This window comes from Roseibium marinum, assembly GCF_002906165.1.
Classification (GTDB): domain Bacteria; phylum Pseudomonadota; class Alphaproteobacteria; order Rhizobiales; family Stappiaceae; genus Roseibium; species Roseibium marinum.
This window is the reverse complement of the sequence record NZ_PPCN01000016.1, coordinates 1-56645: the sequence shown is the minus strand read 5'-3', so window position 1 is coordinate 56645 and position 56645 is coordinate 1. Positions and strand designations below refer to the sequence as shown.

The 56645-nt window shown below is 60.1% G+C and carries 52 protein-coding genes (1 of these 52 running past the window's edge); 27 read left to right on the top strand and 25 right to left on the bottom strand.

Annotated elements, in window-relative coordinates; translation table 11 throughout:
- Window positions 1-1133, bottom strand: partial view of a flagellar motor switch protein FliM gene (gene fliM / locus CLV41_RS24900; protein WP_103225195.1) — the 5' portion only. The gene continues 100 nt to the left of window position 1, outside the view; only the first 1133 of its 1233 coding nucleotides appear in the window; the start codon lies at window positions 1131-1133; its stop codon lies beyond the left edge, outside the window.
- 6 nt (window positions 1134-1139) lie between these two features.
- Entirely contained in the window at window positions 1140-1649 is a 510-nt protein-coding gene (locus CLV41_RS24895; RefSeq protein WP_103225194.1) for a flagellar basal body-associated FliL family protein, read from the bottom strand.
- 293 nt (window positions 1650-1942) lie between these two features.
- Between CLV41_RS24895 and flgF the strand changes: the two genes are divergently transcribed.
- The 6 genes from flgF (at window position 1943) to CLV41_RS24865 (ending at window position 7260) form a co-directional block, all read left to right on the top strand.
- Complete coding sequence (gene flgF, locus CLV41_RS24890; protein WP_103225193.1) at window positions 1943-2683, top strand: flagellar basal-body rod protein FlgF; 741 nt, start codon at window positions 1943-1945, stop codon at window positions 2681-2683.
- 21 nt (window positions 2684-2704) lie between these two features.
- Window positions 2705-3487 (top strand): flagellar basal-body rod protein FlgG, encoded by a 783-nt coding sequence (flgG, locus tag CLV41_RS24885; RefSeq protein ID WP_103225192.1) that lies wholly within the window; start codon window positions 2705-2707, stop codon window positions 3485-3487.
- A 15-nt stretch (window positions 3488-3502) separates the two neighbouring features.
- The gene (gene flgA / locus CLV41_RS24880) at window positions 3503-4486 is read left to right on the top strand and encodes a flagellar basal body P-ring formation chaperone FlgA (RefSeq protein ID WP_103225191.1); all 984 of its coding nucleotides are present in this window, start codon (window positions 3503-3505) and stop codon (window positions 4484-4486) included.
- Complete coding sequence (gene flgH, locus CLV41_RS24875) at window positions 4486-5235, top strand: flagellar basal body L-ring protein FlgH (RefSeq protein WP_103225190.1); 750 nt, start codon at window positions 4486-4488, stop codon at window positions 5233-5235. The genes flgA and flgH overlap by 1 nt, the downstream gene beginning before the upstream one ends.
- A gap of 230 nt (window positions 5236-5465) precedes the next feature.
- Window positions 5466-6227 (top strand): NAD(P)H-dependent oxidoreductase, encoded by a 762-nt coding sequence (locus CLV41_RS24870; RefSeq protein ID WP_103225227.1) that lies wholly within the window; start codon window positions 5466-5468, stop codon window positions 6225-6227.
- 226 nt (window positions 6228-6453) lie between these two features.
- Window positions 6454-7260, top strand: a complete 807-nt coding sequence (locus CLV41_RS24865) for a lytic murein transglycosylase (protein ID WP_103225189.1) — start codon at window positions 6454-6456, stop codon at window positions 7258-7260.
- A 106-nt stretch (window positions 7261-7366) separates the two neighbouring features.
- On the opposite strand, the gene dksA is transcribed toward CLV41_RS24865, so the two are convergent.
- Entirely contained in the window at window positions 7367-7783 is a 417-nt protein-coding gene (dksA, locus tag CLV41_RS24860; RefSeq protein ID WP_103225188.1) for an RNA polymerase-binding protein DksA, read from the bottom strand.
- Window positions 7784-7948: 165 nt separating this feature from the next.
- Complete coding sequence (locus CLV41_RS24855; protein WP_103225187.1) at window positions 7949-8368, bottom strand: flagellar assembly protein FliX; 420 nt, start codon at window positions 8366-8368, stop codon at window positions 7949-7951.
- Window positions 8369-8673: 305 nt separating this feature from the next.
- Between CLV41_RS24855 and CLV41_RS24850 the strand changes: the two genes are divergently transcribed.
- Genes CLV41_RS24850 through CLV41_RS24840 form a run of 3 tightly spaced genes read left to right on the top strand, consistent with a single transcriptional unit; the run spans window position 8674 to window position 10621 of the window.
- Window positions 8674-9819, top strand: a complete 1146-nt coding sequence (locus CLV41_RS24850; RefSeq protein ID WP_103225186.1) for a flagellar basal body P-ring protein FlgI — start codon at window positions 8674-8676, stop codon at window positions 9817-9819.
- Complete coding sequence (locus CLV41_RS24845) at window positions 9819-10130, top strand: rod-binding protein (RefSeq protein WP_170107311.1); 312 nt, start codon at window positions 9819-9821, stop codon at window positions 10128-10130. The genes CLV41_RS24850 and CLV41_RS24845 overlap by 1 nt, the downstream gene beginning before the upstream one ends.
- Window positions 10127-10621 (top strand): flagellar protein FlgN, encoded by a 495-nt coding sequence (locus CLV41_RS24840; protein WP_103225184.1) that lies wholly within the window; start codon window positions 10127-10129, stop codon window positions 10619-10621. The genes CLV41_RS24845 and CLV41_RS24840 overlap by 4 nt, the downstream gene beginning before the upstream one ends.
- A 388-nt stretch (window positions 10622-11009) precedes the next feature.
- Here CLV41_RS24840 and CLV41_RS24835 read toward each other — a convergent pair whose 3' ends face one another.
- From CLV41_RS24835 to CLV41_RS27885, 3 genes are read right to left on the bottom strand one after another with little or no spacing between them, the layout of a single operon-like run.
- Entirely contained in the window at window positions 11010-12221 is a 1212-nt protein-coding gene (locus tag CLV41_RS24835; protein ID WP_103225183.1) for a serine hydrolase domain-containing protein, read from the bottom strand.
- A 38-nt stretch (window positions 12222-12259) separates the two neighbouring features.
- Window positions 12260-12847: a DUF1700 domain-containing protein gene (locus CLV41_RS24830; RefSeq protein ID WP_170107310.1), complete on the bottom strand. Its 588-nt coding sequence runs from the start codon at window positions 12845-12847 to the stop codon at window positions 12260-12262.
- Window positions 12844-13110 (bottom strand): PadR family transcriptional regulator, encoded by a 267-nt coding sequence (locus CLV41_RS27885; RefSeq protein WP_235867254.1) that lies wholly within the window; start codon window positions 13108-13110, stop codon window positions 12844-12846. Before CLV41_RS27885 ends, CLV41_RS24830 begins: the two co-directional genes overlap by 4 nt.
- 355 nt (window positions 13111-13465) lie before the next feature.
- Here CLV41_RS27885 and CLV41_RS24820 point away from each other — a divergent pair, with 355 nt between their 5' ends.
- The 6 genes from CLV41_RS24820 to flaF all read left to right on the top strand — a co-directional run bounded on the left by CLV41_RS24820 (window position 13466) and on the right by flaF (window position 20239).
- A complete protein-coding gene (locus CLV41_RS24820; protein WP_103225181.1) occupies window positions 13466-13864 on the top strand; it encodes a hypothetical protein in 399 nt (132 codons plus the stop codon).
- Between the two features lie 514 nt (window positions 13865-14378).
- Complete coding sequence (locus CLV41_RS24815; RefSeq protein ID WP_103225180.1) at window positions 14379-15872, top strand: flagellin N-terminal helical domain-containing protein; 1494 nt, start codon at window positions 14379-14381, stop codon at window positions 15870-15872.
- Window positions 15873-16122: 250 nt separating this feature from the next.
- Entirely contained in the window at window positions 16123-17616 is a 1494-nt protein-coding gene (locus tag CLV41_RS24810) for a flagellin N-terminal helical domain-containing protein (RefSeq protein WP_103225179.1), read from the top strand.
- 288 nt (window positions 17617-17904) lie between these two features.
- The gene (locus CLV41_RS24805) at window positions 17905-19398 is read left to right on the top strand and encodes a flagellin N-terminal helical domain-containing protein (RefSeq protein ID WP_103225178.1); all 1494 of its coding nucleotides are present in this window, start codon (window positions 17905-17907) and stop codon (window positions 19396-19398) included.
- Between the two features lie 90 nt (window positions 19399-19488).
- Entirely contained in the window at window positions 19489-19983 is a 495-nt protein-coding gene (flbT, locus tag CLV41_RS24800) for a flagellar biosynthesis repressor FlbT (RefSeq protein ID WP_103225177.1), read from the top strand.
- A complete protein-coding gene (gene flaF / locus CLV41_RS24795) occupies window positions 19865-20239 on the top strand; it encodes a flagellar biosynthesis regulator FlaF (RefSeq protein ID WP_146048633.1) in 375 nt (124 codons plus the stop codon). Before flbT ends, flaF begins: the two co-directional genes overlap by 119 nt.
- Before the next feature lie 249 nt (window positions 20240-20488).
- Here the strand turns inward: flaF and CLV41_RS24790 are convergent, their stop codons facing one another.
- The 3 genes from CLV41_RS24790 to CLV41_RS24780 form a co-directional block, all read right to left on the bottom strand.
- Window positions 20489-22027: a flagellar protein gene (locus CLV41_RS24790; protein WP_103225175.1), complete on the bottom strand. Its 1539-nt coding sequence runs from the start codon at window positions 22025-22027 to the stop codon at window positions 20489-20491.
- 15 nt (window positions 22028-22042) lie between these two features.
- Entirely contained in the window at window positions 22043-23896 is a 1854-nt protein-coding gene (gene flgK, locus CLV41_RS24785) for a flagellar hook-associated protein FlgK (RefSeq protein ID WP_103225174.1), read from the bottom strand.
- A 74-nt stretch (window positions 23897-23970) separates the two neighbouring features.
- Window positions 23971-25350: a flagellar hook protein FlgE gene (locus CLV41_RS24780; protein ID WP_103225173.1), complete on the bottom strand. Its 1380-nt coding sequence runs from the start codon at window positions 25348-25350 to the stop codon at window positions 23971-23973.
- A gap of 312 nt (window positions 25351-25662) precedes the next feature.
- Here CLV41_RS24780 and CLV41_RS24775 point away from each other — a divergent pair, with 312 nt between their 5' ends.
- The 6 genes from CLV41_RS24775 (at window position 25663) to CLV41_RS24750 (ending at window position 31694) form a co-directional block, all read left to right on the top strand.
- Window positions 25663-26508 (top strand): AAA family ATPase, encoded by an 846-nt coding sequence (locus CLV41_RS24775; protein WP_103225172.1) that lies wholly within the window; start codon window positions 25663-25665, stop codon window positions 26506-26508.
- A gap of 19 nt (window positions 26509-26527) precedes the next feature.
- Window positions 26528-27073, top strand: a complete 546-nt coding sequence (locus tag CLV41_RS24770; protein ID WP_208987716.1) for a hypothetical protein — start codon at window positions 26528-26530, stop codon at window positions 27071-27073.
- A 67-nt stretch (window positions 27074-27140) separates the two neighbouring features.
- Complete coding sequence (locus tag CLV41_RS24765) at window positions 27141-27665, top strand: SixA phosphatase family protein (RefSeq protein WP_103225171.1); 525 nt, start codon at window positions 27141-27143, stop codon at window positions 27663-27665.
- A gap of 73 nt (window positions 27666-27738) precedes the next feature.
- Window positions 27739-29253: a YcjX family GTP-binding protein gene (locus CLV41_RS24760; protein ID WP_103225170.1), complete on the top strand. Its 1515-nt coding sequence runs from the start codon at window positions 27739-27741 to the stop codon at window positions 29251-29253.
- Complete coding sequence (locus tag CLV41_RS24755) at window positions 29250-30347, top strand: YcjF family protein (protein ID WP_103225169.1); 1098 nt, start codon at window positions 29250-29252, stop codon at window positions 30345-30347. The genes CLV41_RS24760 and CLV41_RS24755 overlap by 4 nt, the downstream gene beginning before the upstream one ends.
- Before the next feature lie 171 nt (window positions 30348-30518).
- Complete coding sequence (locus CLV41_RS24750; protein ID WP_103225224.1) at window positions 30519-31694, top strand: vWA domain-containing protein; 1176 nt, start codon at window positions 30519-30521, stop codon at window positions 31692-31694.
- An 18-nt stretch (window positions 31695-31712) separates the two neighbouring features.
- Here the strand turns inward: CLV41_RS24750 and CLV41_RS24745 are convergent, their stop codons facing one another.
- The 4 genes from CLV41_RS24745 to CLV41_RS24730 all read right to left on the bottom strand — a co-directional run bounded on the left by CLV41_RS24745 (window position 31713) and on the right by CLV41_RS24730 (window position 33661).
- Window positions 31713-32141 carry a universal stress protein gene (locus tag CLV41_RS24745; RefSeq protein WP_103225168.1) on the bottom strand — a complete coding sequence of 143 codons (429 nt, stop codon included), beginning with the start codon at window positions 32139-32141 and terminating at the stop codon, window positions 31713-31715.
- 69 nt (window positions 32142-32210) lie between these two features.
- The gene (locus CLV41_RS24740) at window positions 32211-32999 is read right to left on the bottom strand and encodes an AraC family transcriptional regulator (protein ID WP_103225167.1); all 789 of its coding nucleotides are present in this window, start codon (window positions 32997-32999) and stop codon (window positions 32211-32213) included.
- A gap of 73 nt (window positions 33000-33072) precedes the next feature.
- Entirely contained in the window at window positions 33073-33270 is a 198-nt protein-coding gene (locus tag CLV41_RS24735; RefSeq protein WP_068417664.1) for a helix-turn-helix transcriptional regulator, read from the bottom strand.
- Window positions 33271-33280: 10 nt separating this feature from the next.
- The gene (locus CLV41_RS24730) at window positions 33281-33661 is read right to left on the bottom strand and encodes a hypothetical protein (protein WP_103225166.1); all 381 of its coding nucleotides are present in this window, start codon (window positions 33659-33661) and stop codon (window positions 33281-33283) included.
- A 247-nt stretch (window positions 33662-33908) separates the two neighbouring features.
- Here CLV41_RS24730 and CLV41_RS24725 point away from each other — a divergent pair, with 247 nt between their 5' ends.
- Window positions 33909-35135, top strand: a complete 1227-nt coding sequence (locus CLV41_RS24725; RefSeq protein WP_103225165.1) for an MFS transporter — start codon at window positions 33909-33911, stop codon at window positions 35133-35135.
- Between the two features lie 101 nt (window positions 35136-35236).
- Here the strand turns inward: CLV41_RS24725 and CLV41_RS24720 are convergent, their stop codons facing one another.
- From CLV41_RS24720 to CLV41_RS24710, 3 genes are all read right to left on the bottom strand, one after another.
- Window positions 35237-35557 carry a 2Fe-2S iron-sulfur cluster-binding protein gene (locus tag CLV41_RS24720; RefSeq protein ID WP_103225164.1) on the bottom strand — a complete coding sequence of 107 codons (321 nt, stop codon included), beginning with the start codon at window positions 35555-35557 and terminating at the stop codon, window positions 35237-35239.
- A 235-nt stretch (window positions 35558-35792) separates the two neighbouring features.
- Window positions 35793-36155 carry an Hpt domain-containing protein gene (locus CLV41_RS24715; RefSeq protein WP_208987714.1) on the bottom strand — a complete coding sequence of 121 codons (363 nt, stop codon included), beginning with the start codon at window positions 36153-36155 and terminating at the stop codon, window positions 35793-35795.
- A gap of 252 nt (window positions 36156-36407) precedes the next feature.
- On the bottom strand, window positions 36408-36722 hold the full coding sequence (locus CLV41_RS24710) for a hypothetical protein (RefSeq protein ID WP_208987713.1): 315 nt from the start codon (window positions 36720-36722) through the stop codon (window positions 36408-36410).
- 279 nt (window positions 36723-37001) lie between these two features.
- On the opposite strand from CLV41_RS24710, the gene CLV41_RS24705 reads away from it, so the two are divergent.
- Window positions 37002-42380: an apolipoprotein A-IV repeat region-like domain-containing protein gene (locus tag CLV41_RS24705; RefSeq protein ID WP_103225162.1), complete on the top strand. Its 5379-nt coding sequence runs from the start codon at window positions 37002-37004 to the stop codon at window positions 42378-42380.
- 371 nt (window positions 42381-42751) lie between these two features.
- Here CLV41_RS24705 and CLV41_RS24700 read toward each other — a convergent pair whose 3' ends face one another.
- From CLV41_RS24700 to CLV41_RS24685, 4 genes are read right to left on the bottom strand one after another with little or no spacing between them, the layout of a single operon-like run.
- Window positions 42752-43357, bottom strand: a complete 606-nt coding sequence (locus tag CLV41_RS24700) for an ABC-type transport auxiliary lipoprotein family protein (RefSeq protein WP_103225161.1) — start codon at window positions 43355-43357, stop codon at window positions 42752-42754.
- Between the two features lie 26 nt (window positions 43358-43383).
- The gene (locus CLV41_RS24695; RefSeq protein WP_103225160.1) at window positions 43384-45381 is read right to left on the bottom strand and encodes an MlaD family protein; all 1998 of its coding nucleotides are present in this window, start codon (window positions 45379-45381) and stop codon (window positions 43384-43386) included.
- Between the two features lie 10 nt (window positions 45382-45391).
- Window positions 45392-46201, bottom strand: a complete 810-nt coding sequence (locus tag CLV41_RS24690) for an ABC transporter ATP-binding protein (protein WP_103225222.1) — start codon at window positions 46199-46201, stop codon at window positions 45392-45394.
- An 8-nt stretch (window positions 46202-46209) separates the two neighbouring features.
- Window positions 46210-47358, bottom strand: coding sequence for an ABC transporter permease (locus CLV41_RS24685; RefSeq protein ID WP_103225159.1), 1149 nt, complete (start codon window positions 47356-47358; stop codon window positions 46210-46212).
- Window positions 47359-47608: 250 nt separating this feature from the next.
- Between CLV41_RS24685 and dgcN the strand changes: the two genes are divergently transcribed.
- Window positions 47609-48622: an N-acetyltransferase DgcN gene (gene dgcN / locus CLV41_RS24680; protein ID WP_103225158.1), complete on the top strand. Its 1014-nt coding sequence runs from the start codon at window positions 47609-47611 to the stop codon at window positions 48620-48622.
- Complete coding sequence (dgcA, locus tag CLV41_RS24675) at window positions 48619-49602, top strand: N-acetyl-D-Glu racemase DgcA (RefSeq protein ID WP_103225157.1); 984 nt, start codon at window positions 48619-48621, stop codon at window positions 49600-49602. Before dgcN ends, dgcA begins: the two co-directional genes overlap by 4 nt.
- Before the next feature lie 21 nt (window positions 49603-49623).
- Here dgcA and CLV41_RS24670 read toward each other — a convergent pair whose 3' ends face one another.
- On the bottom strand, window positions 49624-50793 hold the full coding sequence (locus CLV41_RS24670) for an MFS transporter (RefSeq protein WP_103225156.1): 1170 nt from the start codon (window positions 50791-50793) through the stop codon (window positions 49624-49626).
- 120 nt (window positions 50794-50913) lie between these two features.
- On the opposite strand from CLV41_RS24670, the gene CLV41_RS24665 reads away from it, so the two are divergent.
- Window positions 50914-52056, top strand: a complete 1143-nt coding sequence (locus CLV41_RS24665; protein ID WP_103225155.1) for a protein phosphatase CheZ — start codon at window positions 50914-50916, stop codon at window positions 52054-52056.
- A gap of 85 nt (window positions 52057-52141) precedes the next feature.
- On the opposite strand, the gene CLV41_RS24660 is transcribed toward CLV41_RS24665, so the two are convergent.
- The 3 genes from CLV41_RS24660 to CLV41_RS24650 all read right to left on the bottom strand — a co-directional run bounded on the left by CLV41_RS24660 (window position 52142) and on the right by CLV41_RS24650 (window position 55152).
- The gene (locus CLV41_RS24660) at window positions 52142-53167 is read right to left on the bottom strand and encodes a threonine ammonia-lyase (protein WP_103225154.1); all 1026 of its coding nucleotides are present in this window, start codon (window positions 53165-53167) and stop codon (window positions 52142-52144) included.
- Between the two features lie 135 nt (window positions 53168-53302).
- Window positions 53303-54352 carry a glycosyltransferase family 4 protein gene (locus CLV41_RS24655; protein ID WP_103225153.1) on the bottom strand — a complete coding sequence of 350 codons (1050 nt, stop codon included), beginning with the start codon at window positions 54350-54352 and terminating at the stop codon, window positions 53303-53305.
- A complete protein-coding gene (locus CLV41_RS24650; RefSeq protein WP_103225152.1) occupies window positions 54349-55152 on the bottom strand; it encodes a UDP-2,3-diacylglucosamine diphosphatase in 804 nt (267 codons plus the stop codon). The genes CLV41_RS24655 and CLV41_RS24650 overlap by 4 nt, the downstream gene beginning before the upstream one ends.
- Before the next feature lie 551 nt (window positions 55153-55703).
- On the opposite strand from CLV41_RS24650, the gene CLV41_RS24645 reads away from it, so the two are divergent.
- The gene (locus CLV41_RS24645) at window positions 55704-56483 is read left to right on the top strand and encodes an SDR family oxidoreductase (RefSeq protein ID WP_103225151.1); all 780 of its coding nucleotides are present in this window, start codon (window positions 55704-55706) and stop codon (window positions 56481-56483) included.
- The last annotated feature ends 162 nt before the right edge of the window (window positions 56484-56645 follow it).

The window sequence follows — 56645 nt, the reverse complement described above, 5'->3', positions numbered from 1 at the left end:
ACTTTTCCGAGCGTCCCCTCCGTCAACGGAATATTGCCGCATTTGATCAACACGGGATCGGAGGGGGTCACGTCGAACACCAGCGTCTGGCCGACATCCAGGCTCAGGATCCGCCCCAGCGGCAGGTAGGTTTCGTAAAGGACGGCGTCGACCTCGATTTCCGCCGCGTGAATCTCGGAGGCCAGGTGTCCTTCCCAGATCGGATCGCGGCCGAACTTCTCCCCCATGAACATCTGCAGGAGCAGATCGCGGATCGGCTCCAGCGTCGCGTAGGGCATCATGATCTCGACCGAGCCCCCCCGGTCTTCCATATCGATCCTGAGCTCCACGAGGATGGCCGCGTTGGCCGGGCGGGAGATCGCCGCGAAGCGCGGGTTGGTCTCCAGCCGTTCGAGGTTGAAGTGAACGGGCGAAAGCGGCGCGAAGGCCTGTTCCGCATCCTGCAGGATGAGCGCCACCATCTGCTGCACGAGACCTGTTTCGATAGTGGTGTAGGGACGCCCTTCCACGCGGACCGCCGAAGTTCCCCGCCCGCCCCCGAGCAGCACGTCGATGATCGAATAGATCAGGCTGGATTCGACCGTGATCAGCCCGAAGCCATCCCATTCCTCGGCCTTGAACACGCCAAGAATAGCCGGCAGGGGAATGGAATTCAGGTAATCGCCGAAACGGACGGAACTGATGGAATCCAGAGACACCTCGACGTTGTCCGAGGTGAAGTTGCGCAAAGAGGTGGTCGTCAGCCGCACCAGGCGATCGAACACGATTTCGAGCATCGGCAGACGCTCGTAGGAAACCATCGCGGAGTTGATGAGCGCTCGAATGCCGCTCTGATCACCCGCGATCGTATCCTCGATATTGAATCCCAGAAGGTTGTCGATTTCCTCCTGGTTGAGAACACGGTCGGCGCCTCTTGTGGCGTTTTCCAGATCCGGCTCGCTGTCGTCGATCATGGCCGCCCATTGGGCCGCCATGTCGTCGGAGCCCCCGGCTCCCTGCTCTTCTAGCGCAGCGCCCCAGGCCGCGGCCAGATCGTCGTCTTCGTCGTCGCCGGTGCCCTGTTCCGCGAGGGCAGCCCCCCAGGCATCGGCCATGTCCTCTTCGGACAGATCATCTTCGTCGGTATCAGCCATTAAACCCTACTGAACAAGAATTTCCTTGAACAGTACCCCTTCAACCTTTGCCGGATAGACCGACAGATTGATCCGCCTGAGCAATTCTTCCTTCAGACGGAACAGACCGGCAGACCCTTCCAGGTCCGCTGGGCGCAGCTCGCGCAGGTAAATCTGGAACGCATCCAGAATACGCGGCAGAAACGGTTGAATCTGGTCGATCATCCCGCGGTTTTCAACTTCCAGGGCGATCCGGACCTTGAGATAGGTGGAACGCCCGTCCGTCGCCAGATTCACGGTCATTTCCGGCAGGTCGTAAAACACCACCGGCTTTTGCACTTCCATCAGCGGATCCGCTTCGCCCGGCGTCGGCGCCGGACTGTCGGATCCCATAAGGAAGAAATAGGCACCACCGCCCACGGCAAGCAGGACCACGAGTCCGATGCCGCCGAACAGGAACAGTTTCTTCTTGCCCCCACCGGCGCTGCCTGCAGCGGCGTCTTCGTCTTCGTCGCCCGCGGCATTTTCGTCCGCCATTCCGCACTCCGCTTCAAGCTTGCGCTCGCGCGCGCTAATTTATTACTAAAGAGTTAATGGTTAACGAGTGGTTAACGATTGGATGCACCCCGTTGACGCGAGTCACCGGGCAAATATTGCCAACTGGTTAAGTTCTGCCGGAATCTCTTGCCGCATGCATCCGCCCCTTTAAGCTTTTACCCAGATTTCCCAACGATTTAAAAACTGGCACGCTGTGTGCATTAACCTTAACGAGCCTGCGGATCTGGGGAGATCGGCCGGCTTTTCGGGGAGCATGAAGGGAACCGTTCGCCATGGAGAACGCTCAACTAGTTGCCTTATCGAGGCAGTCGAATTTATGGAATCAGCTGGATGTGGTCGCCAACAACATGGCGAACATCAACACGGTCGGATTCAAGTCGCAAAATCTGCATTTCTCTGAATATCTCATGCCCGTCGCCGACGCGTCCGCTTTTCTGCCGCAGGACCGCGAGATTTCCTACACGGACATGTTCACCACGCGGACCGACTTCGAGCACGGTTCGATCAAGCTGACCGGCAATGAATTCGATCTCGCGCTCAACAGCGACGGGTTCTTCGCCGTCCAGATGCCAGACGGCACGGAGGCCTATACCCGCAGCGGTGCCTTCGCTCTGGATTCGACCGGCCAGCTCATCTCGGCCAGCGGGTACCCTGTGATGACCGACGCCGGTCCCATCACCTTTACGGTCGAGGATGGGCGGGTGGAGATTGCCAAGGACGGAACGATCGCGACCGAGCAGGGCATCCGCGGCAAGATGAAGGTCGTCGATTTTGAAGACGCCCGGACCCTCGAGAAAATCGGCGACACCCTGTTTGCCGGTGAGAACCCCATCCCCGCCGCCCAGGTGCGCATGGTTCAGGGGGCCGTCGAAGGCTCGAATGTCTACGGCGTCACCGAAGTCACCCGGCTCATCGAGGTCACCCGCGCCTACGACGCCACGTCCAAGGTCGTGAAAGACCTGGACGAGTTGCGCCGGCAGGCCATCGGAACCCTTGGAAAATTTCAGGCCTAAGCGGCATCGAGGAATAAGAACATGAAAGCACTCCATATCGCCGCGACGGGCATGAAGGCCCAGGAACTGAATGTCGAAGTCATTTCGAACAACGTGGCCAACATGCGCACGACCGGCTTCAAGAAGCAGCGGGCGGATTTCCAGGATCTGCTCTACCAGAACCTGCGCCGCATGGGCACGGAGACATCCGACGCCGGAACGATCGTTCCGACCGGTATTCAGGTCGGGTCCGGCGTCAAGCTGGCCTCCACCACCCGCATCATGTCGCAAGGCTCGCTGGAACAGACCGGCAAGCAGCTCGACCTGGCGATCCGCGGCGAAGGTTTCTTCCAGATCGACATGCCGGACGGCAGCACGGTCTATACCCGGGACGGATCGTTCGAGCGGGACGCCAACGGCCAGCTCGTGACCGTTGACGGCTATACCGTCAACCCGGGTATCACCATTCCGGAAACCACCCTGGACATCACCATTTCCAACACCGGTGACGTTCAGGGGGTCGATCAGGCAGGCAACACCGTCCAGCTCGGACAGGTCCAGCTGGTCAGGTTCGTCAACACGGCGGGCCTCGAGGCCATCGGCGACAACCTCTTTCGGGAAACCGATGCCAGTGGCGCGCCGGAGACCGGCGATCCAGGCGATGACGGCTTCGGCAGCGTCGCACAGTATTTCCTTGAAATGGCCAACGTGGACGCGGTGACGGAAATCGCCGATCTCATCTCGGCGCAACGCGCCTATGAGATGAACTCGCAGATCATCCAGGCAGCCGACGAGATGTACTCCACAACCACGAACCTCCGCTAAGAAGGGAAGGCTGAGATGATGAAACACTTTCTCAAGGCCGCGATCGCCCTCCTGCTGGCGGGCCTTGCCGGCGGAGTGTCGCTCGCGGAAGATCGCCCCGTTCTGCGTTCACAGGTCCTGACCCTGTCGGATATCGTAACCGTCGGCGACTTTTACTCAAACGCCGGCTTGCTGGCATCGAAACCCCTCTTCCGTTCGCCGGACATGGGGACGTCAGGCAATGTGGCCGCGGACGTGGTCGCCAAGCGCGCCCGGGAAGCGGGCCTGAAAGTCGCCGGCACCGACGGATTGCGCACCGTTGTCGTCCACCGGGGAGCAACCAGGTTCGACCGCGAGCGCCTTGAAGGACTGGTCCGCACCGCCGTTGCCGAACGCAATGCCGGTGTCGACGCCGACACTCTCGATGTCAGGCTGTCTCAGGCCCCCGACCAGATTCTAGCGGATCCGAAAGTGACTGACCCCGTTCGGATCGACCGGGTCGACTGGTCGCAGTCGAGCGGGCGTTTCACCATCTTTACCACCGTGGCGGTCGAACACGGCACCAGGCCCGTAACCCTGAGCGGCACGGCTGTGGAAATGATCGAGGTGGTGACCCTGGCGCAGCCGCTCCGCCGCGGCGATATTCTCAACGAAAACGATATCGCCGTTATCCGGCTCGCACGCAGCAAGGTGCCCGCCGGCGCCATCCTGGATGCCGCGGAAATTGCCGGCAAGGAAGCGCGCACCAGTCTGCGTGCCAATGCACCGCTCGCCCGCAACGATTTCCGGCGTCCAGTGCTGATCAGCCGGGGTGAAAAGGTCACGGTAACCTACGAATTGTTGGGCATGAAACTGACATCGCGCGCCCAGGCCATGGATGACGGCGCCAAGGGCGACGTCATCGATGTCATGAATCTCCATTCCCGGCGCATCGTCCCGGCGACTGTTTCCTCCCGCGGTCAAGTACGCGTCCATGCCGCCAATCCTGTTGTTGCAAGCTTGAACAGCGAGACCAGATAATGCTGACTTCTCTTCCCAGACACCTGTTTGCGAGCATCGCGCTGAGCGCTCTCGCAGCTGGCTGCGGCACCGCCGACAAGCTCGCCAATGTTGGCCAGCAACCGGCCCTGAACGCCATTCAGGATCCGACCACGACCCCGGGCTACCGTCCCGTGCAAATGCCCATGCCGGATCCGCAGCAGGCGCATTACAATCCCAATTCGCTCTGGCAATCCGGCAGCCGCGCTTTCTTCAAGGATCAGCGCGCCAGCCAGGTCGGTGACATCCTGACCGTTGTGGTCACCATCGACGATCAGGCCGAAATCGCAAACAAGACCGAACGCAGCCGTTCGGAAAGCAGCGGAGCCGGCGTCGGCGGCGCGCTCGGCACGGCCATCGACACAATCTTCCTGCCGGCCAGCGTCGCGGCCAGCGATCTCGCCAATACCAACAGCAACTCGAGTTTCGAGGGAGACGGCAGTGTAGATCGCAACGAAACGCTGCAAACGTCGGTTGCCGCTGTGGTGACCCAGGTTCTGCCCAACGGCAATCTGGTGATCGAGGGCCGCCAGGAGGTCCGCGTGAACTTCGAGGTCCGCGAACTGATTGTCGCCGGTATCGTCCGTCCGGAAGACATCACCGCCAACAACCGCATCGGCAGCGAACAGATCGCCGAAGCTCGTATCGGCTATGGCGGCCGCGGCCAGATATCCGATGTCCAGCAGCCGCGCGTCGGCAACCAGGTCCTGGATATCCTGCTGCCGTTCTAAGCCGGCCCCTGATCAGGTCACGGACCCGTTCGATCCACGATCGAGGGCCCGTGATCCAAAGTCCCCCCGGCCGGCCGCCGGCGGCGTTTTCTAGAAGCGCCTGCGGCTCCGGCTGACGACGGGCATGGCGTCTCGCTCCCCGAGCGCCATGCCCGTTCTCTTTTCCGCAAACCCGCGATAAGGTTGGATCCTTGAATGACGAGGTGTGGGTTCCAATGAGGATGAAATCCGTGACGACCACCTTGATCGTACTTGTCCACCCCGCCCCGACATCCTTCAACGCCGCATGGGCTGAAGCCACGGAAGAGGCCTGCCTGTCGCTTGGTGACGAGGTGCTGCGGTCCGACCTTTACGCCATGGGGTTCAATCCGGCGGAGGGTCCCGCTCACTATCCGCCTGCCAGCGTGACGGATCCCTACGACGTTCTGAAAACGCAGGAAGCAGCGGCAAAGGCGGGTCGGTTGCCGGCGGACGTCCAGTGCGAAATCGACAAGGTCCGCTCAGCCGACAGGATCATTCTCCATTTCCCCGTCTGGTGGTTCGCCCCGCCCGCCATGCTCAAAGGCTGGTGCGAAAGGGTTCTGGTCAATGGCGGCATGCATGATACGGACAATCGTTTCGACGCTGGCCTGTTCCGCGGCAAAACCGTGCTTTTCTGTGCGACCACCGGATCCAGGGCGGCGGAAAGCGCTCATAACGGCAAGGAAGGCGACATCCAGATGCTGCTCTGGCCCCTCGCCTACACCTTCCGTTACCTGGGCTTTGACGTGCTGAGGCCCCGGCTCATCCATGGGGTTCACGGCTACCATAAAGGCGCGGCGAAACAGACGCTCGAGCAGAGACTGCAAGACGAATTGAAAGCGCATCGGCAAATCATCGCGGATTATGAAAACCTGCCTGGAGTACCGTTCAATGCGGACGACGCGTTTGAGGCCGGATGCCTGCGCGCCGATGCGCCAAGCCATTCCCTTTTCATCCGGCATGAGCCATAGGCGGTCACCGGGACCTGCCCCGCCGGAAAATCAGGTTTCTTTGCTGCCTTGTCTGGATGACGCCGTCGGGTGGTGGAAAGCAGCCCGTCGGCAGCGTTGCGCCGCTTGTCCGATGCACCGCATCGCGCATCGCCCAATGAACTGCTTTCCGCCATCAAATAATTCCAAATTAACGCCTGACGCTCTAATATCCCGACCGGTTCTTCTGAGATTTTATAGGATTTCCATGCGCCAGTTGATTATGATCTGCCTCGGTTTCGGTTTATGTGTCTCCTCTCCGGCCTGGAGCGCCAGTTGCGGCAACGGGCCCGCGGGCTTTGAAACCTGGAAACAATCCTTTATCGCCGATGCCTCCCGACATGGCCTGAAGCCGAGGATCGTGAAGCAGGCCCTGCAGAATGTCAGCTACAACTCCAAGGTCATCCGGCTGGACCGCGGCCAGAAATCCTTCAAGCTGAGCTTCGAGCAGTTCTACGCCAAGCGGGTCAACAACGCCATGATCCGGCGCGGTCAGAAGCTCGGGCAGACCTACGCGCGCATGTTCGCGGGCATTGAAAGGAAATACGGCGTTCCGGCGCCCGTCATTCTGGCGATCTGGGGCCTGGAAACCAACTACGGCAGCTTTTCCGGTAACATGCCGGTGCTCCAGTCTCTTGCCACCCTCGCCTATGACTGCCGCCGCTCGGCCTTCTTCACCAACGAACTTATTGCCGCCCTGACCATCGTTCAGCGGCGCGACATGTCACCGGAAGAAATGAAGGGCGCCTGGGCAGGCGAACTCGGCCAGACCCAGTTTCTGGCGTCATCCTATGTCAAATACGCCGTCGATTATGACCGCAACGGCCGCCGCGACCTAATCCGGTCGATCCCGGACGTTCTGGCTTCGACGGCAAATTATCTGGCGCAGCACGGCTGGCGCCGCGGCCAGGGATGGGGCCCGGGAACAGCCAACTACAAAGTCCTGACGAAATGGAACAAGGCGAGTGTTTACGTCCAGACAATTTCGGTGATGGCCGACAAGATCGCGGGATAAGCCATTCAACGTGTCTGCGACGACGCGGCGTCACGAAAAAACCTTCCCGCGAGGGGAAGGTTTGAAAGTTCACCGGTTACGCGGCGGCACCGCCAACTTTGGAAAATCAGTCGTCGCGGTAGACTTTCTCGCGGCGTTCATGTGCTTCCTGGGCTTCGATCGACAAGGTAGCTATCGGCCGGGCTTCGAGGCGCCGCAGCGAAATCGGTTCGCCCGTCTCTTCGCAATAGCCATAGCTCCCGTCGACAATACGTTCCAGCGCGTCGTCGATCTTTGAAATCAGCTTCCTTTGCCGGTCGCGGGCGCGCAACTCGATCGAGCGGTCCGTTTCGGACGACGCACGGTCTGCAAAGTCGGGATGGTTCTGGCTTTCTTCCTGAAGATTGGTGAGCGTTTCCTTGCTCTCTCTCAGGATATCCTCTTTCCAGGAAAGCAGCTTGTTTCGAAAGTACTCCCGCTGCCTGTCATTCATGAACGGCTCGTCTTCCGAGGGTCGGTAGTCAGACTCTATTTCAACCGTCATCGATAGCTCCGGATTACCGTTAGGCCGGGCGCAATATATAGCCGCTTCCTCCAGCCGACAACGGTCCATTTTGAAAAAATGAAAACGTGGAAATACCAGATCTTTCAAACCGTTGTGAAAATTTAACTCACAACTGACGTATATTTCACTCGCCCGCGCGGCGCATCAATCGAGGAATCGGCCGAGCTTCGCCAATTCGACTTTGACGCGCAATTCGATCTCGTCCATCACCGAATCGACATCGGGATCACCGCTGGACTGGCGCCGGGAAACCTCCTGCGCGAGCAACTCCAGCCTGTCTTCCGAGACGTGCCCGGCGAGCAGATCGGCGCGCACGGCCTCCAGCGAATCGAGCATCGAATGTCCGCGTTTTGCTGCCCTTGACCGGCGCTCGGCGACTTCATCGACCTCCTGCAGTGCAAGAAGCGCGTCCATCCCCTGGATAGAGGCCCCGCCGGCGGTCTGCGCGGTCTGGGAGACTTCCGTGCCGAGATCGGGTGTGAACTGATCCGCGCCGGACGGACTCCGCTTCTTCGCCCCTTTCCCCTGGACGCCAGTGATCGGTTTATTGCCTGTGATACGCATTTTCTTTTCCGGTCCATCTGAAGGTTAGAGTACGGACTCCTGCCCGTCAGATTCTGCCGACAAGGGTAAATGAGTCCTTGCAGGTTGGGCAATATTTGCCGCCCGGCAAATGCACTTTCTTTACCCGGATCGGTAAACTTACGTGGATATGCTTGGGATTATACCAGCAATTCACACAGAATCCGGGCAATTTAATCGAAAGAACAGCAGGGCGTCTGAAAGTGGCACGGCTCTCGCATTACGCAATACAAGAATATGTGCCCCGGCAGGTTTCGCCGGATCGGGAAAGCGGGCCAGATACAGTGATGCGAAATTTGGGTGAAAAGATTTCCGGATGGACCGCGCGGATCACGCGCATTTCAGCGGCCTTTATCATAGGGACTGCTGTTTTCCTGACGCCTGCGTTTGCCGCCTCCCGTATCAAGGATATCTCCGATTTCGAAGGTATCCGGGAAAACCAGCTCATCGGCTACGGTCTTGTCGTCGGCCTCAACGGCACGGGCGATTCCCTCAACAACTCCCCTTTCACCCAACAGAGCCTGCAGGCGATGCTGGAAAGGCTCGGCGTGAATACCCGCAATGTCGATCTGAATACCGACACGGTAGCCGCGGTCATGGTCACGGCCAACCTGCCGCCCTTTTCCACGCAAGGTACACGGATCGACGTCAATGTCAGCGCGCTCGGAGACGCGGGGTCGCTCCAGGGCGGCACACTTCTGGTCACGCCGCTGGTCGGTGCGGACGGCGAAGTCTACGCCATCGCGCAGGGATCGGTCGCAATTGGCGGCTTTTCGGCCCAGGCCGACGCCGCCTCCGTTGTCCGCGGCGTTCCGACCGCGGGGCGTATCGCCAACGGCGGCCTGGTCGAGCGTGAGCTGGAGTTCCAGCTGGCCTCCCTGACCACCCTGCGGCTCGCGCTGCGCAATCCGGACCTCACCACCGCGCGGCGGATCGCGCTCTCCATCAATGAGCTCATCGGCCTGCCGACCGCCGAACCGCTCGACCCGGCCACGGTGCGCCTCGATTTGCCGCAACGCTATGATGGCAACATCGTCGATCTTCTGACGGATATCGAGCAGCTGATTATCGAACCCGACCTTGCCGCCCGCGTCGTCATCGACGAGAATTCCGGCATTATTGTCATGGGACAGGACGTCAAGGTGTCCATGGTGGCCGTCGCCCAGGGCAACCTGACGGTGACGATCGCCGAAACCCCCCAGGTCTCCCAGCCCCTGCCCTTTGCCAACGGAGAAACCGCCGTGGTGCCGCGCTCGGAGGTTTCCGTCAACGAGGACGGCGCGACCAAACTTGCGATCGTTCCGGAGACGGTCACGCTGAAACAGCTGGTCGACGGCCTGAACGCTCTGGGCATCGGTCCCCGGGACATGATCTCCATCCTGCAGGCCATCAAGGCATCCGGCGCCCTGCAGGCCGAAATCGAGGTGCTGTGATGTTTGAGGCGATAACACCACCCACAAGCCAGCCGAACCCGATGGATTCGATCAGAGGCATCGACCGGAACGACAAGACTTCGGTCCGCAAGGCGGCTCAGGAATTTGAAGCGGTGTTCCTGAACACCATGCTCCAGAACATGTTCACCGGCCTCGACGAAGGCGGCACCTGGGGCAGCGGTCACGGGGCGGATGCCTGGCAGAGCCTTTTGATCGACGAATATGCACGCACCATCGCTGAAAACGGCGGCATCGGACTGGCCGATAGCGTGGAACGCGAATTGCTTTCTTTGCAGGAGGGGGCCAGATGACAGCTCAACCAGATACGAATACCTTCCCGTTTTCCCTGGAACGGCCAACGAGCTACCAGGACGCGGAAACATTCTGCAAGGCTCTGTCCGGCACCATGGAAGCGCTTTTGTCCGTCATTGAAATGGAAACCGATCTTGTGCGGGCCGGCAAATTGCAGCAAGCCGGCGATCTCCAGCCGGACAAGGCCCGCCTTATCCATGAATACACGCGCGGCATGATCACCGCCAAGGAACACGCGGTCGCGCTCGGCAATCTCGCACCGGCCGCGACGCAGGCCCTGCGCCGCCAGCACGGCGAGTTCCAGCCTGTCCTGCGGATCAATCTGGCCGTGCTCTCCACCGCACGCGATGTGGCCGGCAACATTGTCGCCACGGTCGCCAAGGTGGCGGGCGCCAAGAACGCGACCGCGCCGACGACCTACGGGCGCAACGGTTCGGCGCCGACCGGTCCGCGGTTGGCGCACGGCATAGCTGTTAATCAATCCCTTTAGGTCACGGACCCATAGATGACATGAATTGACATGAGGCAGCTTGCTGCCCGAAAGCTCCCGGTGCCGGGAGCTTTTTTGTATGATCTCGCAGTTGAAACGCTGGGAATGAGGTCTATTGCGACAGGGCGCGAGATGACACTCCGGGGATCTTGTCCATGCCGTTTGACACTATCCAAGACTGTAATCCGAGGCCACGAGCAGATACTGCTCACAAGAGAATACAAATCGCCCAGGAGACGATGGCGGGCACAGCCGAGCTTTGCGTGCCTTGTTCGAACTGGAAAGATGCGGACGAAGCCGATGTATTACAGCGTGTCGAGTTCAAGCGGGTTCAGGAAGACGCCACACGCTGAAGTCAGGCGAATTTATTGCCGTTTCTTCAGCCGCTCTATGTTCGTGCGGCAACGATCAACGATATAAGTTTATCAAATTCGCGCCGCGTGATGAAACGATGCTCGCTGCAATATTCGATTTCACGGGCGGCGGCTTCGCGGCATGACAGAATGAGCTGTTCTATGGCAGCTTCTCCGGTCATGCCCTCATCGCGGACCAACGGCACAAACCGTTTCCAGAACTCCGTGGTGTCCGACTGGTGGACAACCACGGTATTCCATCGCGGGATAACCATGAGTGCCTGATTTCCCAGCCCCCATGCACAGAACGTCCCTTCGGGCAGGCCGGTCTCCGGACCGGGTATCCACCACAGATATCCGTGGCCCCATCTCACCCCGCCAATACCCGTCTCAGTGAAATCCTGTGTTATGAGTCTTGCCCAGTTTTCCGCAAGAACGTGTTGTCCGCCGGCACGGCCGTGGTTGAGATAGAGCTCTCCGATCCGGGCGAGGTCGCGTGCGGACAGTGTGAACATTGCAGCCCTGTGTTCGGACCGGCTGGCATCGGAGATATACGCCACGGCAGACCGTTCGAAATCTTCCATCCCGATCGGCTGCGCGATCCCGAAATCAAACGCCTCGGCAATCCCGGTGCCTGTTTCGCTCTCGAAGACAGTCGTCAGGGTATTATAGTCCCAGTTGTTGTAAGCCCAGCGAGTGCCTGGCTGGTTCTCGTTGTGCCCCAGACGCCTGTCGATCTCCGCCTGCAAACTGCCCGATGCGGCTGCCGGGTGATTGATACCTGAAACACTTTTCAGCAAATGACGCACGGTTGTCTGCCGCTGTAACTCTGTCAGCGGTACCGGGGCATCACCGATGCCGAGTTCCTGAAGCGTCGCATCGAGACGCAGTTGGTTTGCATCTGAAGCCATTTGCCGGCCTATCAGAGTGCTCAGAAGAGATTTTCGTATGGAATGCACGTTGTAAGGTCTGGAGAGATCCCCGAATGCGCCGACAACCTGTCCATCCGTGACGATCATCAGCGAATCCGTGCTCAGCGTGGCCACATGGCTGAACACCTCGTCCAACCCGTCCGTCTTCCATCCAAGATTTCGGATCTCGGCCGGGTCGAGCCGTGTGACTTCAATCGACCGTCCAGGCGGTTTCGGGCGCGAGAGCCCGTTCTCACCGGTCAGGACAAGATAGACCGTCACCGTGATGACGATCATCAGCAAAGCCAAGATATAGGTTACAGCGCGGCGCTTCATTTAAGCTCGTCTCCCATGAAGTCATCCGCGTCTGATTTTCACCTGCTCGCAGGCCGGATACCCGCGGCGCCAGGCCTTGCCAGCCGGTAATGAAGCCGCGCGTAGCGCGTCAGCCGGGTCATTCCCCGGCGGAGCGCAACGACCAGCAAAACCACCCCGCCCACCCAAGCCGCAAGAAATCCGATGCTGCGGAACAGAAGATAGACCCAGGAGCCCTCAGCCGGATCGTGGCTGGCCGATAAAAGATCCAGAAGCGTTCCGATGCCGATCACGCCGAACAGCGACAAGACGAAGAACAGGATCAAGACCACGAACCCGAGAACGAGCATGGCGGGAAACAATATGATGAGATCGATTGCGGCCAGACCGGCCAATGCAAGCATTGCATTCCAGAAGTTCCTGGGGCTGTGACGATCTTCCCATTGGCGAAGGCCTATTTCCGCGCGCAGTTCCTGAGCCAGTCGCTGCGGATCGCCATGGGCTGCAACAACATCCTCAACCTTCCGGCCCGCTGACAGGGCGTCCGCGAAATAGGACTGGTAGTCCGCAACGATGTCCTCAATGTCAGGCGCCGGGAGACCCGCCAACGCGCGGCGAAGCTCTTTCAGGAACTGCTCTTGGGTCACCGGCCGTCTCCCACAATCCTGTTTACGGACGTCATGAAGGTTCTCCAATCCCGGGCCTGCTGTTCCAACCTCTGTCGTCCGGCCTCGGTGAGCATGTAGTATTTGCGCGATGGCCCGCTGTTCGACTCGACAAGGCGAGATACCACCAGGCCTTCCTTCTGCATCCGGCGCATGAGCGGATAGATCGTGCTCTCTCCGATCCCGACGGCCTCTGCCAACTCGCTCGAAATCTCGTAGGCATAGCTTTCCTTGCGCGACAGCATGGCAAGCACACACAGTTCCAGCGCTCCTTTCTTGAGCTGAACCTGGAGAGAGTCGGAAGTTGCCACGCCGTTATTCATCGCTAAGATTTAATACAAGCTACCTTGCATTGCAAGTTAGTTGGCGATTTGACGGCGGCTGAGCCTCAAGTACATACCCCCCGTGTCCCCCTCCCCGTCCTGCAAAAAACCCCGGAATGCCCGGCGAACCCGCGGCCCTTGCGGAAGCGAATCAGGCGCGTTCGAATCACCGGGAAAGCAACCTTTCAAATCGTATCTATTTCGTTAACAAATTATTCATTCCCCTACGTTACCTTGTGCTTGCTAGGGTATCTGTATCAAGTAACCCGGAGAGAAGATGATGGACACGGGATTGGCCCGGCCGCCATCGCCGACGTACACGGCGATTACGCCGGTTACGCGGGCTCCAGAGCGAAACGCCCCCGCAGCAAAAACTGATTTGCCGGCAGAAGCGACTGTCAAACCCTCCGACGAGGGCAGTGACGGCCAAAGGGCGGCAAACAACCCACGCGACCAGCAAAAGCAGCCGGATCCGCTCACGCCGCGCCTTGAGCGCCGCAACGTTCTGGATCCGGACAGCGAGAGTCTGGTCTACGTCGCGACGAATACCGACACCGGTCAGGTCGTGCGGCAAATTCCGAGCGAAACCCTGCTGCGCCTCAGGGCTTATTCCAGGACAATGGAAGAGCACCAGTCAAGCCAGACGTCAACAAAGCCGGTTCAACTGGTGATCTGACACGGCGGCGGCTGCGCAAGGCAGGCCGCAAACTGTCTGGCCCCAAATTATCCGGCCACATGTTGGTTGGCATCTTCTTCCATAGCATTTTCATTTTCTTCGACCCGGTTCCCGCTTCCAGGCAATGGACCGTTTTGCGGTGGCTGGGAAAAGTCTCACGGCTTCAGCCGGACCGGATGAACAATTCATCCCCGCCTTCCAACAAGTTCCGCTTTCCCGTATAGACCCGCAAATCGCGCCAGACGTGTTTCAAGCCACCTTGTCCGTTGTACGGCGCTGCAATCGTCTATTGCCCTCACCTTCCCTCCCAGAGTCTTCGAACCCCGATTTCCGGTCTCACCGGAAGGACTGATCAAGAACAGCGGTTACAAATACTGCACCAAGCTGTTTACCTTGCATTAAGGTTAACGGGCGCTAACCACGTTTGTTTAGATTTTCTTACGTCCCCAAGTCGTTTTATGTCGCCGGACCCAGGAAGGGTCCATGTATCTTGTATTCCTAGAAAGGACACACAATGGGTGACGTAACTCTCTCCAGCGCGGTTCGCGCAAACCTTTCCTCTCTTCAGTCCACTGCTGAAATGATGTCCAGCGTCCAGAACAAACTGGCCACTGGTAAGAAGGTGAACTCCGCTCTGGACAACCCGAACAGCTTCTTCACGGCGTCCGGCCTGACTTCGCGTGCAAATGATCTGTCCACTCTTCTGGACGACATGGGCCAGTCGGTTCAGACACTGAAGGCTGCTGACGAAGGCATCTCCAGCATCACCAAGCTGGTTGAGTCCGCAAAAGCGAAAGCCAACCAGGCTCTGCAGACACAGAGCCAGTATGAGCGCAAGCAGTTTACGGCTCAGTACAACGAGTTGCTGACCCAGATTGAAGATCTGGCGAAAGACTCCGGTTACAAGGGCAAGAACCTGCTTTCCGGCGATGGCAACGACCTCACCACGATCTTCAACGAAGACTCCACGTCCAAGCTGAAAATCGAAGCCGTCGACTACACCGACGCGTCTCTGTCCACCGGTCTGAACCTCTCGGATCTGGCGGAAGGCGAAGGCAGTGCGACATCCTTCCAGCTGGAAGGCGGCAAAAACACCTTCACACTTACGGACGCAGATGGCCAGGCGCTGAACTCCAGCTCGCTGCTCGCATCCGCAAGCGGAATTTCGACGACCAACACGCTGACCTTGAACGAAGGCACCACCACTGCTGTCATTACCGGCTCCACGCTGGCAGTTACGGCCGGAACCACCGTTCAGGACCTGCTCGACACCATCGAGAGCGTTCCAGGTGTTCGTGCGGAATTCGATGAAGGCACCGGTCAGGTCACCGTCTACTCCAACGACGACATCGCTCTTCAGAACGACGTTTCCACAACCGCACAGCTTGTCTCGGTCAATGCCACGGCATTCGCCACGACTTCCGACTCGCTGATCAACAGTGGTTCCTTCGAAACAGGCGATACGCTGACCCTGACCGACGGCAACGGCTACGAACTCGGCTCGTTCGAGATCGAAGAAGATTCGTCGGTTGACGACCTGGTCAACTTCATCAACGACTTCCAGGGCGTTTCCGCGGAGTTCAATACCTCAACCGGTAAGATCGCGCTCGAAAGTGAAACTGATCTGGCCTTGACGAGTGACAACTCGAACTTCAATGCGGACAGTTACACAGCCGACAGTGACGGTGTCACCATCTCCGCGTTGTCGGACTCCGGTTTTGCGACGGACTCCGCCATTGACCGGACTGTGGACCGCCTGAACACGGCACTGAGCACCCTGCGCACGCAGGCGTCGGAATTCGGCACCAATCTTTCCATCGTTGAAAACCGTCAGGATTTCACGAAGAGCATGATCAACACGCTCGAGGAAGGCGCCGGCAAACTGACCCTGGCAGACACCAATGAGGAAGGCGCAAACCTTCTGGCATTGCAGACCCGTCAGAGCCTGGCATCCACCTCGCTGTCCTTCGCGGCACAGGCGGACCAGAACGTTCTGCGACTCTTCTAAGCTTTCCAAAAAGCTTTCAAGACAAGGAAAGGCGGGCTCAGGCCCGCCTTTTTTCGTTTCCTGCCTGAGGGCAAGCCCACCCCCCTTCCCTGTCGTTGATGAATTTCATCCTCCTTTTCAATCGGTTAACGTCTCATTAACCCTAAAATGCGATCCAGTTAACCAATGATTAGGGTTAACAGGAGATGATCCTAATCAACCTGCTCAGGAAGAGCAGAAGACATTGCGACCCCAGGAAAGGGATAAACTGATGAAGGACATCACCCTGTCAGCTGCCGTTCGGCAGAACCTTCTTACTCTTCAATCCACCGCAGATCTGATGTCCGGCGTCCAGAACAAACTGGCCACCGGCATGAAGGTCAACTCTGCTCTGGACAACCCGAACAGCTTCTTCACCGCTTCCGGTCTGAATTCACGTGCGAGTGACCTGTCGACCCTTTTGAACGACATGGGCCAATCCCTTCAGACCATCAAGGCTGCGGACAAGGGTATCCAGACCATTACGGATCTGGTGGAAACCGCTAAGGCGAAAGCCAACCAGGCTCTGCAGACACAGAGCCAGTACGAGCGCAAAACCTTCGCGCAGCAGTACAATGCCCTTCTCGAACAGATTGAAGACATTGCGAAAGACAGCTCCTACAAGGGCAAGAATCTGCTTGCCGGCGATGGCAACGACCTCACCACGATCTTCAACGAAGACTCCACGTCCAAGCTGAAAATCGAAGCCGTCGATTACACCGATACCAGTCTGTCCACCGGTCTGAACCTCTCGGATCTGGCGGAAGGCGAAGGCAGTGCGACATCCTTTCAGCTGGAAGGCGGCAAAAACACCTTCACCCTTACGGACGCAGATGGCCAGGCGCTGAACTCCAGCTCGCTGCTCGCATCCGCAAGCGGAATTTCGACGACCAACACGCTGACCTTGAACGAAGGCACCACCACCGCTGTCATTACCGGCTCCACGCTGGCAGTTACGGCCGGAACCACCGTTCAGGACCTGCTCGACACCATCGAGAGCGTTCCAGGTGTTCGTGCGGAATTCGACGAAGGTACCGGTCAGGTCACCGTCTACTCCAACGAGGACATCGCTCTTCAGAACGATGTGTCCACCACGGCACAGCTTGTCTCGGTCAATGCCACGGCATTCGCCACGACTTCCGACACGCTGATCGACAGCGGTTCGTTTGACGTCGGCGACACGCTGACCCTGACCGACGGCAACGGCTACGAACTCGGCTCGTACGAGATCGATGAAGAATCAACGGTCAACGACCTGGTGAACTACATCAACGACTTCAGGGGCGTTTCCGCGGAATTCAACACGTCAACCGGCAGGATTGCGATCGAAAGTGAAACCGACCTTGCGCTGACCAGCGATAATGTCGACTTCGCCGCGGAGAATTACACGGCGGACTCCGATGGTGTGACTATCTCGGCACTGAGCGATTCAGGCTTTGCAACGGACAACGATATCAATCGGGTCATTGACAGATTGAACAATGGGCTTTCGACACTGCGGTCCCAGGCTTCCGAGTTCGGTACAAACCTTTCGACAGTCGAGATCCGTCAGGATTATACCAAGACTATGATCAATACTCTGCAGGAAGGCGCGGGTCTCCTGACCCTGGCGGATACCAACGAGGAAGGTGCGAACCTGCTGGCTCTTCAGACCCGTCAGCAGCTTGCCTCGACATCGCTGTCCTTCGCTTCTCAGGCAGACCAGACGGTGCTGTCCCTCTTCTAGGCTCACTAGAATCAGTCAGACGGCGAATTCACGCGCAAACAACCGGAAACGGCGGGCCACGAGCCCGCCGTTTGCATTTCCGGCATATCTACTCATCTGAAGTCAAAAATTTTACGATTGAATATCAACGGCTTAAAAGAAACCTTTTGGTAACTTTCATTTACAACAGGTTAATGAGTGCATCACCGATTAACTTTCCATTTAGTTTTACGCCAGTGGTACAGGCTCTTCTTGCTCCATTGGAAGGCCACCTTGGCGAGTGCTGAATAGGAAACGTGGTGAAATCTGATGCCTGATATTGTTCTTTCCAGTGCGGTCCGGGACAATCTCCTGTCGCTCAAACAAACAGCCAGCCTCCAGTCGATCACGCAGGGACGCCTTGCGACGGGTCTCAAGGTGAATACGGCGCTCGACAACCCGAATTCGTTCTTCACGGCGCAGTCGCTGAATGACCGGGCGAGCGATCTGTCAAACCTGCTCGACAATATGGGCCAGGGGGTGCAGACGTTGCGCGCCGCCGACAAGGGCATCACATCCATCACCAAGCTGGTCGAATCGGCGAAAGCCATAGCCAACCAGGCGCTCCAGACGTCCAGCGAATATGAACGCAAACAATATACGAGCCAGTACAACGACCTCCTCCAGCAGATCGAGGACATGGCGGGTGACTCCGGATACAAGGGCAAGAACCTGCTTTCCGGTGCCGGCAATGAGCTGGAAGTGATCTTCAACGAGGATTCGACGTCAAATCTGACAGTCAATGCGGTTGATTTCACCGACACCAGTCTGGACGACGGGCTCAATCTGGACGACCTCGACCCGGGCGGAACCGGAACCTCTTCCTTCAATATCAACGGTGGAGTGGCAACCCTCGACCTGACCGGATTGCAGGCTTCGTCAAACCTCAGCGATCTGGGTGACTGGGCGAACGGGGACATTGTCTCGGTGACAGACAGTTCCGGCACCACCACATTCACGGTCGGCGCGACCATTACAACCGTGCAGGATTACATCGACGCACTGGGCGATCTCAGCGGCGTTCACGCCAGCTTTGACGAGACAACCGATCAGATCACGATTACGTCCGGTCTGGACAACACCTTGTCGATTTCAAAGGACGCGACCGGCGGCGGCGTCGCGACCGACGGTGGTGCGACAGGGGGTACCTCAACGACGCTTTCGGTCACTCCGCTCACCGCGGGTGCGACCTTGATTTCCTCCGGCGGCTTTCAGGCCGGTGACACCATCACCATCACCGACGGCAATGATTTCGAACCGGCCTCGATTGAGATCGATGACGAAACCACGGTCAGCGACCTGGTGAGTTTCCTCAACAACGTCAAGGGCTTGGATGCGACCTTCTCCGGTGGCAGCATCAGTTTGATTGGCGAGGTTTCCTTCGACATCACCAGCGACAACTCGGACTTCAACAGAACCACGCTCGCGACCGCAAGCGGAACGGTCGGCCTTACGGCTGCTGCGTCGGAATTCAAGACCGATACGGATATTGACCGGACCCTTCAGGCGATCAATGCTGCTCTGGACGAACTCAGGTCGGCGGCCAGGGCAATGGGTACCGCCCTGTCCACCGTTGAGATCCGGACCGATTTCACCAAGCACATGATCAACACGCTTGAAGTCGGCGCAGGCAAGCTGACCATTGCCGACATGAACGAAGAAGGCGCGAACATGCTGGCGTTGCAGACCCGCCAGCAGCTTTCGTCGACGGCGCTGTCGCTGGCGAACCAGGCCGATCAGAGCGTTCTGAGCCTATTCGGTTAACACCTACAGTGTTTATCTTTAAAGTACCGGCAGCGGGCGTTAACCAATTGGTTAACGATTCGGGCGATACTCAGACGTGGAGGTCACGGAATGGCGCTCAAGGTTGAGCTAAAACCGGGCGAACGGATTATTATCGGTGATAGCGTTATCACCAACGATAATCAGCGAACCCGCCTTTTTATTGAAGGCCAGGCACCCATTCTGCGGGAAAAGGACATTCTCACACCTGCTACTGCTGATACCCCGGCGAAACGCGTCTATCTGGCCGTTCAGCTGATGTATCTGTCGACGGACGTGGAGAGAATTCAGGAGAATTACTTCACCCTCGTCAACGACATAGTGAAAGCCGCGCCGAGTACGATCCCCTACGTTACCAGGATCAGTAACTCCATAATAACCGGCGCCTTTTATAAAGCACTGAAAGAAGCACGAAAGCTTATCGAGTATGAAGGGACGCTGATCGGTCATGTACAAGCAGGCAGCGCAGGCTTACCAGAAAACGAGCCAGGTGGCGATGTCACCGAGGGAGCTGGAAGCGAATCTGCTGATGAAAGCCGCGGCACGGCTCCAGTTGATCAAGGATGAATGGGAAGAATCTTCTCTTGCCGAAAAGGACGAAGCACTCGTCTATAACCGTAAGCTCTGGACCATTCTGGTGACATCGGCCACCGGTGAAGACAGCCAGTTGCCGCAGGAGATCAAAAACAACATCGCCACCCTGGGGGTGTTTATTTTCAAGCAGACCATCACGATCATGACGGATGATGACGCGAACAAGCTCACCTCTATCATCGGGATCAACAGGGCCATCGCGGAAGGACTGCGGGCGACACCTGAATAGGATTTAGATCGACTGGAGATCTGAAAGACCATCCCAAGCGGGACTATCCGACCGCCCATATATGAAAGCCGGTACGATTTTCGTACCGGCTTTTTTCGTGGCCGTGATTTGTAAAGGACGCCTGTTGTTCTCTTCGAACCGGCCGCGGCCGGTCCCTGGGTCAACCCGCTTTCATGCAACTTCCCTTGGAAGCGTATAAAAGCCCTTCGGCCTCAAGCCGTCAGTCCATCATAAATTTGAAGGATGCGATCACAGGTAGTCGGAGAGGGTCAGATTGAAGATGATCGCGGAGGCCCGGTAGGACACCTCGATATTGTTCTGCAGCGTCAGGATCTGCGCGGCGACCAGTTCCTGGTCGACCCCCTCGATTTCGGCGATCGTGCTTTCATAGCTGTTCTTGATCTGACCATGCCGGTCATCCGTCAACGACATCGTGCGGTGGGCGATCGCGATATCGGTCGAAATGTCGACGATGCCGGACTGATCCACTCCCGACGGTTGCAGGATCGTTCGCATGTCCGTCGACAGGGCGTTGTAATATTCCTCGTCCGTCGCGGTCGCGCCGGAAAAATCGGCGGCAACGAAAGTCGCCAGGGACTGCACCAGTTCCTTGAGAGGCGTTTCGTTGGCCCTCACGCCGTAATTCACGGTCAGGCTCGTATCGATCACGGCATTCTTGTCCGTGCGCGGGTCTGCGGTTGCCGTGTTGCGTCCCGAGTACCAGGAAACCGTGGTCGATCCGCCGGCAACCATGGCGGTCGCGGTATCGTATGGCGGGCCATCCACTCTCTGCGGTTCCTCGCCCGCGAACGTGCTGAAGAACTCGTCCGACGCCCATTCGTCGGAAACCGCGCGCAGGGTCGTCAGCGCCTGGTTCTCGATTTCGGCGGCGATCGCATCGCGCATGTTTTGCGCGGTCTCCTCGAGATCCGTACCGACGACGAACGTCCCCTCCGCTTCGGCCGTTATGGCGGCCGTCAGCTCGATCGAGATCGTTTCCGCATGGTCCGGCGGCAGGCTCAGTTCGATCGTTATCTTTTCCCCCAGCGCCGGCTGGCCGGTGAACGCAATATCGACGTTGTCCGGATCCGCCGCGGCCGGGCCGGTGATCGTCACATTGCTGAGGGAGGACGTGACGGAGGCGATGTCGAAGCCGAAATCATGTGCTCCGTCTTCCGTAATCGAGAAGGTGGAATCGGTCGGATCTCCGAAGCCGTCGTAATTCGTCGTCAACGCCGAAATCGTCGTCCGACCCGTATTGGTCGCCCCGAGATTGGCCGCCGCGAATTCGCTCATATAGGTTTTCAGACCGTCGAGACCATCCGCGCCGTTCAGGATAGCGTCCATGGAGGCAACCGGGCTGTCGATGGCGTCGGTGCCGCCGAAAACGTAGTATCCCGCGATTTCGGTGTTGAGGATGTTGAGCGTTTCGTTCAACAGAAGCTCGGCCCGCGACTGGGTCTGGGTCTGCCCGTCGTCCTGAACGACGAAATCGTTCGTATCGAGAGCTGTTTTCCCGTCCCGGCGAATATCTTCCAGACGCTCGAGTGACATGGTCATGGTTTCAAGATGCAGATTGGCGACAGTGATCGTTTCCTGGTAGGTCTCGATCATGCTGACTTTCTGCGTCAGCTGGATGTCCAGAAGGCGCCGGTCGCCGACATCTCCAAAGGTGGACCCGACCTTTCCTGTTGCCAGTTGCGTGGTCTTTTCAGCCAGCAGATCATTCATCTCGCTGAGCTGGCGGGTGAGATAGTTTCTGGAAGTTGTGATGTTACCGATCGTCATAAGTCACTTCCCGCACTATGCGATTCTAAGGAGCTCGTCGAAGAGATCCTTGATGGTCTGCATGACACGCGCATTGGCCGCGTAGGCATTCTCGAGCTGCACCATGAAGGCGAGTTCCGCATCGAGATCCACCGAGTAGCTTTCCTCGTAGCGGACCGCCAGATTGACGGTCAGCGTTTCCTTCGAATTCGCGTATGTCGCCGCATCCTCGGCCTGATTGCCCTGGAACGCCACAGTGTGGTTCACAAAGTCCAGAACAGTGCCCTGGAAGGGTGTCGATGTGCTGCCGATGCCCGCTGCCGGATCGAAATAGGTCGTCCCGTTTCTGAGCGCCTCGGACAGATACTGCGCCCGTGCCGGATCGTTTGCGGTATTCGCTGTGGGCGTCGTCTGGTAGTTCACCAGAAGAGCACTGTCGGCGAGCAGGTCCGGATTGACCCTGATCCCGCTGGCATAGCCGACCCGCTGGCCGCCGTCTTCCAGAGCGTCGGTGAAAAGCTCGGCCCCGTCCCGCTGATCGACGAAGATCGCCAGTGCGAGCCCCTGGTCGGAACTGGCTGTGACCGTGACTTCCGCGGACAGGCTTTCAACGCTGGTCGGCGCCGTGTTGTCACCCAGAACGCGCAGATTGTCGGAGCCGTCATTGCTGACAAGAAGTCCGGTGCCGCCAAGCGCCGCGGTGATATTGGTGATGTAGGTCGCCGGCAAGCCGCTGGAGATATCGATGCCGTAGACAGTGTCATTCGGATTTGCGGTTGCGGTATTGTCCAGCGGCAGGAGCGTCGGATCGTCCACGGCGACAAGCGTAACCGTCTGCGTCTCTCCGGCCGCGTCGGTATATTCCAGCGAGATCGTGTTTCCCGGCTGGAGCCCGGAAACATCCAGGTCGAAGCCCTCGTCCAGGCCGACGGTCGCCGCAGTGCCAGCCTCGGTGACATTCGAAAAAGCCAGGGAGATTTCCGCGGCGATCGTATCGAGCTGCTTTTGCGCCTCGAGCAGAATATCATCCCGCAATTCCGCGGTTGCCACCATCGAGCCGGACCGGGAACCGGAGATAAGATCGTAGGTGGTTCCGCCGCCCGTTGTCACCAGCACCGTGTTGCCGGGCTGGCCCGGCTGCAGGGTATGCGAGCTGTCGAAGCTGAGAGTGGAGGCACGGGTATCCGCATAAAGCTGTTGCCCGTCGGCGGTCTGAATGAAAAGCGTGTTGTTCGATTCCTTGGTGACATCCACGTCCAGATAACCGGAGAGCTGTTCGATCAGCCGGTCGCGCTCGTCCTCCATTTCCGCGGTCGAAATTTCGGCCTGGGTCGCATCCCGGATCGCCTCGTCGATATCCTCGATACTGGCGAGCAAGCCGTTCACGGTTTCAGTCTGGCGCGCCAGACTGTCGTCGGCCTCCTGGCGCAGGTCCGTTATCTGGCTGTAGGACGAGTTGAGTTCACGGGCAAAGGCGTCGGCAAGCGCGACGACATCACTTTGGGCGGCGAAGTTTCCCGGATCGTTGACCAGAAGGGACAACGAGGCAGACAATTCACCGGCCAGCACCGAAATACCGCTAGTGTCTTCCCGGGTCCCGAAAATGTCATCGAGGCGGTCGGTGAAATCGGAAATCTGCCTGGCATAGTTGGTATCGGCGAGCGAGTTGAAATAGTCCGTCTGAATCTGCTCGTCGACGATCCGCCGCACTTCTGTCGCGGTGACGCCGGAAACATTGCCCATGGTATCGAAATAGACATTCGCCGAAACCGTCTTTTTCGAATATCCGGCCGTGTCAGCGTTCGCGATATTGGCCGCCGTAACGTCCAATTGGCGCTGATTGTATTTGATTCCGAAGACCGCGGTGTTCAGGGCACTTGTCAGTCCCATGGCGGTTTCTCCCAGGGTTACGCTACGGCTTGGCCGAAAGGACCGGCGGGTCGCAACCCGCCGGCAGGTTCACATTACCTGACCATGTTCAATGCGCTGTCGAGCATCTCGTCGGCGGATGTGACGATCTTGGAATTGGCCGAATAGGCCTGCTGCGTGATGATCAGCTTGGAAAATTCGTCCGCGATATCGGCGTTGGAAAGCTCCAGCTTGTTCGAGCGGATCTGTCCACCGCCGGTCAGATCCGGATCGCCGGAGGAGGATGTCGCGGCGAAGGCCGCCCCGTCCACGCGCTGCAGGTTCTGCTCGGCCTCGAAAGTCGCCAGAGGAATTTCAAAGACCGGGCGCTGCTGATTGTTGGAATAGCTCGCGATCACCCGTCCGGATTCATCGACGGCAACGCCCACCAGTTCACCGGCCGCGAAACCGTCCTGGTCCAGACTGACGGAACTCGCGGTACCGTCCGCATCCGAATATTGGGTCAGCGCGCCGCCACCGAAGGATATCTCGACATTGGAGACGGTTGTTCCGCCGATAGTCAGGCTTGGGATGGTGAAGTTCTCGTTGGCGAAGTCGGCTGTACCTATGATCCCATCGGTCATACTGCTCAGCTCGCCGGCGCCGTCGAACGTCACTTCCCCGACATTGTACCAGGTATCCCCGGTGTCTTCACCGGTACCGATATACATGTTCCAGGTGTCCTCGACAGGCACGCCCGTATCCTCGTTCACCGTTTTGGCGTAACGCACCTCGACGCTCATCGCCGTACCGTTCTGGTTATAAATGCTGATCGACCCACCGGAGATGGAGCTGTCGAGGAAGTCCTGATTGTTGGTATCAGCAACATTACCGGCACCGACGGAGGCATTCAGCAGCGCCGATGCGTCGGTATCGGCATAGTCTTTCGGCTGCGGGATGCGCGGCAGGTTGGCCTGGTAGTCGATCGTCGTGGTCGCGGAGGCCGCCAGCGGCTGGTTCTCCACCCGGATCACCGAGGCTGCGTCACCGATCGGATTGCCAGTTTCAGGATCGAGAGGAAAACCCTGCAGATAATAGCCCGCCCCGTTGATAAGATAGCCTTCCTGGTCGCGCTCGAAATCGCCGGCACGCGTATAGAAGGTCTCTTCCGCGAAAGACGTCGAACCATCGACGACATCCGAAGCCCGGGTCACGACGAAATAGCCCTCGCCGTTGATCGCCATATAGGTATCCACGTCGACATCCGTGATGTCGCCCTGGATCGTGTTTGTGGCGCGCGATGTGGACGTGGTGGTACCGGACACCTGCGCAGCCTGGGTATAGCCGCCACCGGATACCAGATCGGAGAAAGTCGTATCGAGCCGTTTGTAGCCGGTTGTCTGCGAGTTGGCGACGTTACCGGAGATATTCTCCAGCGCCGTTGCCTGCGCAGTCAGTCCGGAAACCGCCGTATTGATAGCCCCATAAATACCCATGTTTCGTCCTCTTGATAGATTGGGCACGATTGACGCTGGCTTGCGCCCATATTCGGCCTACTCCCGCAAAGGCCGTGCCATTTCGGCAAACAAGGAATTTTATTAATTTATTTCAATAACTTAACCAGAAGGTTCACCTGCGGTGGAGCAAAGACCACCCGGCAACCATCAGCGTGACGGGCAAAAACTTCCTCCCGCGATGGGCAAGACTGTCCATATGCACAGCCTGCGGGACCTCCTCCTCTTTACGCACTTGCGTCCCGGAGCCGGGCCTGCCACTTTTCGCCCAACGAATTCAAAATGGACGGCCCCATGCGTTTCGAAGGAACTGAAGACTACATCGCCACGGAAGACCTGCGTATTGCGGTCAACGCTGCTGTTGCGCTGGAGCGGCCGCTGCTGATCAAGGGGGAACCGGGGACCGGCAAGACCGTGCTCGCGCAGCAGGTGGCCTCGGCGCTGAACGCATCCCTGATCGAATGGCATGTGAAATCCACCACCAAGGCCCAGCAGGGCCTTTACGAATATGACGCGGTCTCCCGTCTGCGCGACAGCCAGCTTGGCGATGAACGGGTGAAGGACATCAACAACTACATCCGCAAGGGAAAGCTCTGGGAAGCGTTCGACGCGCCGCAAAGACCGGTTCTGCTGATCGACGAGATCGACAAGGCGGATATCGAATTCCCGAACGACCTCCTCCTGGAACTCGATCGCATGGAATTCCACGTCTACGAAACGGGCGACACCGTCCGGGCAAGGCAGCGGCCCGTCGTGATCATCACGTCCAACAATGAAAAGGACCTCCCCGACGCCTTCTTGCGCCGGTGCTTTTTCCATTTCATCAAGTTTCCGGACGCCGAGACGATGGCCGAGATTGTGGAAGTCCACTTTCCGGACATCAAAAAGCGTCTGCTTTCAGAGGCCCTGCGCCTGTTCTACAATGTCAGGGACGTGCCCGGTCTCAAGAAGAAACCGTCCACCTCCGAACTCATCGACTGGATCAAGCTGTTGCTCAACGAAGACGTCGATCCGGAAACCCTTCGTCAACAGGACAGTGCGAAACTGATTCCTCCGCTGCACGGTGCACTTTTGAAGAACGAGCAGGACGTCCATCTCTTTGAACGTCTGGCTTTCATGACGCGCCGGGAACGGACCTGACGGCGAAGAGGAGAATGCCTTGGCGAGACGGCTCGCAATCTTGTTTGTGCTGGCGGTTTCAAGCCTGCTCCCGAACGGCATGATGCCGGGTCCGGTCAGCGCGCAGGTTCCGCCAGAGCAGGATGCGGGCTGGCAGAGTGCCGTTGGCGGCTTGCGCCATTTCACCGGCCTGCGCTGTCCGGACATGATTGGCAGCTATTACCGCATCAAGGTCATGCAAGGCGATGCCGTCAGCCTGGCCGGCTGCATCTATACCGGCCGCGACGGCATAACCGCCGTGCTGCGCAACCACCTTGAAGCAACCGGCCGCCGCGAAGCGCTGACATTTTCCCGCGCCTACAAGGCCGCCGGGTTCGAGCCGGTCAAGCTGACGGGAGCCGCGGCATCGGGCACTTCCTTCCGCACGCGCAACTGGACTCCCACCAGCCTGTGCGAAACGTTGTGGTATTTTTCCGGCGAAAAGGCTGATTATACCTTATGGCTGTCGTATACCTTGCCGACTCAGGAAATTGAGATCGGTCCGGCGGTGGCAGCCTTCACCCAGGCCCTCGCCAGCCAGAACTGACTGCGGCGCGGCACTGACCAGTTTGCGGGCGAACCGCCACGGCAAATGAGAATTCCGGAAACATGACATGCGGCTACTCCTTCTAAGACACGCCAAATCCGAGTGGGGAGACGAGGATCTCGCGGATATCGACCGTCCGCTGAACAGCCGTGGGAAGACCGCCGCCGTGACGATGGCAAGCTACATGAAGGACGCCGGCCTGCTCCCCAATCAGATCCTGTGTTCAACCGCGCAGCGCACGCGCGAAACCCTGGCACGGTTTCTGCCTTTCCTGCCCCAGGAAGCCCAGATCCACCTGATTTCCGACCTCTACCAGCAAAGCGACGACGACTATTGCGGCCTCATTCGCAAACACGGCGGCAGGGCGCAGAACCTGATGGTGATCGGTCACAATCCGGCGATGGAAGACACCGCCCTCAGCCTGACCGGAACCGCCGACGCGCAGGCCATGGCGGACCTTGAGGAAAAATATCCGACCGGGGCACTGGCCGTCATCGACTTCGATATCGCCGAGTGGGCCGAGCTTCATCCCAAAACCGGCCATCTGGAAAGGTTCACCAGACCGCGCGACCTGAAAGACAGCGCCGACTGATCGCCTGCCTACCTCCAGCGTCGTCCGGCTTCCGGGACAGTCCGCATTTGCACTTGCCCGTTCCCGCGCTTACATGAACGCGCTGGAGGCGCTCTTGAACCCACTGACGACATTTGCCGAAGAAACCCGGCTGACACTCGCGAACCTGACCGATGCGGTCGGCGATCTGGCCGTGCCGACCCTGCGCCTTGGCGTGACCGGTCTTGCCCGTTCCGGCAAGACGGTTTTTCTGACGGCCCTGGTCCACAACCTGGTCCACGGCGGGCGCCTGCCTGTGTTCAGCGCGGCGGCCGGCCACCGCATAACCGGTGCAAGTCTCCAGCCCCAGCCTGACGACGCGGTCCCGCGCTTCGACTACGAGGCCCATGTCCGCGCCCTTGTCAGCGACCGCATCTGGCCGGACAGCACGCGCCAGGTCTCCGAACTGCGGCTGACCATCGATTTCGAGAGCGCGTCCTATTTCTACAGAAAGCTCGGCCCGGGCCGCCTGCATGTGGACCTGATCGACTATCCCGGCGAATGGTTGCTGGACCTGCCGCTGTTGACCAAAGACTACGCCGCCTTTTCAGCGGAAGCCCTTGAGCGAGCACGGGCGCCGAACCGCAGGGAAATTGCCGCGCCGTTCCTGGAAGCTCTGGCCGCGATCGATCACGATGCCGCCGAAAGCGAACCCGTGGCACAGGCGCTCGCCGCCTCCTTCAAGTCCTATCTGGCCGCTTGCCGGGACGACACCCATGCCCTGTCCATGCTGCCTCCCGGCCGGTTTCTGATGCCGGGAGATCTGGATGGCTCTCCGGCGCTGACTTTCGCGCCCCTCGATATTCCCGTGGACGCCATCCCCACCCGCACGGGCACCGTCCGGGCGATGATGGAGAGGCGCTACGAAGCCTACAAGACACACGTGGTCCGGCCCTTCTTCCGCAATCACTTCGCCAGGCTCGACCGGCAGATCGTGCTCGTCGATGTGCTTCACGCCATGAATGCCGGCCCGCACGCGATCGCGGACCTTCAGACGGCCCTGGGCGAGGTTCTCGGCGCGTTCCGGCCCGGCAAACGCAGCTGGCTGTCCTCGATCCTGACACGGCGCATCGACCGTATCCTGTTCGCCGCCACCAAGGCGGACCATCTGCACAGGAGCGACCATGACCGTCTGGAAGCGATCCTCAGGCGGCTGGTCGCGCGCGCCGAGGAAACGGCGCGCTTCAAGGGGGCCGAGGTGGATGTCATCGCCCTGGCCGCCGTGCGCGCGACCCGCGAGGCAACCATCAAACACCGGGGCGACGCGCTTCCCGCGATCCTCGGAACGCCGTTGCCTGGCGAACGCCTCAACGGGGAAACCTATGATGGCGAAACTGAAATCGCGATGTTTCCCGGTGACTTGCCGCAAAATCCTGAATCACTTTTTGGACGAGCTGATTCAATTTCTGAAGAAACCCGTCCGGACTTTCTTGCGGCTCAGGCAGATCTTCAATTCCTGCGCTTCCGGCCTCCGGAGCTGGACACCACGGCCGAGGGCCTGAAATTGTCGTTGCCGCATATCCGTCTGGACCGCGCCCTTGAATTCCTCATCGGAGACCGTCTGGCATGACCGGGACCCCCCCCTCCTCCGGCCGCAAACCGGCTGCGTTCCGCCTTGACGACACCAAGGTCCGGATGACCGACGACGATACGAGGACACCCTCGGCCGGCGAGGCGCTGATCACGCAGATGTCCGGTGAAGACGAGGAACCCCGTCTGCCGCGCGCCGCGAGCACGCCAAAAACCCGGTTCCGTTTCGGCAAATGGCTGCTTGTCGGTCTGTCCGGACTTGTCTCGCTCGCCATCGGCCTTGCGGTCGACAGCCTGATCCGCGACCTGTTCACGCGCACCGACTGGCTGGGCTGGCTGGGCCTTGCCCTCGCGGGTCTGGCGGCGCTTGGCGTCCTGGGTCTGGCTGCAAGGGAAATCGCCGGTCTCATGCGGCTCACCCGCATCGATCATCTGCGCGACCGGTTGCAGCTGGCCGCCGATACGGACGACAGCAAGGCCGCATCTTCCGGCCTGAGGGACCTGCTTGCGCTCTATCTGGACAGGCCCGAGACAGCTCATGGCCGCAAGCAGCTCGCCGGTCACATGCGCGAGGTGATCGACGGCACGGATCTGGTGAAACTCGCTGAACGCGACCTTCTCGCCCCGCTTGATCTGGAAGCCCGGCGGATCGTGATGAACAGCGCCAAACGGGTGTCGCTGGTCACCGCCGTCAGTCCCCGGGCGCTGATCGACCTGCTGGCGGTCCTGTTCGAAAACCTCAGAACCATCCGCCGCCTGTCGACACTTTACGGCGCACGGCCCGGCATGCTCGGGTTTTTGCGTCTTGCAAGGCATGTGGTGGGCCATCTGGCGGTTACCGGAGGGATGGCCGCTGGCGACAGCCTCGCTTCACAGGTCCTGGGTCACGGTCTGGCGGCCCGTCTGTCGACCCGGCTCGGCGAAGGCGTCATCAACGGCCTCCTGACCGCCCGCATCGGCATCGCCGCGATAGCGGTCTGCCGTCCCGCCCCCTTTGTCGCCACCAGAGGCCCGACCATTTCGGAATTCATGGGCGAATTGATTTCGTCCACCGAAAAGCCGGAAAAACCTGCATCAAGGCCCGGTGAAAGCGATCAGGCGGCCGGCAAACAGCGCCGGGACCCGGAAGCATAGCGACAGGACGCCTGCGGCCCTGAGCCGCTGCGAGCATCAACACATCCGCAAAACACTCATCCTGAAGTTTGGCCACGATTTTAAAAGATCAGCCGGAAAGGGGTTCATTTGTCTGAACGGGTGGAAAAATCCCGCCTCGACAGTGCTCGCCCGCGCCGCTATTTTCCCCTCATGTTCATCAATTTCTTCACCGAGCTCAAATCCGCCGGAATACCGGTCTCGATGCGCGAATATCTGACGCTGATGGAAGCGCTGGACAAGGATCTGGCTGAAAAAAGCGTCGAGGACTTTTATTACCTCGCCCGCCTCTGCCTGGTGAAGGACGAGAGCAATCTCGACAAGTTCGACCGTGTGTTCGCTCATGTGTTCAAGGGTCTGGAGCTGTTGAGCGACGTGCCGGCGACCGACATCCCCGAAGACTGGCTGCGCAAGCTTGCCGAAAAGCACCTGAGCGAAGAGGACAAGGCGCAGATCGAGGCTCTCGGCGGCTTCGAGAAACTCATGGAAACCCTGCGCGAGCGCCTGAAGGAACAGGAAAAGCGCCACCAGGGCGGCAACAAATGGATCGGGACGGCCGGAACCTCCCCCTTCGGCGCTTACGGCTACAATCCGGAAGGCATCCGCATCGGCCAGCACGAGAGCCGTCACCGGCGGGCGGTCAAGGTCTGGGACAAGCGGGAATTCAAGGACCTGGACGACACCCAGCTTCTGGGTTCACGCAATATCCAGGTAGCCCTCAAGCGCCTCAGGAACTTCGCCCGCACGGGGGCTGCCGACGAACTGGACCTCGACGGCACCATCCGCTCGACCGCTCACAAGGGACTGCTGGACATCAGGATGCGTCCTGAACGGCACAACGCGGTCAAGGTTCTGCTGTTCTTCGATATCGGCGGCTCGATGGACGATCACATCCGGGTCTGCGAGGAGCTTTTTTCCGCCGCCCGGTCCGAATTCAAGGTGATGGAGCATTTCTACTTCCATAATTGCCCCTATGAATTCGTCTGGAAGGAAAACCGCCGCCGCCATACCGAGCGCCTGGCGACCATCGACGTGCTGCACAAATACCCCGCCGACTACAAGATCATCTTCGTCGGCGACGCTTCCATGAGCCCTTACGAGATCGCCTATGCGGGCGGGTCGGTGGAGCACTGGAACGAGGAACCTGGCGCGGCCTGGATGCAACGCCTCACCGGGCTTTACAAAAGCGCGATCTGGCTCAACCCCGTGCGGGAAGAACACTGGGGCTACACCCAGTCCATCCAGATGCTGAACGAGCTGATGGACGGGCGCATGTTCCCGATGACCCTGGAGGGTCTGACCGAAGGGATGAAGGAACTGGCGCGGTAGGCCCGCTGTCGAAGCCCGTCAGCTACCGCGCAGCACCATCACCGAGCAAGGTGCGTGACGCACGATGTGGGCGGCGTTGGAGCCGATGAAATAGGTGGAAAGCCCCGGCTTGTGCGAGGTCATGAGAATGAGATCGCAGCCGGATGCTTCGGCTTCCTCGATCACCTCGTGATAGACGGTCCCCATGCGAACCTGACTGTCGACCTCTCCCGCAGGAACGTCCAGTTTCGCGCTGATCTCGTCGAGAATGAGCCTGGTCGCCTCAATTTCCCGCTGTTGCCAGCCCTCCGGCAATTGGCTGGCCACGAAGCTTTGCACTTCCGGACAAACCGCCAGAACATGGATCTTGGCGCCATAGTCCCTGGCAAGTTGTGACGCTTTCGCAAGAGCCTCATCCGCGAAGCCCGGTTCGGCAGGATCCAGGGGTACGAGGATTTTTTTGAACATGGCTCTTGTCTCCGGCGGGTTGTTTCATCCAACCATCGCCGTGGACGCCGATGGCCGCCATGAGCCAGATCAATCCGGATTGCTACCGTCGAAATACCGTCCGGGCGTAACCCCGAAGGATTTTTTGAATGTCGCCACGAAAGCGCTCGGACCTTCATAGCCCAGCTTGTGGGAAACATCGGAGACGCTGCGCCCGCAGGCAAGCAGTTCCAGCGCCCGGAACAGCTTCACCTGCCGGCACCAGGTCCGGTAGCTGAGCCCGGTTTCCGCCTTGATCCGCCGCTCGAAGGACCTGACGGACGTCGCGCAGCGCTCCGCGGCTTCGCTGAGCGAGGGAACATCGGCCGGACAGCGCACCACGCCTTCGCACAATTCCCTGAGCCGCGCGTCCCGCGGCATGGGAAGCTGCAGCGGCGCCGCGGGCAGCATTTTCAACTGATCGAGAATGACGGCGGCAATCCGCGCGGCCGGCCCCTCTTCCGTTTCGGCACGCGCATAGGACATGAACTCCAGGATCAGCGCGCGCAGGAGCGTGGTGACCTGCATGACCTGAGGGGACTGCGGAAGGTCCCGGGCATGCTCGAACTGGACGTAGATAAAGCGCAGTTCGGTGTCCGTCAGGTAGCGTGTCTGATGGCCGACCCGCGGCGGCAGCCACACCGCCCGCTCCGGCGGCACGAAATAGGTGCCCATATCCGTGTCGATCGCGATCGAGCCGTTCACCACATGGAAAAGCTGGGCGGCATCATGGGCGTGCCAGCCGTTGTTTTTTCCCTGAAGTCCGGTCCGCGCATAGCCGATGATCGGCGCGGCGACCGCATGCCTGGGAAACTCCGCGAGCTCCGGATGAATGCTCATTCTCTTCTCGAGCCTTCCCGCACATTGAAACGAATATCTGTTTTACCCGGTTTCGGCTGGCATGGGTACAGACCTATCCGTCTTCAGGATCGAATATCCGTTCGATCGGCAATCCGAACACCCGCGAAATCCGGAAGGCCAGCGGCAGGCTCGGGTCGTATCTTCCCCGCTCCAGCGCGATGACGGTCTGCCGGGTGACGTCGAGCTTTTCCGCGAGGGCCGCCTGGGACCAGCCTTGCGCGCATCTGAGGTCCTTGAGGTGATTGCGCATCAGTTCAGCATCAGCTCCTGAGACGCACAAGCACGGTCGCAACCGACCAGGCGATCATCAGGAAGGTCGCATAGAGACCGAAGTCGGCCGGCCAGGCCATCCCCAGTTTGTCCAGAAAAAGCGCAAGAAAAACACCTGTGAGCAATGTCAGCGCACCGGCAACGGCCAGAATGTGCCGTTCGCGCTCATCCACCTTGCGGTAGAACCGCACCTGCGCCCAAAGGGCAAGTCCCATCGGCAGTGTCGCCGCGAACGAAACGGCAACCACAACCACCGGATCGGTATGCGTTTCCAGAAACGGCCGGGCAAGATAACTTGCCAGAACATAAAGCGCGGCTCCGGCGAATGTCTCTGCCAGATACCGGTAAGTCAGCCTGTCAAAGCGGTTCATCTCCGCCTCCCATGCGTTGAATTGTAAAGCACGCTTTACATCTCACATCGCACCGCAACTGTAAAGCTCGCTTTACAATTCAGGTTCCCAAAGCCGGACCCGGCATCGCCAAGCGAGGTTTGCTGAGGATTCAGCCGGATTATTGGCGAGTGGAAAACATATCGTGACAAAACAGCGCTAACACGCAAAACGTAAATGGGTTTAGAAGCTTGGCCTCGGATTAATTCACTTTTTCTACGGCTATGGAATGACTTATTTCACCCAATCCGCCCACCCGGATAAAATCACCGGCTGGCGCTCCCCGGCAGTGCTTTTGATGATCATGGCAGGCGCCATGCAACTGTCGTTTGCCGCCTGGTGGAACCTGATGAACAACTTCGCGGTCCAGGAGCTGGATTTCACCGGCCGCGAGATCGGCATACAGCAATCGATCCGCGAGATTCCGGGGTTCCTGAGTTTCCTTGCGGTCTACCTGCTGCTGATGATGCGCGAGCAGACGCTCGCCTATCTGTCCCTGCTGATGCTTGGCGTCGGCGTTGCCGTCACCGGTTATTTTCCGACCGCGATCGGGTTTTATGTCACCACACTGATCATGTCGGTCGGGTTTCATTATTATGAGACCATGGCCCAGTCGCTGTCGCTGCAATGGCTGCCGAAGGCCACGGCCGCCGCCAGCATGGGCAAGATCATTTCCGTCGGCGCCTTCGCCCAGTTGATCGCCTATGGCGTCATCTTCATTGCCTGGAAGATGTTCGACCTGTCCTTCACCACGGTCTTCGCCATCGCCGGCGGCCTGACGCTTGTGGTGCTCGCCTTCCTGATGATGGCCTATCCGCATTTCAAGGAAGGCGTTCCCCAGCACAAGAAGCTGATCCTGAGAAGGCGCTACTGGCTCTATTACGCCCTCACCTTCATGGCCGGCGCCCGCCGGCAGATCTTCACGGTCTTCGCGGGTTTCCTGATGGTCGAGCGGTTCGGCTACGACGTTCACGAAGTGGCCGGACTTTTCCTGCTCAACGGCTTCTTCAACATGCTCCTGGCCCCGAAGATCGGCAAGCTGATTGTCCGCTTCGGCGAGCGCAAGGCGCTGGTGCTGGAATATGTCGGCCTGTTTCTGGTCTTTGTCAGCTACGCCTTCGTCACCAGCGCGACGCTGGCGGCCAGCCTCTACGTGATCGACCATGCCTTCTTCGCCATCGCGATCGCGATCAAGACCTATTTCCAGAAGATCGCCGATCCGGCCGATATCGCTCCGACGGCCGGCGTCGCCTTCACGATCAACCACATCGCCGCCGTGTTCATCCCGGTGGCTTTCGGTCTTATCTGGCTGGTCTCGCCCGCGGCGGTCTTCCTGGCCGGCGCCGCCATGGCTCTCGTCAGCCTGGTGCTGGCGACACTCATCCCGAGCGCTCCGGAAGAAGGCCGGGAGGTTGATTTCTGGTACCGCAAACCGCTCGCCCAACCGGCCGAGTGAGGCGCAACCGCGCGCGGATCCAGGACGCGAAAAAATAGGAAACCCCTTTGCCGGGGCTTCCGTTTGACCGATCGAATTTCAGCTGGAATCAGGCTGCCTGTTCAAGCCTGCCGTTCAGGAACGTGAACCACCAGGCCGTCGAGTTCGCCGGTGACCTTGATCTGGCAGGAAAGGCGAGAGGTCGGCTTCACGTCATAGGCGAAATCGAGCATGTCCTCTTCCATCGGTTCCGCCGTGCCAGTCTTGCCCTGCCACGCCTCGTCCACATAGACATGGCAGGTGGCGCAGGCGCAGGCCCCGCCGCACTCCGCTTCAATACCCTGAACCATGTTCTTGATGGCGTTCTCCATCACGGTGGAGCCTTCGGCGGCGTCCACTTCGGTCCGGGTTCCATCGGCATTTATGAATGTGATCTTCGGCATGCGTCGCGTCCAGGCCTTCAATTGTGGTCAATGCAGCGCCGCACACCCGCCGTGAACGTTTGCGGCGTTCCTGACGCCCGTCCTCAAACGTTTCACATCGGGAGCATCGCGCTCCGGTCGTCCCGACATAAAGCTTCCGCGAAAAAGGTCAAGGACCGTGCCGTTTCCACGCGGCAATCTGCCACGAATAAATCGCCTTGCGCGCCGGGTCACAACACATCTGGGGGTCAGGACCCTAGCCTTCGAGGAGATCGCGGATATAGCGGTTGGTCTCGTCGACGGCGGCAATCAGGCCCTCGGTCGCGGGATCGGACACGGATTTCATCTTCCCTTCCAGGGTTTCGCAAACCACGGCGACCCGTTCCGCGCCGATCGCCAGCGCGGACCCTTTCAACGTATGAACGAGGTCGAGCCGGATCGAGGCGTCGGTTTCCTTCGCCAGCCGTTCAAGCGTGGTGGAGGATTGCGATTTGAAAAGATGAAGAACCTGAACTTCCAGGTCCCGGTTTCCCAGGGTGTTGGTGGCCAGCCGCACAAGATCTATCGGTGCTTCGGGCCCGGCCCGGCCGGCGACACGGGCCATGGATGAAGGGGCCATGAGGGTGCTCCAAATTGCTCTGCTCACGCCTGACGGCACTCCGCCGCAAGCTATGACTTGAGAGACTGTGCGCCCAAACCCCCAAACACCCGGTTAAACGGGCCCGCCGGAGGGGCCCTTCGGCCGAATGTCCCCAAAAAATTGTTTTTTTGGTTAACGCGGGTTAACACGGCTTTCAAAATACGATTAAAAAAGTCCTTGCAAATCCGCCGATTTATTGAATCGATAAAATTTTAACGATGCGATTCGGCGTTAACTTCTTTTACGGTTTTGACTTGCGGAGAGAACTTCGACTGCTGCAGGCGTCAGCTTGCAGACCAGCCAATCGGGCTTGATTGGGTTGGAAAACCAAGGCTCTGCCCAGCCTGCTTCGATGCAGGCGCGGATTGTGCGGGCCGGAATTTCCCGTCCGTTGCCATCGAACAACGGCAGCTTCCCACCTGGCTGATCGAGCCCCTTCAGCAGCCACCGTCTTTGCGGAGCGGTCAGGCTTCCTGCCTTGAGCGCACCGCTTGCGACGGTGTTTTGATCCTCTTTCACGACGTCGCCATGCTTTGATTCAGGCATTCAAACAGCCCCTTAAGTGACTCGCGCCATTGCCGTTTCTTGTTCGTTAGGAGAGATTGTGCCATTACAGTTACTGATGCGGCAAGGTGTGGAGTGTACCGTCGAACGGAAAGTTCGCGGTCGGTCAGCGGCGGCCCTCCTCATGGAGTAAATCCACGGTGCGGTTCTTTGGAACTGTGGCCGTAAAATTGGCGCATCCGGTAGTCACTGTGGAATGCTGCAATAGCAGCTGGCTGAAATTACCGGCGTGTAATGAGTACGGACGTGAGGCGACCCTAAATGGCAAATCCGACAAAGGCGAAAGATCCGGCGGAAGCGGCACTGTCTGCGGTTGAAGAAGCCCTGAAGCTTGATTTCGGCGGCCCGGAAACTGCAGCAACGCAAACGGCCGCGGAGGCGAATGTGGCTGTGGAAGCGGACACGACGCGCAGATCCCAGACGGCCAAACCGGGGCCCTCTCCGCGTGACGAACAGCGCCAGGCCAGGCGCCGGGGACGCGGTGGACGCCCGCCCGCGGCAAATGACGACCGCCGCAACATCGGTACGCTGATTTACGCCCTGCAGCGCCGCCCCTCCTCCACGCCCTTTTGGGGCGCCCTTGCCCTGAGCGCCATCTGGGCCGCCCTCGGCAGCAGTCTTTTCCTGACCGCCTTCGCCGACAAGGTTGCCACCATAAACGACTTCCAGGCGCTGCTCGGCTCGCCGGAAATGATCCTGGCCGGCGCCGGGATCGTGGTGCCGATCATCTTCTTCTTCGTCATGGCCATGATGATCTGGCGGGCGCAGGAAATGCGCATCGTCGCCCGCGGCATGACGGAAGTCGCGCTGCGCCTGGCCGAACCGGAAGACATGGCCAAGGAATCCATCCTCAGTGTCGGACAGGCCATCCGCCGCGAAGTCGCTGCCATGGGTGACGGCATCGAGCGCGCGATTGCCCGCGCCAGCGAGCTGGAGGTTCTGGTCCACAACGAGGTGTCCTCCCTCGAGCGGTCCTATAACGACAACGAACTCAAGATCCGCAGCCTGATCGAGGAATTGGTCAGCCAGCGCGAATCCATCGTAATGAATGCCGAGCGGGTGCGCGAAACCATCGCGGGCGCCCATGAAAACTTCGCCGCGCAAATGTCCAACACCTCCGGTGAACTGGGCAGCACCGTGGAAACGGCGACCCAGCGGATGATCGACGCGGTGAACAGCCGCGTGGAGGAACTGACCTCCAGCGTGGATTCGCGTATCGAGACGCTTGGCGCGACCCTGCACGCCTCCGGCAGCGAGCTGGTGGATTCCCTGACGGTGCGCGCGGAGGATTATGTCTCCCGCCTGTCCACCACCGGAAGCGATCTGGTCGACAATCTGGCTGAAACCGGCTCCACAATGTGGGAGACCCTGACGGTCCGGGGCAACGAGGTGAACGAACGCTTCGCCGATACCGCGAACCAGTTCGTCGATACACTGACGGCCCGCGGCAGCGAAATCAACGAAACCCTCACCTCCTCCAGCACCTCCGTCATCGAGACCCTGAGCACCAAGGCCGATGAATTCCGCAACTCGATGGAAAGCACCGGAGCGTCGGTCGGCGACATCATCACCCAGCGCGGTGAGGAAATTAACGCCAACCTGTCGCTGACATCCGGCCGCCTGATCGACACGATCACCACCCGCACCGAGGAACTGGTCACGACGGTCGATACCCGCGTGACCTCGCTGGACGAATCCCTTGCCGCGACCGGCAACCGGGTCGTCGAGAGCATCTCCGAACGTGGTCAGGCCGTCACCGACACGATCTCCATCCGCGGGGCCGAAATCGTCGACACCCTGTCCAGCCGCTCCACCGAAGTGTCTGAAATCCTGCGCGGCACGGGCGAAAGCATCGTTGTCGATCTCTCCCTGCGCGGCGGCGAAATCGCCTCCAAGCTGGACGAGACCGCTGGTTCGCTCACCGAAACCATCACCGTGCGCGGCGGGGAACTGGCCGAGAAACTCGACACGATTTCCGAACGCATCTACACCGCGATTACCATCAACGGCAGCGAACTGGACGAACGTCTTTCGGCCCGCAGCAACGAGATGGCGACGGTCCTGGAGCAGCAGACAGACGGCTTCCGCCAAACTCTCGAAGGCGTGTCCTACAAGTTCTCGACCGGTCTCGGCGAGCAGACATCCGCCCTCACCGAGAAACTTGCCGAAACCGGCACCCAACTCGCCGAACTGATCGGCAGCCGCGGCGACCGCGTGACCAGCAACATCAACGAAATCAGCGGCAGGATTGCCGAGACGCTCGATGTGCGCGGCCTCGCCCTGCAGGAAGGCCTGTCCACGCGCCTGGCCGAACTGGAGATCCTTGTCGGCGAACGCGGCGGCCAGTTGGTCGATGCCTTCGACTCCCGGACGGAAATCCTGTCGGAAGCGCTCGACAGCCGCCTGTCGGGCCTCGACAACACATTCGCGTCCCGCATCGACATGATGGATGCCTCGCTCGGCGACCGTATCGCGACGATGGACACCTCCCTCAGCAGCCACATCAACACGCTGGATCTCACGCTCGACCAGCGCACGGCCGCATTCGAGGCGACCCTGGAAGCCCGGACGCAGATCCTTTCGGACGCCATCGACAACCGCACTTCCGGCATCAGCGATGCGCTGGAGGAAAAGACCCGCAACATCACCGATGTTCTGGCGGACCGTTCCGACGCCATCACCCTGCAGCTTGGCCAGCGCATCGAAGACGCAGGCAACACGCTTGCGGAACGCGCGGAAGAGATCGGCCAGTCCCTGTCGACCCGTGTCGACGGCGCGGCATCGTCCATGGCTGAAAAAGCCGAACTGCTGTCCGTCTCCATGACGAGCGGCACCGACCGGATCGACGAAACGCTCGACGCACGGGCCCGCCAGATCTCCGAGACCCTGATTTCCCGCACCAAGGAGATCGCTCAGGCATTCGTCGAGGGCCAGGAGGAAATGACCTCGGCCCTGGACAACCGTCTGGCGGAAGCCGGCAGCGTTCTGGGCAAACAGAGTGCCGAACTGACCGAATCCCTCTCCGAGCGGATCGCCGAGATCAACGTTTCCCTGGGCGCCAAGGTGTTCGAGGTCGCCGAAACCCTCGATACCCGCGCCAGCCTGCTGGAGACCTTGCTCAACGAGCGCCTGGAAAGCATCTCCGGCACCCTGACCGGTGAAAGCGAGCGCGCCCGTGACATTCTCACGACCGTGATCGCCGAAGCCGGCTCGACCCTGTCCACCGAAAGCACGCGTTTGCGCGATGTGGTTCAGGAAGCCGTCGAAGCCGCGGTTCAGTCGCTCACCGAAGAACGCACCAAGACCGTCGAGATCGTCGACGGGGCGCTCAGCGACGCGACCGAAAAGCTTGCCAGCGAAGGCGACCGCATGCGCCAGATCGTCCTCGGCACTGTCGGTGAAGCCCGCGGAGTGCTGGTCGGTGAAAGCCAGAAAGCGGCGGATGCCGTCACCGCGGCAATGCATCAGGCGACCGGGACCATGTCCGGTGAAAGCACCAAGATCCGTGACCTTGTGTTCTCGGCCGTCGGTGACGCTGCCCGCGCCATGGCGGCGGAAAGCGAAAGGGCACGCACGCTCTATGCAGGCACGCTGGCTGAATTCAGCGGCTCCCTGACCGGCGAAAGCGACAAGGTCCGCACCGAACTCTCCGGCCTTATCGCCGAGATTTCAGGCAACCTGTCCGCCGAAAGCGAACAGGCCCGTCTGACGCTGGCCAAGACGCTGGAGGAAATGCGCGGCCAGATGTCCAGTGAAGCCGGCATCGTCCGGGCCCGGGTCAACAGCGCCGTGGCGGAAGCCGCCGAACTTCTGGTGGGCCGCGGCAACGAGGTCGCCAACGAACTTCTGGAAAAGGCCACCACCCTCAACGAGGCCTTCGGCGCCCGCTCCGGCGAACTGGCCAAGATTGTCGGCACCGATGGCAACGAACTCGTCAAGGCCATCGAACTGCGCGCCAACGATCTGACCGGACGCCTTTCCGAGGTCCACGGCGCCATTCTGGAAGCCATCACGATCAAGGGCCGCGACGTCACCGATACCTTCGCCCATACCGGCCTTGACGCCACCCGCTCGCTGGTCGAGGCCGGTGACAAGATCGTCACCAGTATCAACGAGCGCAGCGAACACGCCACCTCGCTTCTCACGGAGACGAGACACCGTCTGGAAGCCGATGTCTCCGAAATCCTCAACAAGATCGAGGCGTCGAATACCAACCTGCAGGATATTGTCGCCACGGCCGGAGAGAACCTCAGCGAAGTGGAAGGCAACCTTGCCCGACGCGCCGGCGAGTTCCGCTCCGCGGTCGACAGGGCCGTGGGAGAGACCAACTCGACGACATCTGTCATCACCGAGCAGGTTGCCAACCTGCGCGATGTGACCGAGACGACCCTTGCGGATATCATGAACCTGACGAGCCGCTTCGGCGATCAGTCGGAGGAACTCACCAAGGCGGCCCGTCACCTGGAAGAGACCAACCGGTCCGTGGAAACCCGCGTCACCGAGCGCCGCACGGCGATCGAGGAAGTGGCCGATACCCTGCTGGCGAAAACCGAATCGGTCGACACGCTCATGCGATCCTTCACGCAGACCCTGTCCACCACGCTGGAAACGGCCGACGACAAGGCGCGCGAGGCGGCCAACATGCTGGGCGCCGCGGCGGAAGCCGCCTCCAGGCAGGTGGCCGAGCAGTTCGAATCCATGCGTCTGACGGCCGGAATGGAAGGTCAGAAGGCCCGCGATGCGATCCGCTCCGCACAGGACGACATCATTGCCGAAATGACCCGCACGGTCACCGAGGCTTCCGAACGCTTCAACGATGCGGCGGTGCGCATGCGCGATGTCGCCCGCGACGTTCACCGCGAACTGGAGGCCACCCGCTCCGAACTGAAACAGGGCGTCCTCAACCTGCCGGACGAAGCCGAGGAATCCTCAGCCGCCCTTCGCAAGGTGGTCAACGAGCAGATCCGCGCGCTGACCGAACTGTCGGAGATTGTCGCCAAGCAGTCCAATGTCCTCGACCTCTCCCGCCCGCAGGCCGCAGTGGCATCCGCTGCTGCCGCGCCGGCGCCGGCGCCGGTCAATTACGCGCCCACCTCCCCCGCCCGTCAGCAGACGGCCCCGGCCGGCGAACAGCGCCCGGCCCAGAGCCGTCCTCCGATGGACACGCGCCGGCAGCAGCCGGCACCGGCAGACACGGGCGGTTCCGGTGGCAAGGGCTGGGTTTCCGATCTCCTGCGCCGCGCGTCGCGTGACGAGGATGCCGACACGGACATCCAGCCGGGCCGCACACCGCTGCAGACCGTCGAAAGCCTCAACTCCCTGTCCGTCGATATCGCCCGGGCAATCGACCACGAGACCTTCATCGACCTGTGGAACCGCTACCGTGGCGGCGAGCGTCACGTGTTCACCCGCCGCCTCTACACCCTGCAGGGTCAGCAGACCTTCGACGAGATCCGTCAGAAGTATTCCCGCGACCCTGAGTTCCGCACGGCTGTGGAACGCTATGTGGCCGATTTCGAGCAGCTTCTCGCCCAGGTCTCGCGCAACGACCGCGACAACATGCTGGGCCAGACCTATCTCACCTCGGACACGGGCAAGGTCTACACCATGCTGGCCCATGCCAGCGGCCGCCTCGACTGAGCGGCGATCATCCGAATGTAAAAAGGCGGGCTTCGGCCCGCCTTTTTTATCGGCAATTTTCCGATCATCATCCTGGGCGCGGCAAGCGATGCGCCGCTCCTGTCTCGCGCCACGGTTTGGACATGACGGGTCGAGGATTATATCCAGGACGGCACGAAAGGGAGATACCTTCGCTCAAACAACACCCTCCGCCGCGCTGCGCGAACGTAATAAAACCTGGGGGCGTAATTTGCAGTGCGGTAAAAATGACCGCAGGGGAGCTTGAAGGTGGGATTTCCAGCGGCGAATAAATCGGCGTGGAGGGTCCGGAAATCGCAAAGATTGCACGCGAACGCGGACCATGACGAGACCCCGATCAGGTCGGGACCGGCTCAAACGTTCTGCAGCGTCCAGGCAGCCATTTCGGAAAAGACACGATCCGCGGAGCGGTTCATCGCTTCGACCGCCTTGTCGACGGAGGTCGCGCCCGCCGGAGTCTCCGCGCGGAAGACCTTGGTGGCGACCGTCCGGCCGTTGCGGTCGTTGACCAGCCGCGCGGAAATCTCGACGACACCCCGGTTGCCACTGCCGAGCCTGAGCTCGAATGCGCGGATTTCGCTCTGAAGCTGATAGTCGATCAGAAGCCCGTCCCCCGGCAGTCCGACGCCGCGCAGGCGGCCGGTATTCTGCAGGGTCTCGACCAGCTTGAGCTGCACCACGTTCGGCAGGGTGTCCGCCCAGGCGGAGCCCGGGAAATAGCTGTAGACGGGGCCCTTCTCGACCACGGCGATATAGCTGGTATCGAGCGCTTTCAGGGCCCGCGGCGAGGACACAAGCAACTGAACGCGGCTCGACCGCCCCGTCAGACCGCCGACATCGGCTGCCTCGATGCCGTAATAGGCGGACGGCGTGGAACTTGCGCAACCGGTGACCAGCACACCCAGCCCGAGAACGCCAAGCACGCCCCGTCGGGTCATGTCAGTGGTTGCCTTCGTCATAACGCCCCTGCCCCTTAAACTCTTCATCACCGCCGCCGGCCGCCGGTATAGGTCGGCACATCTTCCCCACCGAAGATCACCCGGTTCGGACTGCGTTCAAAACTCTCCGCCGCCCGTTGGATAGACACCAGCGTCCGGTTGAATTGCCCGAGCGCGGAAGCGAAATCCGCGGAGCCCTGCGTCGCGAATTTCGACAAGCCGCCGGCAATGGAATCCGCGCGGCTTTCAAACGCCACGGCGACTTTTCTGATTGCCTGCGCCGCCAGGGTCGCTTCCTTGATCAGCCCCTCGCCGTCGCCGTCCACCATCGTGGAAACCTTTTCGACAAGGCTCTCCACACGAACCGACGTGGAATTCAGCGTTGCCGTCATCTGCTTGGCATCGGTGATGATCTGGTCGACGTCCGGCGTGCGCTTGGACAGGTCATCCGTCATCCGCTGCACGTTGTCGGCGGCCTTCCTTGCGCTCGCCAGAACAGCCGGTATGCCGTCCTGCGGATTTGTAAGTTCCGAGGCCGCCGTCTCGATGGAGCCGACGATATTGGAAACCTTGGCGGGATCCACCGCCTTCAGCAGATCGTCCGCGGTCTGCAGCGTCGAGGAAAACCGTTCGGCGGCCTGCTGAACGTCGGTGATCAGCGCCGCGATCCGGTCATCCTGTCCGCGGACCGTCGCTGAGACCGCCTCGAAATTCTGCACTGTCGCCTTGGTCGAGGCGATGATGTCGTTGATCTGGGTCTGCTGGTTGTTGATGTTGTCGATGAAGCTGGCGGCGCCATCGACCGCATTGCCGACCTTCAGAGGGTCGACTTTGGCGACGATTTCATCGACCCGGGCAAGCGAAACGTTCAGCCCGTCAGTGAAGCTGCCGACCGAGGACACGATCTCCTCTATATGCAGCGGATCGATGGCTGCGGCGATCTCCACGCCCCGGGTCATGATCGCGTCGACCTTCACCACCACATCACGCCCGCCGGCGAGAATATCCGTGATGTCAGTGCTGCGCTGCTTGACCGTTCCGACGATATCGTTGACATTCTGCATCGTTTCGCTTGTCGCAACGATCAGCTTGTCGAGATCGCCGGTGCGATTATCCAGCAGGTCGCCAAAGGCGGACGCGCCTTTCATGATTCGCGCGACTTCCTCAGGCTTGACCTGGCTGACGATTTTCTGAACTTCGCCGAGGCTCGCGTTGAGCCCTTCGCTGAATTTCTGCATTTCCTGCGCCGCGCCCTGTGCGTCGGACAAGAGAAGATCGATATCCTTGCTGGCATTACCGAGACTGGCGGAGAAGGTGGTAAGATTGTCGACGATCGCCGTGACCTTGTCCGAGGGAACGGCAGCCAGCAGGCGCTCACCCTGATCCACAAGGGGTTCCAGGCGTCCCGACAGGCTCGCGAAGGCCTCCGAAGCCTTGCCGATACTCGCCATGAAAGTCTTCACGCCGTCCGAATTCGCGGCCAAGGCTGCGGAGAACGTTTCCACGTTCTTGATAGTGCTGGTGACGGTCGGACCGTTTTCCTCCAAAAAGTCATCGATCGTTTTCATGGTCGAATCCGCACGCTTGAGAACGTCGCGCGCACCGTCGACGATATCGTCGAAGAAGGATTTGTCCGCATAGATGACCGGCACATTGTCTTCATCGTAATCGCTCAAGAGCAGCGGCGAAGCCGACGTACCGCCACTGAGATCGACATAGGCGACGCCTGTCAGGCCGGTGAAGTTCAAGGTTGCCTTGGTGTCTTTCCGCACCGGCGTCGTTGGCTTGATGCGCACGGTGGCGACAACCTTGGTCGGATCGTCCGGGGCGAAATCCAGCGATCCGACATCCCCGACCTTGATACCGTTGAACAGGACCTGCCCGCCGACCGGCAGGCCGGTCACGGGACCTGGGAAGTAGATTTTGACTTGTACATTCTGGCGGGATTCCGCCGTAACGGCCAGCCAGTACACGAACCCGAACGCACCGACCAGGATAGCCACCATAAAGGCGCCGATCAGAATGTAGTTCGCTCGAGTTTCCATCCAGTCCTACCTATACCCGGCGCAACGCCCGTTCACCCCTGAAATACGATTTAATCCAGGAATCGTCATTTTTCATCATATCGTCTAGTGTTCCTATCGCCAGAACACGTTTTTTCCCAAGAACAGCGATACGATCACAGATAGAATGGAGACTATCGAGATCGTGAGTGACCATATAAACGGTCAGCCCGAGGGTTGAACTGAGATTTGCAATCAGCGAATCAAAGGCCGCGGCACTGATCGGGTCGAGTCCCGAAGTCGGCTCGTCCAGAAACACCAAATCAGGATCCAGCGCAAGGGCACGGGCCAGGCTGGCGCGCTTGATCATACCGCCCGAAAGCTCCGACGGCAGCTTGTCCGCGGCATCCTGCGACAGGCCGACGAGTTCCAGCTTCAGCGTCGCCAGTTCGTCCATCAATTGCGGTGAAAGTTTCAGGTGCTCGCGCATCGGCACCTGAATGTTCTGCTTCACGGTGAGCGAGGAAAACAGCGCACCTTGCTGGAACAGAACGCCCCAGCGGCGTTCGATGCTCTTGCGCTCAATATCGTTGGCGGTCGACAGATCGTGTCCGAAGACCGAGATCTCCCCGGCCCGCTTCTGGTTCAAGCCGAGAATCGTTCGCATCAGTACCGACTTGCCGGTTCCCGAACCGCCCACGAACCCGAGTACTTCCCCCCGGTGCACATCCAGATCCAGATCCTGAAGGATGATCTTGTTGCCGAACCCGACGGTAATGCCGCGCACGGAAAGGACATAGTCGGTATCGTCACCGGTCGGCTCGACCTCGGTTCGGATGTATTCGGCTTCGGTCAGCGACATGGATCCGGTCAAACTCCGATGGCGGCAAAGAAAATGGCAAACATGCCGTCCACGACGATCACGAGGAATATGGCCTTCACGACGGACATCGTGGTGTGACGTCCGAGTGATTCCGACGAGCCTTCGACCTTCAACCCTTCGACGCAGGCAATCAACCCCACGATCAGCGCCATAAACGGCGCCTTCACCAGGCCGACGGCCAGTGTCTGGACCGTAATCGCCGCCTGCAACTGTGTGAGGAAGGCCGCCGGCGGAATGTCCAGATAGGCCCAGGTCACCAGTCCCGAGCCCAACAGAGCCGAAATATCGGCGATAAAGGTCAGGATCGGCAGCGCGATCATCAGCGCCAGGATACGCGGCAACACCAGAACCTCGGTCACGCTGAGGCCGATCACATGCAGGGCATCCACCTCCTCCTGCATGCGCATGGCCCCGAGCTCGGCGGTAAAGGCCGACCCGGACCGGCCCGCCACCATGATCGCCGTGAGAATCACCCCGATCTCGCGCAGCACCAGAATACCCGCCAGATCGACGACAAATATATCGGCGCCGAACTGGCGGAGATAGAAGCCGCCCTGCTGCGAAATGATCGCCCCGATCAGGAAACTCATCAGGGCAACGATAGGCACCCCGCCGACGCAGCTCCGGTCGAACTGCACGGCGATAGAGATGCCGCGCAGCCGTTTGGGCTGCAGGAGCACTGTCGACAGGACCAGTCCGAGCGAGCCGAGAATATGCAGCATCGCAAGGCCGTCCTTGCCGACGTCGACCATCTGCCGCCCGGTTGTCTCGAGGAACCCCAGAATGGAAAACCGTTGCCGGTCAGGTTTCCACCCCGGCGGATGATGCTTCTCGATTTCCTCAAACAGCGTCTGGCGCACGGGCGAGACGCCTTTCAGTTCGACCTTGCGCCCCTCGAACTCCAGCCTTCCGCGGGTACGATGGATCAGCCAGGCGCCGCTCGTATCCAAATGTTCGATCCTGGAAACGTCGATCGAGGTCGGCCGGTCTCCGCCAAGCTGCAAATTGGCGATTTCCTGTTCCGCGTCTCCGACCGTGTTGACAGTCCAGTCGCCGGAGAGGGAAAGACACAGATGATCGGGTCCGTTCGCCTCGATCTGCATCTCCGGCGCGATGTTTTTTTCCAAGAATGCCATTCCGGCTGGCTGCCCTCTTGCCGCTGGTTCACCTACCCTCGTATACCTGATGGAATAGTTCAGGTCACGGACCCAAAAACGGGAATAATGCGCTTTGAACCGGTTTCCCCTTCATCAGGAAGCGGCCCGGTCAGATCCGAATCACATGGAAATGGCCGCACTCCGCGGTGCTTCGTCATTTCCGATGCCATTTTCGCGTCATTCATGGGACCCAGACCTGACATCCGGCAACCGATTGAAAGATTTATCGATGGAAATAGCCCGCCCCTACCTTCTGTTCCTTGGTGATGTTGCCGATTCCCTTGCGGCAAAAACCGCGATCGGCATCGTCGACTGGCGCAAGGACTGGTGTATCGGCCAGATTCGCCTGCAAGGGTGCGCCGCCGATACCGGCCTGCCGGACATGTCGATCGCGGACGGAGCCGCCGCCGGAGCGAAAACCTTCGTCATCGGCGCGGTCAACGCCGGCGGACGCCTGCCCGAGCACTGGATCGATTCGATCGTGGCGGCCCTGGAGGCGGGAATGGACGTCGCCTCCGGCCTGCATGTGCGTCTGGGCGACATTCCGGCCATCAGGAGCGCCGCGGAAAAGAACGGCCGCCAATTGCACGATGTGCGCCACAGCACCACAAGTTTCGCCACCGGCAAGGGCACCAGACGATCCGGAAAACGCATCCTGGCGGTGGGCACCGATTGTTCCGTCGGCAAGAAATACACCGCCCTTGCGATGGACAAGGCGATGAACGAGCGCGGCTACACGAGTTCCTTCTGCGCGACCGGACAGACCGGCGTTTTCATTTCCGGGCGCGGCGCCTCGCTCGATGCCGTGATCGCCGATTTCATTTCCGGCGCCGCGGAATGGCTGTCGCCGGAAACGGACGACAGTCACTGGCAGATCATCGAAGGCCAGGGGTCCCTGTTCCATCCTTCGTTCGCCGGCGTGACACTCGGACTGCTGCACGGGTCCCAGCCGGACGGCTTCATCGTCTGCCATGAGCCGACGCGCACCAGGATGCGCGGCGTCGAAACCCCCTTGCCGACCATCCAGCAGGTCATTGACCTGACGGTTCAATGCGGCAGACTGACCAATCCGGACATCCGCTGCGTCGGCATCGCGGTCAACACCGCTGCCTTGGGTGACGACGAGGCGCTCGCCTATCTCGCCAAGGTCGGTGAACAATACGGACTGCCGGCGACCGATCCCGTCCGTTACGGCATGGAGGCCATCGTCGACAAGGTCTCCGCCGAGTTCGGCGCCCCATGAGCATCTCAATCAGTATCGAGGCCGAAAGCTTTGAAATCGCCGGGGGTTTCAGGATTTCCCGCGAAACGAGAACCCATGCGCAGGTCATCGTCGTTACCCTCAAGGACGGCAGCCACACCGGCCGGGGCGAGTGTGTCCCCTATCCGCGCTACGGCGAATCCCTTGAAAGCGTTCAAGCCCTGATTGAGGAGATAGCCCCCCTTTTGAAGACAGGTCTTTCCCGGACGGCGCTCCAGGACGCCATGCCGGCGGGTGCGGCGCGCAACGCGGTCGATTGCGCCCTGTGGGACCTGGAAGCAAAGAAGGCGGGAAAACCCGCGGCGGAGATTGCCGGCCTCGCCCCCCTGAAGGCCGTCACCACCGCGTTCACCATCAGCGTCGATTCGCCCGAAGTCATGGCGGAGAAAACCAGCGCCGCGGCGCACCGCCCGCTCCTGAAGATCAAGCTGGCGGGACAAGGTGACGCCGAACGCATCGCCGCGGTCCGGCGGGCCGCGCCTGAAAGCACCTTGATCGTCGATGCCAACGAAGCCTGGGACGCAAGCTGCTTTGAGGAAAACATGGCCGCCTGCGTGGCCGCCGGTGTCGCCCTGATAGAACAGCCGCTGCCGTCGAAAAACGATGGTCTTCTGGCTGAAATTGAGCGTCCGATAACAATCTGCGCGGACGAAAGCCTGCATCCCGGCATGGGGATCGACGGTTTGCGGGGCAAATATGACGCCGTCAACATCAAGCTCGACAAGGCAGGCGGGCTCACTGAAGCAATGAGGCTCGTGGCGGCGGCCCGGGAGCAGGATTTCGCGATTATGGTCGGCTGCATGCTCGGCACCTCGCTGGCGATGGCTCCGGCGGTCCTGATCGCCCAGCAGGCGGATTTCGTCGATCTCGACGGACCGCTGCTGCTGGCGCAAGACAGATCGCCGGGCCTGAGATTCGAAGGCAGCACCCTTTACCCGCCGCGGCCGGAACTGTGGGGCTGAGACCGGCCCGCACGGGGAAGGTCAGCCCGCGGCGGCCATGCGCCTGCGCATAAGCGGCGTGAGCGCAAGCACCAGGAGAACGCCGACCGCGGCAACGGCTGCCATCAGATAGAACGGCAGGTCCGGATCGGTTTCATAGAGCGCTCCGCATACGCCAAGCCCGATTGCCATCTGTATGCCGATGGATGTAGCCAGAAGTCCCTGCCCGGTCCCGGACCATCGGCTCGGAACCACCTTTGCCAGGATGGCAAGCGATCCAAGGTGCGCCGCGCCGAAGGTAAGCCCGTGCAGCAGTTGCAGCGCGGCCATCGCCGCGAAAGTGTCGGCGAGCGGAAAAAGACCCCAGCGGACGACCGCGGCAATGCCGGCCACCAGAAGGAACACGGGCGGATCCATCCGAATCGGCAATCTTGCGGCGATTGCGAAAAGTCCGATTTCCGCCACCACACCGATCGCCCAAAGGACGCCGATGGTGAAATCCGGGACATCCATGGCCTGCCAGTACAGCGTTCCGAAGCCATAAAACGCCGCATGACTCGCCTGAAACAGACCGAACACGGCCAGCACCGGCCAGAACCACACGCTTGCGAACGGGGCTGCCTGGTCCGCCCTGTCCGGCTCGCCTGTCCGGTCGCCGCGTTTTTGCGAGGGCATCGACATGGCCACCAGACCGGTCATGAGAGCGGAAATGGCGATGAGCAGCAGAAGCAGCCAGTTCGTCGCCTGCGCGGCGAGCGTACCTCCCACCAGCGTCGCCCCGACAAAACCGGCCGATCCCCACAGCCGCATCCGGGCATAGTCCGTGCCCGTGTTGCGCGCGACATCGAGTGCATAGGCATCGCTCAGCGGCAAGACGGGCGATTGAAACACCATATATCCGACGACGGCGGAACCGATCAGGACGATCTCCGCAGGCCCGCAAAACAGTCCGATAAACGCCGCGCCGGCGAGACTGTAGATCAGGATGGCCAGCCGTCTCTGACCCGTCCTGTCGGCGATATTTGCCAAAAGGGGACTTGCCGCGATTCGGGTGATCGTACCCGCGCCCAGAATGAAACCGATATCCTCCGCGCTTAGCCCCCGGAACTCGAGAACAACCGGCAAAAACGGCAGGAACAGGCCAAACCCGAAAAAGTGCACGGCAAAAAGGCCGGAGACCCTTGTGCTGACTTTCGGTGGGGTGCGGGTCATGTGATTAATGTCAAGGATTGCGCCTAAAGGGATGTTAACGATTTTCGTCTTACCTTTAAGAGCAAGTTGTCCGTGATAGGGCAACATCCGATCCCTAGGCAAGTTGAGATTAGCGTCCACATGACAGCGGAAGCAAAACCGGAAGAGCCGGAGCTGATCGGCGAAGCCGAATACCACACCCTCGAACAGACACTGTTGGAGTCCGATCGCGGACGACGGTTTCTGGCTGAGTACCTCAATCGGCACAAAACGCCGGAAACCACCGAGATCCTGACGGCAATACAGCGCCTCGAGAAAGTGGTCACCCGGCAACGCAAGGTGCCGGATCTCGACAAGATCCGTCTCGATATCGCCGACATGCACGAAGCGATCGAGCGCACCAAATCCGAAATATCCAACATCAAGGACGAAGGCGACGAAAGCAATCGCTTCGTCGATGCTTCGCACGAACTCGACGCGATCATCACGCAGACCGAGGGGGCGACCCAGTCAATTCTGGAAGCAGCCGAACAGATTCAGGAAAAAGCCTGGGTGCTGCGCGAGAACGGCGCGGACGATGCGGCCTGCGACGATATCGACGCCAAAGCGACCGAGATCTTCATGGCCTGTTCCTTCCAGGACCTGACCGGACAGCGCACCAACAAGGTTGTGCAGGTTCTCAGATACCTGGAAAGCCGCATCAACCTGATGATCGGCATCTGGGGCATCGAGGAGATGGAAGCCGATGCGGATGCCGGCCCGGTCGATTCCCGCCCGGATTCCCATCTCTTGAACGGACCACAGCGCGACGGGCACGGCGTTTCCCAGAACAGCGTCGATGAACTGATGTCGGTCAGTGACGATGTCCTGAACGCGGCCATGGATGAAACCGAAGCTTCTGCGGCGAAAGAACCGGCCGCTACCAATGCCAGCGAATCGGACGTCGACGCCATCATGGCAGGCGGCAATGAACCCATGGGTTCCGACGCGATCGACGACATGTTCGCTTCGCCTGCTAGCAACGATGCGGATGACGAAGCGGCCCCTGAAGACGACGCGGCGAACGGCAACGAGCCGGATGCCACGCTTGACGAGGCGGCGATTGAAAAACTGTTCGACACCGAAGTCGATTCCGCGGCGGATGATGTGGCCGAAGTTGCCACCGAAGACGCCGCTGAGGAAGCCGACGCCGATGCCGAGTGGGAAATGACGGAAGAAACGTCAAAGGACAAGGACCCGCTCGAGGAACTGACCGAAGCCGAACGCCAGGCTCTCTTCAACTGAGCGGACCGGTTCCGCCGAAAAAGAAAGGGCGTTGCCGGCGGGCAGCGCCCTTTTTCTTTGAGAGGTCCAGGCCCACAGACTCCAATTACCGGGAGAGCACCTTCATCATCATCTGAGGATCGATGTTGCCACCTGTCAGGACGATCCCGACAGTCTTGTTTGCGACCGGCAGTTTTCCGGACAGGACCGCCGCCAGTGCCGCGGCGCCGCCCGGCTCCACCACCAGTTTGAGCTCCCTGAAGGCAAAGGCGACAGCATCCAGGACCTCTTCATCGGAAACGGTCACGCCCTCTCCCGCCAGCCGGCGGAGAATGGAAAAGCCGATTTCTCCGGGAGACTCCGACAAAAGCGCGTCGCAAATGGAACCGGACCGGACCGCATTCGAAAGAACCGTTCCAGCTTCGAGGGATCTCCTGTAATCGTCGAACAATTCAGGTTCCGCGGTGTGGAACAGCGTGGACGGCGATTTGGAGGCCAGAGCGAGCGCGATCCCGCTTGAAAGCCCGCCGCCGCCCGTGCAGCCCAGCACATGGTCAAGCTCGACACCGAGCGCCGCGGCCTGGGCGGCCATCTCCAGCCCGACGGTTCCCTGACCGGCAATGACCGCCGGATCGTTGTAGGGATGCACCAGGGTCGCGCCGGTTTGCGCGCAAAGCTCCGCCGCGATGGCTTCCCGGTCTTCGGTTTCCCGGTCATAGGTGACCACCCTGGCACCGAAGCCGCGCGTGCGTTCCAGTTTGATTGCCGGCGCATCGGCCGGCATGACGATGGTGGCCGGCATGCCGAGAAGCTGCGCGCTGGCGGCAACCCCTTGCGCGTGATTCCCCGAAGAACAGGCCACCACGCCCCTGGCACGCGCTTCCTCAGGGATGAGACTGAGACAGTTGTAGGCACCGCGGAACTTGAAAGAACCGCTGCGCTGCAGGTTTTCCGCCTTGAGGAACACCCGGGCGCCGGTCCGCTCGTCCAGCAGAGGATGCCGCAGAAGCGGAGTGGCAAGCGCCTCGCCGCTAATCCGTGCGGCAGCGGCCTCGATGTCCTCGATCGAGATCGCCTTGCCGGAATCTTCCGGTGTTTTGCCTTGATCCGGCCGAAGCTGCGTATCGCTCATCGAAACCCATCCTGAAGAAAATCGCCAAGAACAGATGAGTAGTGAGGTTTCAGAGCGACATCAACACCAAAGAAAAAAGACCGGCAGAACACATCAACGCGAGCCACCGCTCCTCCCGGAGCGGCGCCAGATGGCCTATTCCGCCGCCTTGGCCCGCGCGAGCGTGCCGTTGTAGATGTCCCGGGCCGCGATGCAATTGTCGAGGAACTGGCGGGCACTGGCGGCCCAGGTATAGTTCATGGCGATCATCCGGCAGTGGTCGCGCGGAATGTCCAGCGCCGCCTCCGCCGCTTCCTGCAGATTTTCCGACAGCACACCGGCACCGGTATCGCCGATGACATCCAGCGGTCCCATCACGGGATAGGCGGCCACGGGAACGCCGCAGGCAAGCGCCTCCAGCATCACATTTCCGAATGTGTCCGTCAGCGAGGGAAACATGAAAACATCCGCGTCGGAATAATGGCGAGCCAGATCCTCGCCCACCTTCGAGCCGGTAAAATGCGTGTCCGGATACTCTCGCCGCAGCGCCTCCAGTTGCGGCCCGCCACCGACGACCACCTTGGAACCGTTCAGCTTGAGGTCCAGAAATGCCTTGATGTTCTTCTCGATCGCCACGCGGCCGACATACATGAACACCGGCCTGGGCAGGTCCGCCGGCAGCACCGAGCCCTCATAGGGTCTGAAAAGCTGTTCATCCACGCCGCGCGACCAGCGCATCAGGTTCTGAAAGCCCCGATCGCGCAGATCCTGTTCCAGCGAGCGCGTCGCCACCATGCAGCCGCTCGCCGAATTGTGGAACTTGCGCAGCCAACTGTAGGACCAGGAGAGCGGGATCGGCAATCGCGCGGAAACATATTCGGGAAACCGCGTGTGATAGCTCGTGGTGAAAGGCCGCCCGGTCTTGCGCGCGACACTGGCCGCGAGAATTCCCAGCGGGCCTTCCGTGGCGATGTGCAGGTGCTCGCAACCGAACTCCTCTATTTTCCGGCCGACAATGCCGCGATGGGTCAGCGACAACCGGATTTCCGGATATGTGGGACACGGAAGGGTCTTGAACGCCTGAGGAGAAAGGAACTCGACCCGAATTCCGATTTCCTCAAGTTCTTCCGCCGTTCGCTCCAATGACCGGACAACACCATTTATCTGCGGATGCCAGGCATCCGTCACAATCAGGATGGAGCTCATGCGGCGACCGCTGTTTCCTTGGACTTCGCCGGCACGGCTCCGGTCTGGGTCTGCTCCACCCATCGGATCACCTCAAACGTTCCATCGTGGTGTTCTGCAACCGCAGTACAACTTTCCACCCAGTCACCTGTGTTTATGTAATGAATGCCGTTCACGTCGCGGTCGGCGGCATGGTGGATATGACCGCAGATCACCCCTTCCACCCCCTGGCGGCGCGCCTCTTCCGACAGCGCCTCCTCGAACCGGCCGATAAAGCTGACGGCATTCTTGACTTTCAGCTTTGCCCAGGCCGAAAGCGACCAGTAGGTCAGGCCAAGGCGCCGGCGGACCACATTGAGCCACGTGTTGACGCCGAGTGCCGTCACGTAGGCCTTGTCTCCGAAGAACGCCAGCCACTTGGCGTGCCGGATAACAACGTCGAACTGATCGCCGTGGATCACCAGGTAGCGCTTGCCGCTGGCGGATTCATGAATGATGCTGTCCGTCACCTCGACCCCGCCGAAATGGGTCCCGAGGAAACTGCGCAGAAACTCGTCGTGATTGCCCGGAATATAGATGACACGGGCTCCCTTGCGGCTTTTGCGGAGGATCTTCTGCACCACGTCGTTGTGCAATTGCGGCCAATGCCATGAACGCCTCAGGCGCCATCCGTCGGCAATGTCACCGACCAGGTAGATGGTCTCCGCATCGTTGTCCTTAAGAAAGTCCAGCAGCATATCCGCCTGGCAGCCACGCGTGCCAAGATGAACGTCAGAAATGAACAAAGCCCGGTAATGCCGCGATGTCTCTGCAGTAGACATAGCACTTCTCCATATTCTCATTGGAGCGCTATAGACGCGATTCAGGTATCACTATTATGACAACTCTGCCCTCTCCCCGATTGATGTTTGTTTTCCACCCCAATGATTAACATCACCGGACCCTACGGAATAGATTTCATCGATTACTGACGGGCGGTTGAAAATTCTTGCCCTGCGCCCTTAATACCAAAGAGCGTTGATTATGACCCATCTGACGGGTCATTCCCGTTCGCCGGCGAGGCGCTTTGCGCAGTACGGCCTGGTTGGCCGGACAAGCAACGCAACAAAGTCCGGCGGGCGGGAATGGCCCACCGGAGGCCGGTTTTGAAGGGTCTTCGGCCAGGAGCTCGTCGCAGTGTGATGCGGGGTATCGGACAAGACGTGCGACGCCGTCCGAAGACCCTTCAAAACCGGTCAGATGAGTCATAATCAACTCTCTTTGGTATAATACTAGCTGGCGTCAACAGGAACGCATCGCTCCGCGCGGTCGATTGACAGCCGGCGGCGCACCGGCCACAAACCGCTTCACCGGAAACAGAAGGAGACATTCCATGGACCTGGGCCTTGAGGGCAAAAAGGCGATCGTCTGCGCGTCCAGCCGCGGTCTCGGCAGAGGCTGTGCGGAAGCTCTGGCCGAAGCGGGCTGCGAAATTGTCCTGAACGGACGCAACGAAGCCGTGCTGGCGGAAACACAGGCCGCCATCGAAACGGCCTACGGCGCGAGCGTGACGCGCGTTGCCGCGGATGTTTCCACCCGCGAAGGCCAGGAAGCCTTGCTGGCTGCCTGCCCTCGCCCCGACATCCTGATCAACAACAATGGCGGCCCGCCCCGCAAGGACTATAGCGAACTCGACCGGGCGGCGATGCTGGACGGGGCCATCCAGAATTTCATCACGCCGGTCGAACTGATCCAGGCGGTCGCCCCGGGCATGAAGGAACGCGGCTTCGGCAGGATCGTCAACATCACCTCGCTCTCGGTCAGGATGCCGATTGAAGGTCTTGACCTGTCCAGTGGCGCGCGAGCGGGCCTCACGGCATTTCTGGCCGGCGTCTGCCGTCAGCTCGCCCCGCATGGCATCACCATCAACAATCTGCTTCCCGGCAAGATGGATACCGACCGGCTGAAGGGCGGATTTGAACGCGCCGCGCAACAGACCGGCAAGAGCGTCGACCATGTGCGAACGGCACAGGCCGCGGAAATTCCCGCGCGGCGCTTCGGCACGGCGGAGGAATTCGGCCAGACATGCGCCTTCCTGTGCTCCCGGCAGGCCGGCTATATCACCGGACAGAATATCCTGATGGACGGTGGCCTGTTTCCCTCGGCCTTCTGACACGCGTATCCGCGACATGAAAAGGCCGGGACAACCGTCCCGGCCTTCAGACCGCTGACAAACCCGCCGATTTCGGCGGGTTTGTTTTTTTGATGGTTTTATATCGGGATTTCGGGCGTTTTTTTGTTTCCGGTGTATTGGCCTTGTCGGCCTCAAGCTTGC

Excerpts from the sequence above, each read along its gene's own strand:
- flgH (WP_103225190.1), top strand. The coding sequence starts at position 4,486 with ATGCTGACTTCTCTTCCCAGACACCTGTTTGCGAGCATCGCGCTGAGC.
- CLV41_RS27885 (WP_235867254.1), bottom strand. The coding sequence starts at position 13,110 with ATGCTGTCGCGCAAGGAAAGCTATGCCTACGAGATTTCGAGCGAGTTG.
- CLV41_RS24840 (WP_103225184.1), top strand. The coding sequence starts at position 10,127 with ATGACAGCTCAACCAGATACGAATACCTTCCCGTTTTCCCTGGAACGG.
- CLV41_RS24715 (WP_208987714.1), bottom strand. The coding sequence starts at position 36,155 with ATGGCCCCTTCATCCATGGCCCGTGTCGCCGGCCGGGCCGGGCCCGAA.
- CLV41_RS24725 (WP_103225165.1), top strand. The coding sequence starts at position 33,909 with ATGACTTATTTCACCCAATCCGCCCACCCGGATAAAATCACCGGCTGG.
- CLV41_RS24820 (WP_103225181.1), top strand. The coding sequence starts at position 13,466 with ATGATGGACACGGGATTGGCCCGGCCGCCATCGCCGACGTACACGGCG.
- CLV41_RS24750 (WP_103225224.1), top strand. The coding sequence starts at position 30,519 with ATGTTCATCAATTTCTTCACCGAGCTCAAATCCGCCGGAATACCGGTC.
- CLV41_RS24755 (WP_103225169.1), top strand. The coding sequence starts at position 29,250 with ATGACCGGGACCCCCCCCTCCTCCGGCCGCAAACCGGCTGCGTTCCGC.
- CLV41_RS24805 (WP_103225178.1), top strand. The coding sequence starts at position 17,905 with ATGCCTGATATTGTTCTTTCCAGTGCGGTCCGGGACAATCTCCTGTCG.
- flgA (WP_103225191.1), top strand. The coding sequence starts at position 3,503 with ATGATGAAACACTTTCTCAAGGCCGCGATCGCCCTCCTGCTGGCGGGC.
- CLV41_RS24665 (WP_103225155.1), top strand. The coding sequence starts at position 50,914 with ATGACAGCGGAAGCAAAACCGGAAGAGCCGGAGCTGATCGGCGAAGCC.
- CLV41_RS24815 (WP_103225180.1), top strand. The coding sequence starts at position 14,379 with ATGGGTGACGTAACTCTCTCCAGCGCGGTTCGCGCAAACCTTTCCTCT.
- CLV41_RS24730 (WP_103225166.1), bottom strand. The coding sequence starts at position 33,661 with ATGAACCGCTTTGACAGGCTGACTTACCGGTATCTGGCAGAGACATTC.
- CLV41_RS24720 (WP_103225164.1), bottom strand. The coding sequence starts at position 35,557 with ATGCCGAAGATCACATTCATAAATGCCGATGGAACCCGGACCGAAGTG.
- CLV41_RS24765 (WP_103225171.1), top strand. The coding sequence starts at position 27,141 with ATGCGGCTACTCCTTCTAAGACACGCCAAATCCGAGTGGGGAGACGAG.
- CLV41_RS24700 (WP_103225161.1), bottom strand. The coding sequence starts at position 43,357 with ATGACGAAGGCAACCACTGACATGACCCGACGGGGCGTGCTTGGCGTT.
- CLV41_RS24745 (WP_103225168.1), bottom strand. The coding sequence starts at position 32,141 with ATGTTCAAAAAAATCCTCGTACCCCTGGATCCTGCCGAACCGGGCTTC.
- CLV41_RS24650 (WP_103225152.1), bottom strand. The coding sequence starts at position 55,152 with ATGTCTACTGCAGAGACATCGCGGCATTACCGGGCTTTGTTCATTTCT.
- CLV41_RS24865 (WP_103225189.1), top strand. The coding sequence starts at position 6,454 with ATGCGCCAGTTGATTATGATCTGCCTCGGTTTCGGTTTATGTGTCTCC.
- CLV41_RS24895 (WP_103225194.1), bottom strand. The coding sequence starts at position 1,649 with ATGGCGGACGAAAATGCCGCGGGCGACGAAGACGAAGACGCCGCTGCA.
- flaF (WP_146048633.1), top strand. The coding sequence starts at position 19,865 with ATGTACAAGCAGGCAGCGCAGGCTTACCAGAAAACGAGCCAGGTGGCG.
- flgG (WP_103225192.1), top strand. The coding sequence starts at position 2,705 with ATGAAAGCACTCCATATCGCCGCGACGGGCATGAAGGCCCAGGAACTG.
- CLV41_RS24775 (WP_103225172.1), top strand. The coding sequence starts at position 25,663 with ATGCGTTTCGAAGGAACTGAAGACTACATCGCCACGGAAGACCTGCGT.
- CLV41_RS24705 (WP_103225162.1), top strand. The coding sequence starts at position 37,002 with ATGGCAAATCCGACAAAGGCGAAAGATCCGGCGGAAGCGGCACTGTCT.
- CLV41_RS24760 (WP_103225170.1), top strand. The coding sequence starts at position 27,739 with ATGAACGCGCTGGAGGCGCTCTTGAACCCACTGACGACATTTGCCGAA.
- flgK (WP_103225174.1), bottom strand. The coding sequence starts at position 23,896 with ATGGGACTGACAAGTGCCCTGAACACCGCGGTCTTCGGAATCAAATAC.
- flbT (WP_103225177.1), top strand. The coding sequence starts at position 19,489 with ATGGCGCTCAAGGTTGAGCTAAAACCGGGCGAACGGATTATTATCGGT.
- CLV41_RS24790 (WP_103225175.1), bottom strand. The coding sequence starts at position 22,027 with ATGACGATCGGTAACATCACAACTTCCAGAAACTATCTCACCCGCCAG.
- CLV41_RS24855 (WP_103225187.1), bottom strand. The coding sequence starts at position 8,368 with ATGCGTATCACAGGCAATAAACCGATCACTGGCGTCCAGGGGAAAGGG.
- CLV41_RS24655 (WP_103225153.1), bottom strand. The coding sequence starts at position 54,352 with ATGAGCTCCATCCTGATTGTGACGGATGCCTGGCATCCGCAGATAAAT.
- CLV41_RS24710 (WP_208987713.1), bottom strand. The coding sequence starts at position 36,722 with ATGCCTGAATCAAAGCATGGCGACGTCGTGAAAGAGGATCAAAACACC.
- CLV41_RS24810 (WP_103225179.1), top strand. The coding sequence starts at position 16,123 with ATGAAGGACATCACCCTGTCAGCTGCCGTTCGGCAGAACCTTCTTACT.
- CLV41_RS24740 (WP_103225167.1), bottom strand. The coding sequence starts at position 32,999 with ATGAGCATTCATCCGGAGCTCGCGGAGTTTCCCAGGCATGCGGTCGCC.
- CLV41_RS24660 (WP_103225154.1), bottom strand. The coding sequence starts at position 53,167 with ATGAGCGATACGCAGCTTCGGCCGGATCAAGGCAAAACACCGGAAGAT.
- CLV41_RS24780 (WP_103225173.1), bottom strand. The coding sequence starts at position 25,350 with ATGGGTATTTATGGGGCTATCAATACGGCGGTTTCCGGACTGACTGCG.
- CLV41_RS24685 (WP_103225159.1), bottom strand. The coding sequence starts at position 47,358 with ATGGCATTCTTGGAAAAAAACATCGCGCCGGAGATGCAGATCGAGGCG.
- CLV41_RS24670 (WP_103225156.1), bottom strand. The coding sequence starts at position 50,793 with ATGACCCGCACCCCACCGAAAGTCAGCACAAGGGTCTCCGGCCTTTTT.
- dgcN (WP_103225158.1), top strand. The coding sequence starts at position 47,609 with ATGGAAATAGCCCGCCCCTACCTTCTGTTCCTTGGTGATGTTGCCGAT.
- dksA (WP_103225188.1), bottom strand. The coding sequence starts at position 7,783 with ATGACGGTTGAAATAGAGTCTGACTACCGACCCTCGGAAGACGAGCCG.
- CLV41_RS24735 (WP_068417664.1), bottom strand. The coding sequence starts at position 33,270 with ATGCGCAATCACCTCAAGGACCTCAGATGCGCGCAAGGCTGGTCCCAG.
- CLV41_RS24695 (WP_103225160.1), bottom strand. The coding sequence starts at position 45,381 with ATGGAAACTCGAGCGAACTACATTCTGATCGGCGCCTTTATGGTGGCT.
- CLV41_RS24690 (WP_103225222.1), bottom strand. The coding sequence starts at position 46,201 with ATGTCGCTGACCGAAGCCGAATACATCCGAACCGAGGTCGAGCCGACC.
- CLV41_RS24845 (WP_170107311.1), top strand. The coding sequence starts at position 9,819 with ATGTTTGAGGCGATAACACCACCCACAAGCCAGCCGAACCCGATGGAT.
- dgcA (WP_103225157.1), top strand. The coding sequence starts at position 48,619 with ATGAGCATCTCAATCAGTATCGAGGCCGAAAGCTTTGAAATCGCCGGG.
- CLV41_RS24850 (WP_103225186.1), top strand. The coding sequence starts at position 8,674 with ATGCGAAATTTGGGTGAAAAGATTTCCGGATGGACCGCGCGGATCACG.
- CLV41_RS24835 (WP_103225183.1), bottom strand. The coding sequence starts at position 12,221 with ATGAAGCGCCGCGCTGTAACCTATATCTTGGCTTTGCTGATGATCGTC.
- flgF (WP_103225193.1), top strand. The coding sequence starts at position 1,943 with ATGGAGAACGCTCAACTAGTTGCCTTATCGAGGCAGTCGAATTTATGG.
- CLV41_RS24645 (WP_103225151.1), top strand. The coding sequence starts at position 55,704 with ATGGACCTGGGCCTTGAGGGCAAAAAGGCGATCGTCTGCGCGTCCAGC.